At 73.2% G+C, this 57,671-nt stretch carries 49 protein-coding genes (1 of these 49 running past the window's edge); 37 read left to right on the forward strand and 12 right to left on the reverse strand.

Translation table 11 applies throughout. The features are described 5' to 3' along the window. Positions 1-116 precede the first annotated feature (116 nt). Positions 117-239 carry a 50S ribosomal protein L36 gene (locus AB0C04_RS26405; RefSeq protein WP_091591861.1) on the reverse strand — a complete coding sequence of 41 codons (123 nt, stop codon included), beginning with the start codon at positions 237-239 and terminating at the stop codon, positions 117-119. A gap of 187 nt (positions 240-426) precedes the next feature. On the opposite strand from AB0C04_RS26405, the gene AB0C04_RS26410 reads away from it, so the two are divergent. Next, the gene (locus AB0C04_RS26410) at positions 427-1,347 is read left to right on the forward strand and encodes a lytic polysaccharide monooxygenase (protein WP_357059363.1); all 921 of its coding nucleotides are present in this window, start codon (positions 427-429) and stop codon (positions 1,345-1,347) included. A 24-nt stretch (positions 1,348-1,371) separates the two neighbouring features. On the opposite strand, the gene mgrA is transcribed toward AB0C04_RS26410, so the two are convergent. Continuing rightward, on the reverse strand, positions 1,372-2,367 hold the full coding sequence (mgrA, locus tag AB0C04_RS26415) for an L-glyceraldehyde 3-phosphate reductase (RefSeq protein WP_357059366.1): 996 nt from the start codon (positions 2,365-2,367) through the stop codon (positions 1,372-1,374). 107 nt (positions 2,368-2,474) lie between these two features. Here mgrA and AB0C04_RS26420 point away from each other — a divergent pair, with 107 nt between their 5' ends. The 7 genes from AB0C04_RS26420 (at position 2,475) to AB0C04_RS26450 (ending at position 10,164) form a co-directional block, all read left to right on the forward strand. Then, positions 2,475-2,972, forward strand: a complete 498-nt coding sequence (locus AB0C04_RS26420) for a hemerythrin domain-containing protein (protein ID WP_357059369.1) — start codon at positions 2,475-2,477, stop codon at positions 2,970-2,972. Positions 2,973-3,027: 55 nt separating this feature from the next. Then, entirely contained in the window at positions 3,028-4,275 is a 1,248-nt protein-coding gene (locus AB0C04_RS26425; RefSeq protein WP_357059371.1) for a histidine kinase, read from the forward strand. Further along, the gene (locus tag AB0C04_RS26430; protein WP_357059373.1) at positions 4,272-4,922 is read left to right on the forward strand and encodes a response regulator transcription factor; all 651 of its coding nucleotides are present in this window, start codon (positions 4,272-4,274) and stop codon (positions 4,920-4,922) included. Before AB0C04_RS26425 ends, AB0C04_RS26430 begins: the two co-directional genes overlap by 4 nt. A gap of 110 nt (positions 4,923-5,032) precedes the next feature. Beyond that, complete coding sequence (locus AB0C04_RS26435) at positions 5,033-6,106, forward strand: hypothetical protein (RefSeq protein WP_357059375.1); 1,074 nt, start codon at positions 5,033-5,035, stop codon at positions 6,104-6,106. A 65-nt stretch (positions 6,107-6,171) separates the two neighbouring features. Next, positions 6,172-7,638 (forward strand): sigma 54-interacting transcriptional regulator, encoded by a 1,467-nt coding sequence (locus AB0C04_RS26440; RefSeq protein WP_357059378.1) that lies wholly within the window; start codon positions 6,172-6,174, stop codon positions 7,636-7,638. 2 nt (positions 7,639-7,640) lie between these two features. Then, positions 7,641-9,593, forward strand: coding sequence for a VWA domain-containing protein (locus tag AB0C04_RS26445; protein ID WP_357059381.1), 1,953 nt, complete (start codon positions 7,641-7,643; stop codon positions 9,591-9,593). A 106-nt stretch (positions 9,594-9,699) separates the two neighbouring features. Then, the gene (locus AB0C04_RS26450) at positions 9,700-10,164 is read left to right on the forward strand and encodes a hypothetical protein (RefSeq protein ID WP_357059383.1); all 465 of its coding nucleotides are present in this window, start codon (positions 9,700-9,702) and stop codon (positions 10,162-10,164) included. 15 nt (positions 10,165-10,179) lie between these two features. Here the strand turns inward: AB0C04_RS26450 and AB0C04_RS26455 are convergent, their stop codons facing one another. Then, positions 10,180-11,199, reverse strand: a complete 1,020-nt coding sequence (locus AB0C04_RS26455) for a DJ-1/PfpI family protein (RefSeq protein WP_357059386.1) — start codon at positions 11,197-11,199, stop codon at positions 10,180-10,182. A 52-nt stretch (positions 11,200-11,251) separates the two neighbouring features. On the opposite strand from AB0C04_RS26455, the gene AB0C04_RS26460 reads away from it, so the two are divergent. Next, positions 11,252-12,565 carry an MFS transporter gene (locus AB0C04_RS26460; RefSeq protein WP_357059388.1) on the forward strand — a complete coding sequence of 438 codons (1,314 nt, stop codon included), beginning with the start codon at positions 11,252-11,254 and terminating at the stop codon, positions 12,563-12,565. Here AB0C04_RS26460 and AB0C04_RS26465 read toward each other — a convergent pair. The 3 genes from AB0C04_RS26465 to AB0C04_RS26475 form a co-directional block, all read right to left on the reverse strand. Continuing rightward, the gene (locus tag AB0C04_RS26465; protein WP_357059391.1) at positions 12,519-13,931 is read right to left on the reverse strand and encodes a transposase; all 1,413 of its coding nucleotides are present in this window, start codon (positions 13,929-13,931) and stop codon (positions 12,519-12,521) included. The two genes, AB0C04_RS26460 and AB0C04_RS26465, sit on opposite strands and share 47 nt — an antisense overlap. Before the next feature lie 147 nt (positions 13,932-14,078). Further along, positions 14,079-14,795, reverse strand: a complete 717-nt coding sequence (locus tag AB0C04_RS26470; protein ID WP_357059395.1) for an RICIN domain-containing protein — start codon at positions 14,793-14,795, stop codon at positions 14,079-14,081. A gap of 117 nt (positions 14,796-14,912) precedes the next feature. Next, complete coding sequence (locus AB0C04_RS26475) at positions 14,913-15,383, reverse strand: YbaK/EbsC family protein (protein ID WP_357059397.1); 471 nt, start codon at positions 15,381-15,383, stop codon at positions 14,913-14,915. Positions 15,384-15,479: 96 nt separating this feature from the next. Here AB0C04_RS26475 and AB0C04_RS26480 point away from each other — a divergent pair, with 96 nt between their 5' ends. The 11 genes from AB0C04_RS26480 (at position 15,480) to AB0C04_RS26530 (ending at position 29,807) form a co-directional block, all read left to right on the forward strand. Further along, complete coding sequence (locus AB0C04_RS26480) at positions 15,480-16,883, forward strand: FAD-binding oxidoreductase (protein ID WP_357059400.1); 1,404 nt, start codon at positions 15,480-15,482, stop codon at positions 16,881-16,883. Further along, positions 16,880-18,223, forward strand: coding sequence for a class I SAM-dependent methyltransferase (locus tag AB0C04_RS26485; protein ID WP_357059403.1), 1,344 nt, complete (start codon positions 16,880-16,882; stop codon positions 18,221-18,223). The genes AB0C04_RS26480 and AB0C04_RS26485 overlap by 4 nt, the downstream gene beginning before the upstream one ends. A 94-nt stretch (positions 18,224-18,317) precedes the next feature. Beyond that, the gene (locus AB0C04_RS26490) at positions 18,318-18,875 is read left to right on the forward strand and encodes a helix-turn-helix domain-containing protein (RefSeq protein WP_350868998.1); all 558 of its coding nucleotides are present in this window, start codon (positions 18,318-18,320) and stop codon (positions 18,873-18,875) included. Beyond that, positions 18,868-19,743, forward strand: a complete 876-nt coding sequence (locus AB0C04_RS26495; protein ID WP_357059406.1) for an SRPBCC domain-containing protein — start codon at positions 18,868-18,870, stop codon at positions 19,741-19,743. The genes AB0C04_RS26490 and AB0C04_RS26495 overlap by 8 nt, the downstream gene beginning before the upstream one ends. A gap of 384 nt (positions 19,744-20,127) precedes the next feature. Next, positions 20,128-21,162: a CHRD domain-containing protein gene (locus AB0C04_RS26500; RefSeq protein WP_357059409.1), complete on the forward strand. Its 1,035-nt coding sequence runs from the start codon at positions 20,128-20,130 to the stop codon at positions 21,160-21,162. Positions 21,163-21,294: 132 nt separating this feature from the next. Then, positions 21,295-21,528: a zinc-ribbon domain-containing protein gene (locus AB0C04_RS26505; protein ID WP_357059412.1), complete on the forward strand. Its 234-nt coding sequence runs from the start codon at positions 21,295-21,297 to the stop codon at positions 21,526-21,528. Positions 21,529-21,805: 277 nt separating this feature from the next. Continuing rightward, a complete protein-coding gene (locus AB0C04_RS26510; RefSeq protein ID WP_357059415.1) occupies positions 21,806-23,200 on the forward strand; it encodes an MFS transporter in 1,395 nt (464 codons plus the stop codon). Positions 23,201-23,283: 83 nt separating this feature from the next. Further along, positions 23,284-24,417: a hypothetical protein gene (locus AB0C04_RS26515; RefSeq protein WP_357059418.1), complete on the forward strand. Its 1,134-nt coding sequence runs from the start codon at positions 23,284-23,286 to the stop codon at positions 24,415-24,417. Continuing rightward, positions 24,414-25,937 (forward strand): hypothetical protein, encoded by a 1,524-nt coding sequence (locus AB0C04_RS26520; RefSeq protein ID WP_357059420.1) that lies wholly within the window; start codon positions 24,414-24,416, stop codon positions 25,935-25,937. Before AB0C04_RS26515 ends, AB0C04_RS26520 begins: the two co-directional genes overlap by 4 nt. Positions 25,938-26,596: 659 nt before the next feature. Beyond that, positions 26,597-28,846 carry an EAL domain-containing protein gene (locus AB0C04_RS26525; protein ID WP_357059423.1) on the forward strand — a complete coding sequence of 750 codons (2,250 nt, stop codon included), beginning with the start codon at positions 26,597-26,599 and terminating at the stop codon, positions 28,844-28,846. Positions 28,847-29,048: 202 nt separating this feature from the next. Next, positions 29,049-29,807 (forward strand): MerR family transcriptional regulator, encoded by a 759-nt coding sequence (locus AB0C04_RS26530; RefSeq protein WP_357059426.1) that lies wholly within the window; start codon positions 29,049-29,051, stop codon positions 29,805-29,807. Positions 29,808-29,866: 59 nt separating this feature from the next. Here AB0C04_RS26530 and AB0C04_RS26535 read toward each other — a convergent pair whose 3' ends face one another. After that, positions 29,867-31,135: a serine hydrolase gene (locus AB0C04_RS26535; RefSeq protein WP_357059429.1), complete on the reverse strand. Its 1,269-nt coding sequence runs from the start codon at positions 31,133-31,135 to the stop codon at positions 29,867-29,869. A gap of 133 nt (positions 31,136-31,268) precedes the next feature. On the opposite strand from AB0C04_RS26535, the gene AB0C04_RS26540 reads away from it, so the two are divergent. Continuing rightward, entirely contained in the window at positions 31,269-31,553 is a 285-nt protein-coding gene (locus AB0C04_RS26540) for an antibiotic biosynthesis monooxygenase family protein (protein WP_357059432.1), read from the forward strand. An 11-nt stretch (positions 31,554-31,564) separates the two neighbouring features. Here AB0C04_RS26540 and AB0C04_RS26545 read toward each other — a convergent pair whose 3' ends face one another. Further along, positions 31,565-33,118, reverse strand: a complete 1,554-nt coding sequence (locus AB0C04_RS26545; RefSeq protein ID WP_357059435.1) for a gluconokinase — start codon at positions 33,116-33,118, stop codon at positions 31,565-31,567. Positions 33,119-33,548: 430 nt separating this feature from the next. Here AB0C04_RS26545 and AB0C04_RS26550 point away from each other — a divergent pair, with 430 nt between their 5' ends. The 3 genes from AB0C04_RS26550 (at position 33,549) to AB0C04_RS26560 (ending at position 38,563) form a co-directional block, all read left to right on the forward strand. Continuing rightward, the gene (locus AB0C04_RS26550; protein WP_357059437.1) at positions 33,549-34,715 is read left to right on the forward strand and encodes a hypothetical protein; all 1,167 of its coding nucleotides are present in this window, start codon (positions 33,549-33,551) and stop codon (positions 34,713-34,715) included. 126 nt (positions 34,716-34,841) lie between these two features. After that, a complete protein-coding gene (locus tag AB0C04_RS26555; protein ID WP_357059439.1) occupies positions 34,842-37,217 on the forward strand; it encodes an acylase in 2,376 nt (791 codons plus the stop codon). A gap of 200 nt (positions 37,218-37,417) precedes the next feature. Continuing rightward, on the forward strand, positions 37,418-38,563 hold the full coding sequence (locus tag AB0C04_RS26560; RefSeq protein WP_357059442.1) for a hypothetical protein: 1,146 nt from the start codon (positions 37,418-37,420) through the stop codon (positions 38,561-38,563). Positions 38,564-38,598: 35 nt separating this feature from the next. Here AB0C04_RS26560 and AB0C04_RS26565 read toward each other — a convergent pair whose 3' ends face one another. Then, positions 38,599-39,171 (reverse strand): hypothetical protein, encoded by a 573-nt coding sequence (locus tag AB0C04_RS26565; RefSeq protein WP_357059444.1) that lies wholly within the window; start codon positions 39,169-39,171, stop codon positions 38,599-38,601. A gap of 200 nt (positions 39,172-39,371) precedes the next feature. On the opposite strand from AB0C04_RS26565, the gene AB0C04_RS26570 reads away from it, so the two are divergent. Both AB0C04_RS26570 and AB0C04_RS26575 read left to right on the forward strand, forming a co-directional pair. Next, the gene (locus tag AB0C04_RS26570; protein ID WP_357059448.1) at positions 39,372-39,857 is read left to right on the forward strand and encodes a hypothetical protein; all 486 of its coding nucleotides are present in this window, start codon (positions 39,372-39,374) and stop codon (positions 39,855-39,857) included. Between the two features lie 118 nt (positions 39,858-39,975). After that, a complete protein-coding gene (locus AB0C04_RS26575) occupies positions 39,976-41,262 on the forward strand; it encodes a hypothetical protein (protein ID WP_357059450.1) in 1,287 nt (428 codons plus the stop codon). Between the two features lie 45 nt (positions 41,263-41,307). Here the strand turns inward: AB0C04_RS26575 and AB0C04_RS26580 are convergent, their stop codons facing one another. Next, positions 41,308-41,745, reverse strand: a complete 438-nt coding sequence (locus tag AB0C04_RS26580; protein ID WP_357059453.1) for a VOC family protein — start codon at positions 41,743-41,745, stop codon at positions 41,308-41,310. 138 nt (positions 41,746-41,883) lie between these two features. On the opposite strand from AB0C04_RS26580, the gene AB0C04_RS26585 reads away from it, so the two are divergent. Both AB0C04_RS26585 and AB0C04_RS26590 read left to right on the forward strand, forming a co-directional pair. Continuing rightward, the gene (locus tag AB0C04_RS26585) at positions 41,884-42,657 is read left to right on the forward strand and encodes a PPOX class F420-dependent oxidoreductase (RefSeq protein ID WP_357059456.1); all 774 of its coding nucleotides are present in this window, start codon (positions 41,884-41,886) and stop codon (positions 42,655-42,657) included. 228 nt (positions 42,658-42,885) lie between these two features. Further along, on the forward strand, positions 42,886-44,232 hold the full coding sequence (locus AB0C04_RS26590; RefSeq protein ID WP_357059459.1) for a phosphatidylserine/phosphatidylglycerophosphate/cardiolipin synthase family protein: 1,347 nt from the start codon (positions 42,886-42,888) through the stop codon (positions 44,230-44,232). Between the two features lie 43 nt (positions 44,233-44,275). On the opposite strand, the gene AB0C04_RS26595 is transcribed toward AB0C04_RS26590, so the two are convergent. Further along, complete coding sequence (locus AB0C04_RS26595) at positions 44,276-47,074, reverse strand: BTAD domain-containing putative transcriptional regulator (RefSeq protein WP_357059461.1); 2,799 nt, start codon at positions 47,072-47,074, stop codon at positions 44,276-44,278. Between the two features lie 221 nt (positions 47,075-47,295). Here AB0C04_RS26595 and AB0C04_RS26600 point away from each other — a divergent pair, with 221 nt between their 5' ends. The 5 genes from AB0C04_RS26600 (at position 47,296) to AB0C04_RS26620 (ending at position 51,339) form a co-directional block, all read left to right on the forward strand. After that, entirely contained in the window at positions 47,296-48,102 is an 807-nt protein-coding gene (locus tag AB0C04_RS26600; RefSeq protein WP_357059464.1) for an SAM-dependent methyltransferase, read from the forward strand. Positions 48,103-48,201: 99 nt separating this feature from the next. Continuing rightward, on the forward strand, positions 48,202-49,458 hold the full coding sequence (locus AB0C04_RS26605; protein WP_357059466.1) for an RNA polymerase sigma factor: 1,257 nt from the start codon (positions 48,202-48,204) through the stop codon (positions 49,456-49,458). Positions 49,459-49,534: 76 nt separating this feature from the next. Next, positions 49,535-49,900: a YciI family protein gene (locus AB0C04_RS26610; protein ID WP_357059469.1), complete on the forward strand. Its 366-nt coding sequence runs from the start codon at positions 49,535-49,537 to the stop codon at positions 49,898-49,900. Between the two features lie 106 nt (positions 49,901-50,006). Continuing rightward, positions 50,007-50,543 (forward strand): hypothetical protein, encoded by a 537-nt coding sequence (locus AB0C04_RS26615; protein WP_357059472.1) that lies wholly within the window; start codon positions 50,007-50,009, stop codon positions 50,541-50,543. Continuing rightward, on the forward strand, positions 50,527-51,339 hold the full coding sequence (locus AB0C04_RS26620) for a MerR family transcriptional regulator (protein WP_357059475.1): 813 nt from the start codon (positions 50,527-50,529) through the stop codon (positions 51,337-51,339). Before AB0C04_RS26615 ends, AB0C04_RS26620 begins: the two co-directional genes overlap by 17 nt. A gap of 63 nt (positions 51,340-51,402) precedes the next feature. Here AB0C04_RS26620 and AB0C04_RS26625 read toward each other — a convergent pair whose 3' ends face one another. After that, positions 51,403-52,182 (reverse strand): DivIVA domain-containing protein, encoded by a 780-nt coding sequence (locus tag AB0C04_RS26625; protein ID WP_357059478.1) that lies wholly within the window; start codon positions 52,180-52,182, stop codon positions 51,403-51,405. A 210-nt stretch (positions 52,183-52,392) separates the two neighbouring features. On the opposite strand from AB0C04_RS26625, the gene AB0C04_RS26630 reads away from it, so the two are divergent. The 4 genes from AB0C04_RS26630 to AB0C04_RS26645 form a co-directional block, all read left to right on the forward strand. Then, complete coding sequence (locus AB0C04_RS26630; protein ID WP_357059481.1) at positions 52,393-52,773, forward strand: hypothetical protein; 381 nt, start codon at positions 52,393-52,395, stop codon at positions 52,771-52,773. Positions 52,774-52,974: 201 nt separating this feature from the next. Next, positions 52,975-53,694 (forward strand): hypothetical protein, encoded by a 720-nt coding sequence (locus AB0C04_RS26635; RefSeq protein ID WP_357059483.1) that lies wholly within the window; start codon positions 52,975-52,977, stop codon positions 53,692-53,694. 3 nt (positions 53,695-53,697) lie between these two features. Beyond that, positions 53,698-54,531, forward strand: coding sequence for a sulfite exporter TauE/SafE family protein (locus AB0C04_RS26640; protein ID WP_357059485.1), 834 nt, complete (start codon positions 53,698-53,700; stop codon positions 54,529-54,531). A gap of 70 nt (positions 54,532-54,601) precedes the next feature. Beyond that, positions 54,602-57,671 carry the 5' portion of a LamG-like jellyroll fold domain-containing protein gene (locus tag AB0C04_RS26645; protein ID WP_357059488.1) on the forward strand. The gene runs 1,133 nt beyond the window's last position, so 3,070 of the gene's 4,203 nt are visible here — the first part of the coding sequence; its start codon is at positions 54,602-54,604; the stop codon falls past the right edge of the window.

Raw genomic sequence — 57,671 nt, forward strand, 5'->3', positions numbered from 1 at the left:
GGGCTGGTGACGGGTGTACAGTGGTGTGCTCTTCCGATCGGCGGGTGGCACCGGCCCTGGAACAGAGTTCGGCGCCGTCGCAACGCGACGGCGCCGAATGTATGTGACGTCAGATTTCAGCCCTGGCGGCTCTTCCACTGCGGGTTGGCGCGGTTCACCACGACGACCCGGCCGCGGCGGCGGACCACCACCGAACCCGGCTTCTGCTTCAGCGACCGCAGGGAGCTGCGTACCTTCATCTCTGACCCTCCTCGGGTCTGGGGGCCTTGTTCGGTTCCATGGATTCAAACGCCAGGGCCGCGATGCCGATTCCCCTGGTCGCCGAGGGTGCCGCGTCCCGGGGCCACCCGGGTGACGGGCGGCCGGCCCGGAGGCGGATCGAACGATTCGGCGCGCCCGCACGTACCACTGCGGGAGGTCGACGCCATGCCCGTGTCCCGAATGCTCGCCGCCGTGCTGGTCGCCGCGGCGACCGTACCGTTGAGCGCCGCGCCCGCCGCCGCACACGGTGCGCCGACCAGCCCGATCAGCCGGGCCGCGGCCTGCGGTCCGGAGGGCCGGCACGCGGCGGAGGCGGCCTGCCGGGCGGCGGTCGCGGCCGGCGCGGCCGTACGGGAGTGGGACAACGTCCGGGTGGCCGCGGTCGACGGCCGGGATCGGGAGCGGATCCCGGACGGGGAGCTGTGCAGCGGCGGCCTGTCGGCGTACCGGGGGCTGGACCTGGCCCGCACCGACTGGCCGGCGACCGAGCTGACCCCGGGTGCCCGCTTCGGCTTCCGCTACCGGACCACCATCCCGCACCGGGGCACGTTCCGGCTCTACGTCACCCGGCCCGGCTACGACCCGCGAGCTCGGCTGACCTGGGACGACCTGGATGCGCGCCCGTTTCTGACGGTGACCGATCCGCCGGTACGGGCGGGCGCCTACCAGTTGGCGGGGCGGCTCCCGACCGGCCGCAGCGGCCGGCACCTGATCTACACCATCTGGCAGAACTCGAACACCCCGGACACCTACTACTCGTGCTCCGACGTGGTCTTCCGCCCGACCGCGACCGGCACCGGGGCGAAACCCACCCGAGCTGCCCGGCCGGCCGGCTCGCCGGCCGCCGCGGCTACCGCCCCGGCGGCCACCGCCGACCCGGTGGCGGCGATCGCCGCCGAGCCGGGCGTCCCGGTCGCGTCGGTGACCGACCTCCGCGGGCGCTGGCCGGTGCTGGCCGGCGCGGCAGCCGTGATCATCCTCGTCCTGCTGGTGACCGGCCGGCGGCTGCGCCGGGCCGGTGGGCCGCCGCCCGGCCGGCGGTCCGAGGTACGCAACCACCGGGCCGGGCGGCGCCGGATCTGGTGAGGCTCAGCCGAGCAGCCGTCGATCTCAGCCGAGCAGTCGGTCGATCTCGGCCAGTTCCTCGGCGGTGAAGTCGAGGTTGTCCAGCGCCGCGATGTTCGTCTCCAACTGCGGAACGCTGCTCGCCCCGATGATCAGGCTGGTCATCCGCGGGTCGCGCAGCGCCCAGGCGAGCGCGAGTTGGGCCAGCGACTGGCCGCGCCGCTCGGCGATCGCGGCGAGCCCGCGGATGGTCGCCATCCGCTCCTCGCTGAGGTCGCTCTCGTTGAGGAAGACGCTGGTCCGCACCCGGGAGTCGGCCGGGATGCCACCCAGGTAACGGTCGGTCAGCAGCCCCTGCGCCAGCGGGCTGTACGCGATGCAGCCGGTACCGACCTGCTCCAGGGTGTCCAGCAGGCCGTCGGTCTCCGTCCACCGGTTGAACATCGAGTAGGCCGGCTGGTTGATCAGCAGCGGGGTGCCCAGCTCACGCAGGATCGCGGCGGCTCGCGCGGTCTGCTCGGAGTTGTAGTTGGAGACGCCGACGTAGAGCGCCTTGCCGGAGCGGACGATGGCGTCCAGCGCGCCCATCGTCTCCTCCAGCGGGGTGTCCGGGTCGAACCGGTGGGAGTAGAAGATGTCGACGTACTCCAGCCCCATCCGGCGCAGCGACTGGTCCAGCGAGGAGATCAGGTTCTTGCGCGAGCCCCACTCGCCGTACGGGCCGGGCCACATCAGGTAACCGGCCTTGCTGGAGATGACCAGCTCGTCCCGGTAGGGCTTCAGGTCGGTGGCGAGCAGCCGGCCGAAGTTCTCCTCGGCGGCACCGGGCGGCGGGCCGTAGTTGTTGGCCAGGTCGAAGTGGGTGACGCCCAGGTCGAACGCGCGGCGGACGATGTCCCGCTGCCGCTCGAAGGGGCGGTCCGGGCCGAAGTTGTGCCACAGGCCGAGGGAGATGGCGGGCAGCCGCAGGCCACTGCGCCCGCTGCGCCGGTAGGTCATGGTGTCGTAGCGGTCGTCCGCGGCGAGGTAGGTCACGATCATGAGCCTAGTCGCCCCGATCGGGTGGCCCGAGGTGCCGGCCGGCGTGACCAAGTCCGGCGGTGGGCAGTTGACCCTGACGCCGAACACCGAGCGGGGGACTGACCACGATGGACGACATCACCGCGATGATCATGGACGACCACGCCGCGTTCCGGCGTGGCTTCGCCCGACTGGACGACGCGCGGGACGAGCACGAGCTGCTGGCGATCTGGGAGGCGCTCGCCCTGCACCTGGACATCCACGCCGAGGCCGAGGAGAGCATCCTCTACCCGCACCTGGTCCGTCACGGCGACGACGGCGAGGCCGAGACCGCCGACGCGGTCGGGGACCACAACAAGATCCGCGACGCGATCGCCGAGGCCAAGCTGCACCCGGTCGGCTCCGATGAGTGGTGGGCGGCGGTCTGGCGGGCCCGCCGGGAGAACAGCGAGCACCTCGCCGAGGAGGAGGACGAGGCGCTGCCGGACTTTCGCCGGCACGCCGGGGCCGAGCTGCGAGCCGAGCTGGGCCACCGCTGGCTGACCTTCTACGGCGAACACAAGAACGGTCGTGACCTGGCCTTCCAGGACAAGGATCCGCAGCGGTACGTGCGCGAGCACCGCTGAGATATCCCCGGCACGGGGGAGTCGGTCACGGGCGTGCCGGCGGCAGAATGAGCCGGTGAACCCCCGAGCGGCCGTGGCTCCGCTGGTCGCCGCCAGCACCTGGCGGCGCGGCGTCTTCCTGCTGCTGGGCGGGGTGCTCGTGCTGCCGTACGTGCTGCTGGCGGTGGCCTTCGGGCAGCTCTTCACCGGCCCGGCGGTGCCCCGGCTGCTGTCGATCGGCCTGCTCGTGGTGGCCGTGCTGATCGCGGTCGTACCGCTGCTGCTCGACGGCAGCCGGGCGTTGGAGATCGCCGCCGCCCGGGCGCTGCTCGGCGTCGACCTGCCCGATCCGGCACCCGGGCACCGCGGCGACCGGGAGACCCGGCTGCGCGCCGCGCTCTGGATCGCCGTCCACCTGACCGTCGGTGGGCTGCTGATGCTCGCGCTGCTCAGCGCGGTGCCGATGGCGTTGGCCTTCATCGCCCAGCAGTTCGGCGTCGGCACCGAGGTGATCACCGACGTGCGGTTCGGGCCGCTGGACGGACAGGACACCGGCTGGTTGACGCTGACCGGGGTGCTGCTGCTGGCCGGCCTCGGGTACGCCGTCGCGGGGCTCGGCGCGCTGGCCGCATCGATGGCGCCGGTGCTGCTCGGGCCGGCGCCGGCCGAACGGATCGCCGCGCTGGAGGCCCGGGCGACCCGGCTGGCCGAGCGCAACCGGCTGGCCCGGGAGCTGCACGACTCCGTCGGTCACGCGCTCACGGTGGCCACCCTGCAGGCCGGGGCGGCCCGGGCGGTGCTCGACAGCGACCCGGAGTTCGTCCGCCGGGCACTGGCCGCGATCGAGGAGACCGGCCGGACCGCCATGGACGAGCTCGACGAGGTCCTCGGGCTGCTCCGCGAATCCGACGGCGCGCCGAGTGCCGCGACACCGCAGCGCAGCCTCGCCGACCTGGACCGGCTGGTCGCCGACACCCGCGCCGCCGGCCTGCCCGTGCGGGCGCGTCGGGTCGGTGACCCGGCCGCCCTGCCCGCGGTGGTTTCCCGGGAGGGCTACCGGATCGTCCAGGAGGCGCTGACCAACGCCGCCCGGCACGGCCGCGGGCCCGTCACGCTCCGGCTCGACGTCGGGCCGGACGAGCTGGAGCTGGAGCTGGTCAACGAACTCCTGCCCGGCCAGCGCCGGCCCGATCCGGGGCGGGGCGGCCGGGGCCTGGACGGAGTGCGGGAGCGGGTGCTGCTGCTCGGTGGCCGACTGAGCGCGGGGGCGGAGGGCGACCGGTGGCGGATCCAGGTGCGGCTGCCCTACCGGGGGCCGCGGTGACGATCGGCGTACTGGTCGTCGACGACGACGAGCTGGTCCGGGTCGGGCTGCGGGCGATCATCGACGCCCAGCCCGACCTGCGGGTGCTCGCCGAGGCCGCGGACGGCGCCGAGGTGCCGCCGCTGGTCGCCCGGCACCGCCCGGCGGTGGTGCTGATGGACGTGCGGATGCCCGGGATCGACGGGATCCAGGCCACCCGGCGGCTGCTGGCCGCGTCCGCCGACCCGCCCCGGGTGCTGGTGGTCACCACCTTCGCCAACGACGAGTACGTCTACGACGCGCTGCGCGCCGGGGCGAGCGGCTTCCTGCTGAAGCGGGCCCGGCCGGCCGAGGTGGTCGAGGCGGTACGGGTGGTCGCCGCAGGCGAGTCGCTGCTCTTCCCGGCGGCGATCCGTCGGCTGGTCGGGGCGTACGGGGGGCGGGGCGGCGATCGGCTGCGGACGGCCCGGCTGACCGAGCGGGAGGCCGAGGTGCTCCGGCTGATGACGGCCGGGCTCTCCAACCCGGAGATCGCCGCGCGGCTGGTGGTCGGGGTGGAGACGGTGAAGACGCACGTCGGCAACGTGCTGGCCAAGCTGGGGGTGCGCGACCGCACGCAGGCGGTGATCGCCGCGTACGAGTCGGGCTTCGTCACCCCGGCCGGCTGAGCCCGGCGCCCGCCCGACGCGATGCCGCTGCCGACGGCTCCCCCCGGCGGGGGAGCGGGTTCACCGGCTCACGGGAGGGTTTCCGGGCCGCGCCGGCCGAGGCTGAGAGCATGACGATCACCGATGCGCCACCTCGCCCGGCCATCCGCTGGCCCGACCGACTCGCCCCGCTGGCCGCCGGCTGGCTCGGCCTCTGGGGCGTCCTCGCCCTCGTCGCCGCGCTCACCCGCGCCGGCTATCCGTTCGGCGCGAACGACCCGGACAGCGACCTCAACCTGCTGCGGCTGATCCCGGTCGGGCTGGGCGCGCCGCTCTTCGCCGGACTGCTGCTCACCGCGGCGGTCGCCGCGCTGGCGATGAGCCGCCCGGCGGTCCGCCCGTCCCGCCCGCTGCGGACGCTGCTCGCCGGCTATACCGGGGCGGTCGCGCTCGTCCTCGCCGTGGTCGTGCCGGACGCCCAGGTGCTCACCATGCTCGGCTACGCGCCGATGCTGATCCTCGGTGCACCGTTCGGCTGGCCGCCGGTCGACTACGCCGAGGTCTTCACCTGGGCGCTCTTCGCCCGGTTCGCCGCCGTGCTCGGCGGGCTGCTGCTGGCCGGCGCGGTCCTGGTCTGGCTGCGCCGCACCGCCGACGCCTGCCTGGCCTGCGGACGAGGTGACGCCGAGCGGGCCTGGGCCACCCCGGCCGCCGCCGCCCGCTGGGGTCGGTGGGCCGCCGGCATCGCCGCTGCCATCCCCTTCGCGTACGCGCTGACCCGGTTCGCCTGGGCGGCCGGCATCCCGCTCGGCATCTCCCGGGACTTCCTCTCCGAGATGCAGGAGACCGGCCTGGTCTGGGCCGGTCTCGGGCTGGGCGCCTTCGCCACCGTCGGCGCGCTGCTCACCCTCGGCCTGGTCCAGCGCTGGGGCGAGCGGTTCCCGCGCTGGATGGTGGGGCTGGCCGGGCGTCCGGTGCCGGTGCGCCTGGCGGTCATCCCGGCCAGCGTGGTCGCGGTGGCGGTCGCCGCGGCCACCGTGGGGCTGGTCGGCACCCCGGACTTCTGGTCCATGGCCGGCGAGGGGTTCACCGCGGCCAGCGCCCCGATGCTGCTCTGGCCGGTCTGGCCGGTGGCCCTCGGCGCGGCGACCTACGCGTACCACCTGCGTCGGCGCGGTGGCTGCACGCGTTGTGGCCGGGGCTGAGGGTGGGAGCGGGGGTGCCCCTCAACGCAGGGGCACCCCCGCCCGGACCGCGCTAGCGTGGTCGGGTGACTGCGCCCAACCCGGTAATCCCGGTTCCACCGGCCGACCTGCCCGGCACGCTCGGCGAGCTGCGGGCGGCCGGCCACCGCTACCGCACCGTCAAGCAGGAACTCCGCGACAACCTGTTGGCCCGGATGCGGGCCGGCACCGACCGCTTCCCCGGCATCGTCGGCTACGACGACACCGTCCTGCCCGAGGTCGAGCGGGCGCTGCTCGCCGGGCACGACGTGGTGCTGCTCGGCGAACGCGGCCAGGGCAAGACCCGGTTGATCCGCTCGCTGGCCGCGCTGCTGGACGAGTGGACCCCGGTCATCGCGGGCTCGGTGCTCAACGAGCACCCGTTGCACCCGCTCACCCCGGCCTCCCGTGCCCAGGTCGCCGAGGCTGGCGACGACCTGCCGGTCGGCTGGCTGCACCGGTCGATGCGGTACGGCGAGAAGCTGGCCACCCCGGACACCAGCGTCGGTGACCTGATCGGCGACGTCGACCCGATCCGGATCGCCCAGGGGCGGACCCTCGGCGACCCGGAGACGATCCACTTCGGGTTGGTGCCGCGCACCAACCGGGGCATCTTCGCCGTCAACGAGCTGCCCGACCTGGCCGAACGGATCCAGGTCGCGCTGCTCAACGTGCTGGAGGAGCGGGACATCCAGGTCCGCGGCTACCAGCTGCGGCTGCCGCTGGACCTGCTCCTGGTGGCCAGCGCCAACCCCGACGACTACACCAACCGGGGCCGGATCATCACCCCGCTCAAGGACCGGTTCGGCGCGGAGATCCGCACCCACTACCCGGTCGACCTGGACCTGGAGCTGGCCCTGATCCGGCAGGAGGCCGACCTGGTCGCCGAGGTGCCGGAGCACGTGCTGGAGGTGCTCGCCCGGTTCGCCCGGGCGGTGCGCGAGTCACCGTCGGTGGACCCGCGCTCCGGCGTCTCCGCCCGGTTCGCGATCGCCGCGGCCGAGACGGTGGCCGGGGCCGCGCTGCGCCGCGCCGGCCTGCTCGCCGCCGGCTCCGCCTCCGGTGCCGACGACCCGACGGTACGGCCCGAGGCGCCGGTGGCCCGGGTGGGCGACGCGGTGTCGGTGACCTCCACCCTTCGTGGCAAGGTCGAGTTCGAGAGCGGCGAGGAGGGCCGGGAGGTCGAGATCCTGGCGCACCTGCTGCGGACCGCCACCGCCGAGACGTTCCGGGCCCGGCTGGCCGGGCTGGACCTCTCCGGCTTCACCGAGCTGGTCGCCGAGGGCACCGTGGTCGAGACCGGTGAGCTGGTCAGCTCGGCGGAGCTGCTGCGCCAGGTGGGCACCGTGCCCGGGCTGGCGAAGGTGCTGGACCGGCTCGGGATGGGCGACGCGCCGATTCCCGAGGAGGCCGCGGCCGGGGTGGAGTTCGTGCTGGAGGGGTTGCACCTGACCCGCCGGCTCGGCAAGGACGTCACCGACTCCGGTCGCACCGTCTACGGCGGCCGGGGCTGAGCATGGCCGGCAACCGGTTCCGGTACGGGCAGTGGCGCGGCGGGCCGGACCCGCTGGCGCCCCCGTACGACGTACGCGCGGCGGTGGATTCGGTCGGCGCCGAGGTGCTGGCCGGCGGCAGCCTGCGCGAGGCGCTGCGTGACCTGCTGCGCCGGGGCCCGCAGGGGCGCGCCGGGCTGGACGAGCTGGCCGCCCGGGCCCGGCGGCTGCGTCGGGAGGCGCTGCGCCGGGGCGACCTGGACGGGGCGGTGACCCGGTCGCGGGCCCTGCTCGACCAGGCGCTGGCGGCCGAGCGCGACGAGCTGCGCGGTCGCGACGACGACGGCGCGCGGTTCGCCGAGTCGGTGCTGAACAACCTGCCCGGCTCCACCGCGCGGGCGGTGCAGGAGCTGTCCGGCTACGAGTGGGCCAGCGAGGACGCCCGCCGGTCGTACCAGCAAATCCTCGACGGGCTCCGCGACGACGTGCTGGGCCAGCGTTTCGCCGGGCTGCGCGACGCGGTGCGGGCCTCCGCCGACCCGGCGGCGCAGCAGCGGCTGGGCGAGATGATGGGCGACCTGAACGACCTGCTGGCCCGGCACGCCCGCGCGGAGGACACCACCGACGCGTTCGCCGAGTTCATGCGCCGGCACGGGGAGTTCTTCCCGGAGCAGCCGAAGGACGTCGACGAGCTGGTCGACGTGCTGGCCCGCCGGGCGGCGGCCGGGGAGCGGCTGATGCGCTCGCTGTCGGACCGGCAGCGCGAGGAGCTGGCCGGGCTGATGCAGCAGTCGCTCGGTGACCGGCTGGCCGGCGAGTTGTCCGCGCTCGACGGGCATCTGCGGGCGCTCCGGCCCGACCTGCGCTGGGGGCGTGGCGAGCGGGTGCGAGGCGAGCAGCCGCTCGGCTACGGCGAGGCGGCCGGCGCGCTCGACGAGATCGCCGAGCTGGACGACCTGCTCGACCAGCTGGACCAGGAGCATCCGGGCGCGACCCTGGACGACGTCGACGTGGACGCGGTGGCCCGCACCCTGGGCCGCGACGCCGCGGACGACGTACGCCGGCTGCGGGAGCTGGAGCGGGAGCTGCGCCGGCAGGGCTGGGTGAGCCGGGACGCCGAGGGCCTGACGTTGAGCCCGAAGGCGCTGCGCCGGCTCGGCGGGACCGCGCTGCGACGGGTCTTCGCCGATCTGACCGCCGGCCCGCGCGGCCAGCACGACCTGCGCTCGGCGGGCGCCGCCGGCGAGGTGAGCGGCGGCTCCCGGCCCTGGGAGTACGGCGACGAGCAGCCGCTGGACGTGGTCCGGACGCTGACCCGGGCGGTGCGCCGGGCCGGGCCGCAGGTGCCGGTGCAGCTCGCGGTCGACGACTTCGAGGTGGTGGAGACTGAGCGGCGGGCCTCGGCGGCGGTGGTGCTCTGCGTCGACCTGTCGTACTCGATGATCTCGCAGGGGCGGTGGGGGCCGATGAAGCAGACCGCGCTGGCCCTGTCGCACCTGATGGCGACCCGGTTCCCGCAGGACGCGTTGCAGATCGTCGGGTTCGGCCGGCAGGCGATGCCGTTGACCCAGCAGGAGTTGGCCGCCATCGACCCGGATTTCGAGCAGGGCACCAACCTGCAGCACGCGCTGCGGCTGGCCGGTCGGCACCTGCGCCGGCACCCGGACGCCGAGCCGGTGGTGCTGGTGGTCACCGACGGGGAGCCGACCGCCCACCTGGACCCGGACGACGGTGAACCGCTGTTCCACTGGCCGCCGCTGCCGGAGACGATCGAGGCGACCATCCGCGAGGTTGACCGGCTGGCCCGCTACGGGGCGACGCTGAACCTCTTCATGCTCGGCGACGACGCCGGCCTGCGCCGCTTCGTGGACGCCGTGGCCCGCCGCTCGAAGGGCCGGATGTTCACCCCCGACCCCGACGACCTCGGCGAGTACGTCGTCTCCGACTACCTCCGCGCGAGGCAGTCCCGCCGCTGACCGCCGTCGATCATGCAGTTGTGGTGGGGGACGAAAGCCGCTCGTCCGGGTGAACCGGGCACCACACCTGCATGATCGACGGGGCGGGGCGGGGTTGACTGGGGTGATGGAGAGCGGTGGGCTGCGGCGGGCGTACGACGCGCTGCTCGGCGAGATCGACGCGGGGGGCTTCGGGCCACCGCCGGAGGGGCAGTTGAGCGCCGAGCAGATCGTGGCGCACCTGGCCGCGAACGACGAGCTGATGACCGAGGCGACCGAGGCGGTGCTGGCCGGGTCGCCGTTCGCGTACTACGACCTGGAGACCATCCACCGCCCGCAGGTGGACGCGCTGGTCGTCGAGTGCGGCGGGCTGGACGGCCTGGCCACGCTCTTCCGGGCGACCAGCCAGAAGCTCTGCACGCTCACCGATCGGCTCGGCCTTGCCGCGGAGACGCCGGTGGAGACCCATCTGCGCGAGGGCTTCGACCTGAACGTCGACCAGCCGCTGCCCTGGGGCCGCACCCTGGACCTGCACGCCCACGTACACCTGCCCAAGCACCTGGCCCAGCTCCGGATGCTGCGCACCGGCTGACCGCCGGGACCGGCCTCAGACGGACGCCGGTTCGGCCGGTGCCGGTTGCCGGCGGAAGGCCCGGCGGTAGGCCGAGGGGGCCACCCCGATCCGCAGGTGCAGTTGCTGGCGCAGCGCCGCCGCGGTGCCGAAGCCGCAGCGGCGGGCCACCTGGTCGATGCTCAGGTCGGTGGTCTCCAGCAGGAGCCGGGCGTGGTCGGTGCGCTGCTGGAGCAGCCACTGCGCCGGGCTGAGGCCGGTCTCCGAGCGGAACCGTCGGGTGAAGGTGCGCACGCTCATCCGGGACTGCTCGGCCAGGTCGCGCAGACTGACCGGCTCGTGCAGCCGCTGGCGGGCCCACTCCCGGGCGGTGGCGGTGCTGCTGTCGGCGACCTTCGGCACCGGGTGCTCGATGTACTGGGCCTGGCCGCCCTCCCGCCACGGGGGCACCACGCAGCGCCGCGCCGCCCGGTTGGCCACCTCGGTGCCGTGGTCGGTGCGGATCACGTGCAGGCAGAGGTCGATCCCGGCGGCCACCCCGGCCGAGGTGAGCACCCGGTCGTCGTCGATGAAGAGCACGTCCGGGTCGAGGTCGACGTCAGGGTGCAGCCGGCGGAACCGGTCGGCGTACGCCCAGTGGGTGGTGGCCCGCCGCCCGTCGAGCAGGCCGGCGGCGGCGAGCACGAAGGCGCTGGTGCAGATCGACATGATCCGGGCGCCCCGCTCGTACGCGGCACGCAGGGCGGCGGTCACCTCGTCGTCCAGCGTCCCGTCGGTGAGCGGCGCCCCGGAGTGGATGCCGGGGACGATCACGGTGTCCGCCGTCTCGATCAACTCCAGCCCGTGCTCGGGGGTCACCTGGTAGCCGGCGGTGCTGCGGACCGGCCGACCGCCCGGGGTGCAGACCTCGACCTGGTACATCGACACGCCGTCGGCGGAGCGGGCGGTGCTGAAGACCTGCGAGGGAGTGCCGAGGTCGAGGCCGACGACGTCGTCGAGGGCGAGCACGGCGATCCGGTGCGGCGGCGAAGTGGTCATGGCCCAATTATTGCGCATCATGGCTCCCCGGCCACTCGTCGCGGTGCCCGGCGGTGCCGAGACTCGTACCGTGACCCGAGAGCGCCGTCTGCACCCCGCCTGGCTCGTCGCCGCCGTCGCCTTCGTCGCGCTGGTCGGCGCGGCGGGGTTCCGCGCCACCCCGTCCGTGCTGCTGCACCCGCTGCACGCCGAGTTCCGCTGGCCGCTGGCCACCATCTCCGCCGCCGTCTCGGTCAACCTGCTGCTCTACGGGCTGACCGCGCCGTTCGCCGCGGCGCTGATGGACCGGTTCGGCATCCGGCGGGTGGTCGCCGTCGCGCTGCTGCTGGTCGCGGCGGGCAGCGGGCTGACGGTGTTCATGACCGCGAGTTGGCAGCTCATCCTCTGCTGGGGTGTGCTCGTCGGGCTGGGCACCGGCTCGATGGCGCTGGCCTTCGTGGCGACCATCACCGGGCGCTGGTTCGTCCGGCGGCGGGGCCTGGTCACCGGCGTGCTCACCGCCGGCGGGGCGGCCGGGCAGCTGGTGTTCCTGCCGCTGCTCGCCGTGCTGGTCCGCGACCACGGCTGGCGGGCGGCGGCGCTCGTCGTCGCGGTGGCCGCGCTGGCGGTCGTACCGCTGGTGGTCTGGCTGCTGCGCGAGCACCCGGCGGATCTCGGCCTGCCCGCCTACGGCGCGGCCGAGGTCACCCCGGCCCCGGCCCCGGCCGGCGGGGCGGCCGCCCGCGCGGTCGGCGCGCTGGCCCAGGCGGCGCGGACCCGGCCGTTCTGGCTGCTCGCCGGCGGCTTCGCGATCTGCGGCGCGACCACAAACGGGCTGGTCGGCACGCACTTCGTGCCCGCCGCCCACGACCACGGGATGGCGGAGACCACCGCGGCCGGTCTGCTGGCCCTGGTCGGGCTCTTCGACATCGTCGGCACCATCGCCTCCGGCTGGCTGACCGACCGGGTGGACAGCCGGCTGCTGCTCGGGGCCTACTACGGGCTGCGCGGCGCGTCGCTGCTGGTGCTGCCGAGCCTCTTCGCCAACAGCGCCGAGCCGAGCATGCTCGTCTTCATCATCTTCTACGGGCTGGACTGGGTGGCCACCGTGCCGCCGACCGTGGCGCTCTGCCGGGAGTACTTCGGCAGCTCCGGGGCCGTGGTGTTCGGCTGGGTGTTCGCCTCCCACCAGCTCGGTGCGGCGATCGCCGCCACCGGCGCCGGACTGGTCCGGGACCGGCTCGGCGACTACGCGTTGGCCTGGTATGTCGCCGGCGCGCTGTCGATCGGCGCGGCCGGGCTGTCACTCCTGCTGCTGCGCCGCCGCCGCGCCGGCGCCGAACCCGCGCCGGTGCTGGTCACCGCCGCGCCGGTGGGCCGGCGGGTGTGGAGCTACCGGGGCTAGTGCGGTGTCCACTAACGTTCACCGGGTTTCCGGTGGTGTTGTGGATCCTCGCCGTTCGGGCGAGCGACTCCCCACCAGGTGGGGCGGGCCTCCGCGGGCCAACTGATCCTCTCGCCGCCCCGGGTGGGCGGCGGGGATCACGCCGGGACCGGCCGGCACCGGGCAGGTGCCGGCCGGCTCGACGGTGCGTGAGCACCCCTGGCAGCACAGCCACGGCTGTGGTGGGGGTGGTGGGTCCGCCGCCCGGGGTGCGGGTGGCGATCATGGCCGCCGCGACGAGGTCACGGTGGCCGGAGAAGGTGCAGTGTGGGCAGGTCAGGGTGCGCCCACGGGGTTTCGGTATCCGCCGCTGGCAGGCGGGGCAGGTCGAGGAGGTGCCGCGTTCGTCGACCAGGTGGACGGTGATGCCGGCGAGGGTGGCCTTGTCGGTGAGGACCTGAATCAGTCGGCCGATCTGCCACTGCCGCAGCCGCAGGTTGTGTCGCCGCCCCGCCGCAATGTCGAGCACACCGCGGGGGTCGCCGACATGCAGCACCCCCACCCGCTGATCCACCGCCCAGGACACGACGGTGCGAGCCGCCTCGTGCTGGGCCTGCCGGATGCGCCGTCGATGCCGTCCTTCGACCGCGCGTTCCCGGCGGCGGTATCGGCGCCACCGCCGTGACCCCCGCTGGCCGGGTTTCGGTGCCCGCCGCGCCACGGCCCGGCGGCGGGCTTTGGTGTCGGCCAGGTGCATCCGGTGCTCGGCGCGGACCGCCCGCCCGGACACCAACAACCCCTTCCCGTCGGGCCCGGCCACGGCGTAGGGGTGGATGATGCCCAGGTCCACCCCGGCGACCCGGCCGGGGTCCGGCTCCTCGCCGGGCGGATAGGCGGTCACCGGCACTTCGGCGCTCACGTCGAGGAACAGCCGACCACCCTCACACAGCAGCGTGATCGAGCGGACCTGCTCCACCGGGTACGGCAGATCACGGACCAGCCGCACCCACACCGGCTGCCCGCCTCGCGCGGTCGGGATGCGCACCCTGTGCCCGTCGATGGTGAAGGTGCCGTGATACCAGCGAACCGGCACCAACCTGCGACGGCGACGCGGGAACCGCGCCGAGTCGTCACCGGCCTTACGCCGGTTCGCCGCCGCGAACCACGCGTCGGAGAACCGGCGCAACACCGACCGGGCACCCGTGCTGTCCAGCCCGCCGAACGTGCCCGGCCCCGAAGCGGCCAACTCGCGGCACAACTGCTGATAGCCGGCCAGCGGCGCATCGTGGCGGCGACGCCGCCACGCGTTGACCTCCAACACGCACGCCCAGACGTCACCAGCCGAACGCAGCAGGCCGAAACACCGGCGCCGCTGCCCCGCCGTCACCCGCAAACCGACCCGAGCCGTGCGATAGGCGACCCGCGGCGCAGCGGGATCCCGACGGCGAGGCACGAACCACACCCAACACCACCGGTACGACAATTCGCCGACCCACACCAACCCGGCGAACGTTAGTGGCCACGGCACTAGCCGTCAGCTGAGCGTCCACTGCTGCCGGGCGGCGCCGTCGCAGGGCTCCTGCCTGACGGCGTCGCCGGCCTCGTCGCCGTCGTCCTCCACCTGGCCGCACTTGCCGCTGTGCACCGCGACCAGCAGCACCGGCCCGGCCCCGGTCGGGGTCAGCCGCCATTGCTGGTTGGCCTCACCGTGGCAGGGGAACTGCAGCAACTTCGACCCGTCGTCCGCGCTGCCGGCCTCGACGTCCAGGCACTGGCCGTACGCCGCGTTGGTCAGCGTCACCGCGTCCGCCGTGATCGGGTTGACGACCCACTGCTGCTCCGGCCCGCCCGAGCAGGCGGCGAGTTCCGCCTCGGCCTTCTCGCCGTCGCCGTCGAGGCCGAGGCAGAGCCCGGAGACGACCGTCCGGAGCACCCTCGGCCCGGTGGGCGGCCCGGCCGGGGTGGTGGCCGCCGGGGTCGGGGAGGGCGCGGTCGGGGTGCTCGGCGCGGGCTCGCTCACCACGGGCGAGGGGACCGGGTCGGTGCCGGGCGAACTGACCGCCGCGGGTGTGGCCGGCCCGTCGCCGCCACCGAGCACGCCGGTGGCGAAGACCACCCCGAGGAGTACGCCGACCAGCCCGACGGCGAGGGCCACCCGCAGCAGCGGATCCCGGGGCAGGAAGGAACGCGCCGGCTGGCGACCGCCGTAGACGGTGCCGGACGCCTCGGAGCGGTCACCCGGGAGGGACATGGGGTCATCCTGGTCCACGCCGGTGCCGCCGGGCCAGTCGCCCTGCTCCGGCGGCCTCCCGAGGCCCTCGCTGTGTCGCCGTGCGGACCACGACCCCCGCTGCCGTGTCGACCACCCTCAGCGGGTCGGCTCCGGATCGGTGACGTCGGCGACGGTGGCGTGCAGGCTCGCCAACGCGGCGTCCGCGTCCACCGCCACGGAGAGGCCGTGCTCGCCCGCGCCGAGCGTGATGGTCCGTCCGCGCAGCCGCTCGTCGGCGACCACGGGCCAGGCGGTGGTGGCGCCGAACGGAGTGATGGTGCCCCGTTCGTAGCCCGTGACCTCCTTGGCGGTGGCCGCGTCGGGCATCGAGAGGCGGCTCACGCCGAGCAGCGCGCGCAGCTTCGGCCAGGAGATGACCCGGCCGCCGGGGGTGAGCACGAAGAGGTGGTCGTCCGGGCCGCGTCGCACGACGATGCTCTTCACCACGTCGGGCACCGCCACGCCACGCACCGCCGCGGCCTCGCTGAGGCTGGTCACCGGCCCGTGTCGGATCACCCGGTAGGGCAGGCCGGTGGCGTCGAGCGCGGCGAGCGCGGGGGTCGGCATGAGGTGCACGGTAACCCGACGGGAGGTGGCCGTAAGTGTGAAAAGGTCAACGTGGACAACCGATGCCGCAGGCAACAAGGCGCGTACAGTGATCACATGTGCGCCGTCCGTGTGGATCATCAACCGGCCGATCACGACAGTGCGGTGGACCTGCTGCGACGGTCGTATGCGGCGGTGCCACCCGGGGAGACCGTCCGGCTCGCCAAACGCACCTCCAACCTGTTCCGCCCCCGCGCCGCGGTGCACACTCCCGGCCTCGACGTCAGCGGCCTGACCGGCGTCCTCGGCGTCGACCGGAAGGCCCGGACCGCCGACGTGCAGGGCATGTGCACCTACGAGGACCTGGTCGACGCGACCCTGCCCCACGGGCTGATGCCGCTGGTGGTGCCGCAGCTGCGCACCATCACGCTGGGCGGCGCGGTCACCGGGCTGGGCATCGAGTCCACCTCGTTCCGCAACGGCCTGCCACACGAGTCGGTCATCGAGCTGGACGTGCTCACCGGGTCGGGCGAGATCGTCACCGCCCGTCCCGACGGCGAGCACGCCGACCTCTACGCGGCCTTCCCCAACTCGCTGGGCAGCCTCGGCTACGCCACCCGGCTGCGCATCGAACTCCAGCCGATCCGCCGCTACGTGGCGCTGCGCAACATCCGGTTCAGCCGGCTGGAGGAGCTGACCGACGCGATCTCCGAGGTGACCGCCACCCGGGCCTGGGCCGGAGTGCCGGTGGACGTGCTGGACGGTGTGATGTTCAGCCCCGGTGAGGCGTACCTGGTGCTGGGCACCTTCACCGATCAGGCGGAGGGGGCGCCCAGCGACTACACCGGCCAGGACATCTACTACCGGTCGCTGCGCCGGCGCACCCGCGACGCGCTGACCACGTACGACTATCTCTGGCGCTGGGACACCGACTGGTTCTGGTGCTCCTCGGCGTTCGGGGTGCAGCACCCGGTGGTGCGCCGGCTCTGGCCGGCGCGGCTGCGACGCAGCGACGTCTACCACCGGCTGGTCCGGATGGAACACCAGTACGGTGTCGCGGCCCGGATCGACCGACTGCGCGGCCAGCCCACCCGCGAGCGGGTGGTGCAGGACGTGGAGATCCCACTGGAGCGGACGGCCGACTTCCTGCGTTGGTTCGCAGGCAACGTCGGGATGACCCCGGTCTGGCTCTGTCCACTGCGACTGCGCGAGCCGGCGGGTCCCGGCTCTGCCCGGCCCTGGCCGCTATATCCGCTGCGGCCCGGGCAGGACTACGTCAACATCGGTTTCTGGGGGAGTGTGCCGATGGCCGAGGGCGCCGCCGACGGCGACGTCAACCGGTCCATCGAGCGCGCGGTGTCGGAGCTGGGCGGGCACAAGTCGCTCTACTCCGACGCGTACTACGACCGGGAATCCTTCGACCGGCTCTACGGCGGGCCGACGTGGCGCGCCGTCCGGGACCGCTACGACCCGGAGCACCGGTTCACCGGACTGTACGAAAAGGCGGTAGCACGAGCATGAGCCTGACCGACCGAGACCAGGGGGCGGCGAGCGCCCCCGGAACACCGCCGCCGGGGGGCCGGCGGCCCGGTCCGACCGTGGCGGACGTGGTCCGCACGGTGACCATCGGTGACCTGCCGATGCGGGTCACCGGCTACGACGGCAGCGCCGTCGGCCCGGCCGACGCCGGGCTGACCCTGTCCATCCGTACCGAGCGGGGGCTGTCCTACCTGCTCACCGCCCCGGGTGACCTGGGCATGGCCCGCGCCTACGTCAGCGGGGACCTGGCCCTGGAGGGGGTGCATCCGGGCGACCCGTACGAGGCGCTGCGGGTGCTCAAGGACGACATGAAGTTGCGCCTGCCGCCGCTGCCCGACGCGCTGAACCTGGTACGCGGGCTGGGCTGGGAGCGGCTGCGACCACCGCCGGCCCCGCCCCAGGAGGCGCTGCCGCGCTGGAAGCGGGTGATGAACGGGCTGCGGCACTCCCGGACCAGGGACAGCTCCGCCATCTCGCACCACTACGACGTCTCGAACGCCTTCTACGAGAAGGTGCTCGGCCCGTCCATGACGTACACCTGTGCGGTCTTCCGTTCTCCGGACGACACGCTGGAGCAGGCCCAGGCGTCGAAGTACGACCTGGTCGCCGGCAAGCTGGCGCTCAAGCCCGGGATGCGGCTGCTCGACGTGGGCTGCGGCTGGGGCGGCATGGTCCGGCACGCGGCCCGGGAGTACGGCGTGAAGGCGCTCGGGGTGACGCTGTCGAAGGCGCAGGCCGAGTGGGCGCAGGCGGCGATCGAGCGGGAGGGGCTGACCGAGCTGGCCGAGGTGCGCCACCTGGACTACCGGGACGCCCCGCGGGAGCAGTTCGACGTGATCTCCTCGATCGGCTTGACCGAGCACATCGGGGTGCGCAACTACCCGGCCTACTTCGGTGCGTTGCGTGACCGGCTGCGCCCGGGCGGTCGGCTGCTCAACCACTGCATCACCCGCGCGGACAACCGGGCGCCGCACCGCTCCGGCGCGTTCATCGACCGGTACGTCTTCCCGGACGGCGAGCTGGCCGGCCCGGGCCGGTTGATCAGCGAGCTGCACGACGTCGGGCTGGAGGTGCACCACGAGGAGAACCTGCGCCAGCACTACGCGCTGACGCTGGCCGGATGGGGCCGCAACCTGGTGGAGAACTGGGACTTCTGCGTCAACGAGGTGGGCGCGGGCACCGCCAAGGTGTGGGGTCTCTACATGGCCGGGTCGCGGCTGGCGTTCGAGCGCAACGGCATCCAGCTGCACCAGGTGCTGGCCACCCGCAACGGCCCGGACGGCCAGAACGACTATCCGCTGCGCCCGGACTGGCTGCCCTGATCCCGAGCTGAGCCGACGAAAGCCGCGCCGACTCGGCGCGGCTTTCGTCGAACCCATTGACAAAGAAGTTTTGTACGTACAAACTGATTTTGCCATGAGAGACGTCCTGTACCTGGAGCAGATCGAGCAGGCCGAAGCCCTGCTCAAGCCGCAGCGCGTGGAGGTGCTGCGGCAGCTGGCCGAGCCGCGCACCTGCACCGAGGTGGCGGCCCGGCTGGAGCAGACGCCGCAACGCGTCTACTACCACGTCAAGCAACTGGTCGCGGCCGGTCTCGTCGACCTCGTCGCCGAGCGCAAGGTCCGCGGCATCACTGAGGGCATCTACCAGGCCGCGGCCCGCTCCTACTGGCTCTCGCCCCGACTGGTCGGGCGGATCGGGCTGCGCCGGGCCCGCGACGAGCTGAGCCTGGGCTACCTGCTCGACCTGATGGAGGAGGTCCAGGCCGACATCGCCACGCTCGACCGGGCCGCGCCCGAGCTGCCCTCGGTCGGGGTGTCCGGTGAGATCCGGGTGCCGGCGGAGCAACGCCAGCAGTTCCTGCACGACCTGCAGACCGCTCTGCAGGACCTGTTCACCCGCTACGGCGGCGCTGAGGGAGACGCCTTCAAGCTCGCCGTGGCCTGCTACCCGAAGGGGAAAGACCGTGAGTGAATCGTTGAAGATGCACGCCCGCCTCGCCGCTCCGATCGAGGCCGTCCGCCGGGCCATCACCGACGCCGCCGAGCTGCGCGTCTGGCTGGCCGAGCACGCCGAGGTCGAGCTGCCGAAGCGGTACGAGTTCTGGGGGCGCTACACGCCGGAGGGGGAGGCGCCCCACCAGCGGCTGCTGCACGTCGACAACGACACGCTGCGCTTCGCCTGGCTGCTGGACGGAGTGGAGACCACCACCGAGTTCAGCCTGCGGGCCGACGGTGACTCGACCGTGGTCACGCTGGACCAGAGCCACTTCAACTTCGAAGAGGCGATCAGCGGCACCAGCATCCGAGGCATGCTGCAGACCTTCTGGAGCCTGGCGATCGCCAACCTCGCCGCGCACGTCGAGGGGCAGCCGCTGATGCCGAAGACCGACTTCACCTCGGCCGAGCTGCGCGGCGAGATGGTCATCAACGCGCCGATGGCCAAGGTCTACCAGTCGCTGACCGACTCCGAGCAGGCCAGCGCCTGGTTCGGCTACCCGATCGGGATCGAGCCCTGGGTCGGCGGCCGCTACGCCATGGGCGGCTTCGAAGCCGGCTACGCCGCCAAGGTCATCGACCTCGACCCGGGCCGGAAGATGTCCGTCGACTGGGGGCCGACCGGCGTGACCACCTGGGAGCTCGCCGAGTCGGACGGGAAGACCAAGCTCACCTTCGTGCAGAGCGGCTTCGACGAGTCGAACCCGCCGTACGGGGCCTGGACCGGGTCGGTGTCCGGCCTCGCGGAGCTGCGCCGCTACCACGAGATGCAGGACTGGCAGTCGATCTGGCTCTCCGTCGAGATGCCGGGCGCGCAGCCCGAGACGGCCGCCGCTGCCGGCTGACCGGGACCGAACCGACCGCGGGTCTCGAGATCTCGCGGCACACCACCGGACATGAAGCGCCTGACCGCTCACGAGCGGTCAGGCGCTTCGTCGTGGCCCTGAGCCGAACCACCCGGTGGGTACAGAGTCGATCATTCCGAACAAGGGATTCCGAACTTGCCTGACGGTCGGATCAGGGAAGACAGCCCAGGTACCGGGTGAACATGGGACAATTTCACCATAGGGTGCCAATCGATACGAGTGCCGGACGACCAGGTTCGCCGGCGCGCGGCGCCCTTGCGTGCCTGCGCCCCGACGGGTGGTCAAGTGCCTCCGCCGAAACCCGGGCTCAGGCCCTTCTAGGAGGGAGCAACGGTGATGATCCGACGTACTCGACTTTGGGCTGTGGCTGTGGCGGCCGGCGCGGCGGTAGCGGCCACCGCCGTGGGTAGCGCGGCCATGGGCGACGGGCGGGACGATTCGGGCGACAAGCGCGAATCGCACGGCTCCTGGGACTCGAGCGACTCGCGGGACTCCGGTGATTCGCGGGACTGGCGCGACTCGCGGGATGGCAAGGAGCGGGAGCGGCAGCTGGCCGTCCGGGCGAGGCTCAGCGGCTACCAGGAGGACCCGCTCACGATCTCCACGCCCGGGAACGGGCGGTTCGAGGCGAAGATCGACGAGCGGAACAAGGAGATCACGTACCGGCTGAGCTACGACGACCTGAAGGACGTCCAGCAGGCGCACATCCACTTCGGTGGGCGGCACCAGAGCGGCGGGATCGCGGTCTTCCTGTGCTCGAACATCAAGGACGGGAAGGGCGGCCCGTCGAAGGACGTCCAGTCCTGCCCCGAGGCTCCGGCCACGATCAAGGGGACCATCAAGCCCGATGACGTCGTCGGCCCCGCCGACCAGGGCATCGAGCCCGGCGAGTTCGACGAGCTCGTCGACGCGATCGAGGCCGGTGTCACGTACGTCAACGTGCACACCAAGAAGTACCCGAACGGCGAGATCCGGGGCCAGATCAAGAAGGACGACGACCGGAAGAAGGACGACGACCGGAAGGACGACGGGAAGAAGGACGACGACCGGAAGGACGACGGGAAGAAGGACGACGACCGGAACTGGGACGCCAGCGACCGCCGGGCCTGGGAAGAGAGCGACGAAGGCCGGGGCTCCGACAAGGGCGACGAGTGGGGCTCCGACAAGGGCGACGAGTGGAGCTCGGACAAGGGCGACGAGTGGAGCTCCGACAAGGGCGACGACTCGGGCTCGGACAAGGGCGACGAGTGGGGCTCCGACAAGGGCGACGACTCGGGCTCGGACAAGGGCGACGAGTGGGGCTCCGACAAGGGTGAGGACCGGGAGTCGGACAAGGGCCACGACAAGGGCGAGGACAAGGCCGACGACAAGAGCGACGAGCACCGCGACGAGAAGTGATCAGCGGCAGTCGACGGACTGAACGCCCGACCCGCATGACGGGTCGGGCGTTCTGCCGTGCCGGGCCCGCGCCGCCGCACAGCGCGGAGGATCTGTGGTGATGAACGGTGTCCCGCTGGGTACTGCCCGGCAATGTTCTTCATCTTCGGGCTCCGCACCAAGGTCGACCGGTCCGGCGTGGTCAGCGAGGTCTGCCGCAACTGTGGCAACCAGGCCGCGCAGGTGATCACCCGGCGGTCCACCAAGTTCACCCTCTTCTTCGTCCCGCTGATCCCGGTCCGCACCCGCTACGCGCAGCAGTGCACGTACTGCGGCGCCCAGTACGAGATCAGCAAGGCCGAGGCGCAGCGCCTCCCGGTCGGCTGAACCGGCGATGACCCGCTTCCTGTGCTGGCTGATCGGTCGGGAACCGGCCGATCCCATCCCGGTGCACACCGTCGTCCGTCCGCCGTGCACCCCGGGGCGCCGCCCCCGACGTCGGCGGCATCGCCGACCCTTCGCCGGCACCGGGTTGCCCCGCTCGCCCTGGAACCGCTCCGCCGGCCGGTGACGCCCCCGCCGGTCATGTGATCTTCGACCCGGGCCGGACCCTGCCTCGATCTGCGGCACCTACGCTGGGATGGCCGTCCGAACGGGGAGAATCGTGCGCAACCACCCGGCCGTCGTGCTGGTCGCCGTCCTGCTGTCCACGTTGTTGCTGCCGCTGTCGCTGACCGGCGCCTCGGTCGCGCTGCCGGACATCGGCCGGGACCTCGACGCCGGTCTGGCCGGGGTCCAGTGGGTGGTCAACGGCTACAACGCCACCTTCGCCAGCTTCATGCTCGCCGCCGGTGCCCTCGCCGACCTGCTCGGCCGGCGCAGGGTCTTCGCCACCGGCGTGGCGATCTTCGCCGGCTCCGGGCTGCTCGGCGCGGTGGCCGGCGACATCCTGCTGCTCGACGCCCTCCGCGCCCTGGCCGGTGTCGGCGCGGCCGCCGCCGCGACCAGCGCCTCGGCGCTGCTCGCCGGCGCGTTCCACGGCCCGGCCCGGGCCCGCGCGTTCAGTCTCTTCGGTACGACGATCGGGGTCGGCCTGGCCTTCGGACCGTCCATCGCCGGACTGCTCATCGACACCCTCGGCTGGCGGGCGGTCTTCGCCGCACCGGCCCTCGCCGCGCTGGTGGTGCTGGCCCTGGTGCCGCTGCTGCCCGAATCCCGGGCCCCGCACAGCGGCCGGATCGACTGGCCGGGCACGGTCTCGTTCACCGCCGCGCTGCTTTTGCTGATCTTCGGCTTCGTGCAGGGCCCCGAATTCGGCTGGTACGACCCGCGGATCATCGTCGCGTTTGCCGCCGCGCTGGCGCTGCTCGTGATCTTCGCCCGGGTGGAGCGCCGCCGCGCCGACCCGATGTTCGACCTCGCCCTGCTGGCCAGCCCCCGCTTCCTCGGCATCTGCCTGGCGGCGGCCACCATCGTGGCGGTGCTGGTGCCGTTGCTGGTCTACCTGCCGTCGTACCTGACCACGGTGGTCGGGCTGACGCCCGGCGCGGCCGGCGCGACGCTGATCCTGCTGACCGCGCCCACCCTGGCGCTGCCGATGCTGACCGGGGTGCTGACCCGGCTGGTGCCGGCCGCGCTGGTGATCGTGGTGTCGGTGGCCGTGGTGGCGGTCGGCGCGGCCTGGGCCACCGTGCTCGGCCCGCACCTGCACGTCGCCGCGCTGGCCGGTCCGCTGCTCACCATCGGCGTGGGGGTCGGGCTCTCCATCGGGCTGCTGGACCAGTTGGCCATCTCCAGCGTGGCGGCGAGCCGGGCGGCGACCGGCGCCGGCATGATCAACACCGCCCGGTTGGCCAGCGAGACGGTCGCCATCGCGGTGGTCGGGGCGGTCCTGGCCAGCACCACGGCCGGCCGGCTCGCCGATCCCGGTTTCACCAGCGGCCTGCGGACCGTGCTCTGGAGCATGGCGGGCGTGGCCCTGGCTGCCGCCGTGCTCGTCGCCGTCCTGGTCCGCCGCGCCGCGCCCCTCCCGGTGCCGGCCACCGTCGGGCGCCGCTGACCGGGCCTCGGCTCGACGTCGACGACCGCCACCCCGCGTGGGCCGCGCCGGACGGGTGCGGGGCCGGCATATCCTGGCGGATCATGACGAGCAGCGAGCAGCGGCTGACCGCGATCCGGGGCGGCGCGCCACCCCGGCGGCACAACGCCCGGACGATCGCCGCGTTGACCGGCAACCCGGGCTGCACCCGCCGGGCCGTGCTCGACGGCGCGGGAGTGGACAAGCCGAAGCTGGCCGAGCGGATCGGCTTCCCCGCGCGGTTCGGGCAGTCCCGGTTCGCCATCACCCGGGGCAACGCCTTCGAGGCGCAGGTCAAGGCCGACGGCGGCGTCGAGCTGCTGCGGCTGGTCGCCGAGCGGCTGGCGGTGGCGATGCCGGCGACGTCGAGCTGGACGGACCTCGGCGTCGACACCGACGACGGCACCGCTGCCCGTCAACAGCGCTCCGCCGCGCTGCTGGCCGCTGCCGCGTCGACCGCGAGCGGCGACGACTCGGCCGCGCCGGACGGCGAGGACGTCGCCGCGCTCTTCGACCATCCGCTGCTCGGCCTGGACGTCGCCGGTCGACGGGTGAACCTCGAACCGGATCTGGTCGCCGCCCGACTCGCCGGCCGGTTCCACATCGTGGAGATCAAGTCGTTCCCGGTGGTCGACGGGCAGGCCGATCCGGCGAAGGTCGCCGCCGCCGCGATCCAGTCCGCCGTCTACGTGCTGGCGCTGCGCGAGCTGCTCGCCGCCGCCGGGCACGACCCGGAGCTGGTGTCGCACGACGTGGTGCTCATCTGCCCGCAGGACTTCACCTTCCGGCCGGTGGCCAGCCTGCTCGACGTGCGCAAGCAGCTGCTGGTGCTGCGCCGCCAGCTGGACCGGATGGCCCGGATCGACGACCTGCTGGACGCGGTGCCCGAGGGTTTCAGCGCCGACCCGACCGCCGACCCGGCGACCCTGGCTGCCGCGCTGTCGACGGTGCAGGCCCGCTACGCGCCGGAGTGCCTGGCCACCTGCGAGCTCGCGTACTTCTGCCGGCACGAGGCGCGCGGCCACACCGGGGCGCTGGGCCGGCCGGTCCGCGAGTCGCTCGGCGGGCTCGCGACCGTGGCGGAGGTGCTGGCGCTGGCTGCCGGCGAGCGCGCCCCCGAGCCGGAGCAGGCCGAGGCCGCCGCGCTGCTGCGGGCCGCCGCCCGGTTGCGCGCCGACGCCCTCGGCGTTCCGTCATGAGTACGCTGCGCGCGCTGGCGAAGGCGCAGGCACTCGCCGCCGGGGTGGCCCAGCCGGTGGCCACCGTGCGGCATCTGCACCTGCACGAGCGGCCGCTGGTGCTGGTGCCGCTGGCCATGGCCGGCGAGGCGAACGCCCCGCTCGCCGCGCTGGTCGGAGCGGCGCCCGACGAGGCCCGACTGCTGATCGTGCCGCAGCCCCGTAACCGGGACCAGCGCTACCGGTTCGCCGCCGAGTTGGCCGCGACCGTGCTGCCGTACCTGGACGGGCATCGCGCGGTCAGCGAAGCCGTGCCGGTCGACCGGGGACGGGACGTCCGGTACCGCTACGTCGATGCGCCGCAGCTGCTGGTGCCGAACCCGGCCGGGATCAACTTCCTGCGGCTGTTCGGCCGCTCCACCCGGTTCCGTCGGGCGGACGGGGAGTACCCGGTGCACCCGTCGGTGCCGCTGCTCGGACGCTGGCTGACCTTCTTCGCCGAGCGGGCCGAGCATCCCGGATCGTCGGCGCTGCTGGCGATGACCGACGCGCTGACCCTGCACTGGGCGACCGGGCAGAGCGCGGTGGAGGACCTGCACCTGCCGGCGCTGCTCGGCTGGGTCGACCCGCCGCCCGGGCTCACCGGCGCCGAGGCGGCGGCCCGCGCCGAGGACCCGTCGCTCTGCCCACCGGCTGGGCCGGTCACCGACCCCGACTTCGACAACCAGCGGCTCGCCCCAGCCATCGCCGGGTACGCCGACGCCGACGCCGACCCGGCTGCCCGCGTCGAGGCGTACGCGACGCTGGAAGGGCTGCTGCGCGAGCAGCTCGCTCCCACCTGGGAGCTGATGTGGCGCGGCATCGGACTGCTGCGCGGCCTGCCACCCGGCGCCCGGGTGCCGGGCCGGTGGGCCGGCGACCGGGACGCCTTCACCGCGCACGCGGAGCACGTCGATGCCGGTGGTGCCCCGCAACCTCGCCGGGACGGGGCGGTGGCCGCGGCGTTGCGGCTGCACCGGCTGGAGCGGGCACTGACCGCTTACACCGTGCAGCGCGCCTACGACGACCCGCTGGTGATGGCCGAGCACCGGCTGACCGGTGAGGCGTTCGTCGGCGAGGTGACGCTGACCGACCCGAAGCGGGTCGACGACAGCGGCAAACGGCCGGTGCTGCGTCCCCGGATCCAGCTGGTCACCACCGAACCGGTGCTGGTGCCGGTCGGCGCGACGCTGTACTCGCCGGCCCGGTCCGGTCAGAAGGCCCGGGTGGTCTTCGTGACCCCGGCCGCGGACGGCAAGACCGAGGTGGTGCTGGAGCTTTCCGGCGGGATGGGGCGTGGGCTGACCGCGCCACCGGGCAGCGTGCCCGAGGTGGGCGAGCGGCTCTGCTACACCACCCTCTCCGACGCCTTCATGCCGGCCGGCGCCTTCCCGGCCCCGGAGGAGACCCCCTGGACCCACCGCGATCCGCCGGCCCCCGCTCCCGGCTCGTCCTCCGCTCCCGCCGCGGCTGAGGGTGACCCCAGCGAGGAGTGGGCCTGACCGCAGGGCCGGCTGGCCCGCCGGCCAGGTGAGCTACAGCCAGGCCGGGATGAGCCCGTGGTGGGCAGCGATCGCTCTTCGCGCTCGCTGTCGAGCTGCCCCACAGATGGGCCACCCGGGTGCCGGAACCGAGGTGCCAGGGCGGCGGGTCGGAACGGCGGGCGAGGACGCCAGGCTGCGAGACCGAGGCGCCAGGAGCCGGGCGCCGGACGGGCGGGTCGATGTGCCGGAGCACGGGCGGGGATCATGCTGCCCCATATCTGGGGCAGTTCGACAGGAGCGTGGTTGACCCATCGAGGCCAGCCGGGTTGTCCAGGCCCGCGCGACAGCCGGGACCGTCCGCAGGGGAGTGCCGCGCCCGGGCCGGTAGGGCCGAGCGCGCGGGCCGCAGTGTCGGTGACGCGACCGCCCGGAGCGCCCGGAACGCGCCGGTCGGCCCTGGCGAGGGCACCGGGCGCTGACTAGGCTTTCCAGGTTTGCCGGGGACCGGTCCGTCCGTCGAGGTGCCCGCACGAGAGGGAGCCGGAGCGACCGTGCCGCCGCAGGACGTGAAGCAGGTCGCCGCGACGAGCGCCGCCCCGCCCCCCACCGGCCAGTCACCGGCCGGAGCGTCACCGCCGCGTTCGGCGTCGGCTGCATCCGGGGCGACGCCCGTCGTAGTGACCCGCACCGGTCGCCTCGGCCCGGTCGCCGCCGCCGGTGTCGTGCTGCTCGAGGCGATCTGGCTGGTGGCGGCGCTGCCCGGCGCCGCCCTGGTCAGCGACCTCGGCGCATTGCTGGTGGCCGGCTGGGCGGCGGTCGTCTGCCTGGGTGTCGCGCACCGGCACCCGGCCGCGCTGCGCCGGTTCTGGGTCCTGCTGGCCGCCACCATGGCGCTGGCCGCGCTCGGCCGGGCACTCTGGACGGTGCAGCGGCTCGTCGGCGGCGAGCTGCCGCACACCCCGCTGATCGGGGCGGTCTTCACCGCCGGCATCCTCACCGGCACCGCCGCGCTGCTCTGCTCGCTCTCCGCCCCGCGTACCGCGGTGGGTCGGGCCCGCACCCTGCTGGACGGGGTGATCGTCGGGTTGGCGCTGGTCCCGATCGGCTGGGTGGTGGTGTTCCGCAACGTCGCCGCGGCCGACCTGGCCGATCCGGTCCGCACCCTCGGGCTGCTCTACCCGATGCTCGACCTGATGCAGCTGACCATCCTGGTGGCGGTGGCCGGCCCGGCCCGGCCGCTATGGCGGCCGATGACCATCATCGCGGCCAGCCTCGCCACCCGGGCGCTCGCCGATGCCGCGTACGTGTCGCTCGCCGCGCGCGGCGACTACTTCTCCGGCCATCCGATCGACGTCTGCTGGCCGATCAGCTACCTGCTGATCGCCGCCGCCACCCGGTACCCGCCGCCCCAGGAGTGCCCGGACGCCGAGGAGACGGCCGAGCCGCCGTTGCAGCCGTGGTGGCGGGTGGCGCTGCCGTACCTGCCGGTCGGCGGGGCGATCGTGGCCGTGATGCTGGCCCGCCAGCCGTCCGGGCAGACCCCGAAGCTGATCTTCGTGGTCATGATGACGCTGCTCGCCGCGCTCGCTCTACGGCAGGGGCTGGCCGCCAACGAGAACCTGTGGCTGGCGGCCCGGCTGCGCCGGCTCGCGTACACCGACCAGCTCACCGGGCTGCCGAACCGGCTGATGTTCAACCGGCGGCTGCGCCGGGCGTTGCGCGACGACGGGCCGGTGGCCGTGCTGCTGCTCGACCTGGACGGGTTCAAGCAGGTCAACGACCGGTTCGGGCACGCCACCGGTGACACCCTGCTGACCGGGCTGGCGGCCCGGATGCGGGCCGCGGTCGACGGCGACGGCACCATCGCCCGGCTCGGCGGGGACGAGTTCGCGGTGCTGGTGGACCGCGGGCGGCCGGTGCCGCCGGAGCGGTTGGCCGAGCGGCTGCTGGACGCGCTGCAACCTTCCGACGGGGAGGAGGACGTCGGGGTGCACCCGTCGGCGAGCATCGGCATCGCCGAGTACGGGCCACAGCACGCGTCGCACACCGACCTGCTGCGCGACGCCGACATCGCCATGTACGCGGCGAAGGCGGCCGGTAAGTCCGCGTACCGGACCTGCACGCCGGCGCTGCGGGAGTCGGCGGTGTCCCGGGCGGAGCTGATCGCCGACCTGCGCCGAGCGGTGGACGAGGAGCAGCTGCACCTGGAGTACCAGCCGATCGTCGACCTGGCCAGTGGTGCGGTGCGCAGCGCGGAGGCGCTGGTGCGCTGGCGGCACCCCCGGCTCGGGGTGCTGCCCCCGGCCCGGTTCCTGCCGCTGGCCGAGGAGACCGGGCTGATCCTGCCGATCGACCGCTGGGTGATCCACGAGGCGTGCCGGGCCGCGGCGATCTGGCGGGACCGGGCGCCGCGCGCCACCGTGGCGGTGAACATCGCGGCCGCGCACCTGCGCCGGCCGGACCTGATCGCCACGGTCACCGCGGCCACCGCCGCAGCCGGGCTGGCCCCGCGGGCGCTCACCCTTGAGCTGACCGAGTCGGCGTTGATCGAGGGGAGCGAGGCGGTGCTGGACCGGCTGCGCCAGCTGCGTGAGCTGGGCATCCGGATCGCCATCGACGACTTCGGCACCGGCTACTCGTCGCTGAGCTACCTGCACCGCATCCCGGCCACCGAGCTGAAAGTCGACCGTTCCTTCGTGGCCCGGCTCGACTCGGACGACGACCGGGCGTACGCCACGGTCGAGATGGTGACCCGGCTCGCCGGCGCGTTCGACCTGTCGGTGGTGGCCGAGGGGGTGGAGACCGCCGCGCAGCACGAGGCGGTGTCCGCGATCGGCTGCGCGCATGGGCAGGGCTGGCGGTACGGCCGTCCGGTGGGTCTGGCCGAGCTGTCGACGCGGGTGACTCCTCTGGACGCCCGGGACTGATCGTCACCGCTTCGTGACCGGGTGGGGTCCGGCGGGCGACCCGGCACGTGGTGCGACTCTTCACCCGGCCCGACGAGCGCGGCGACGAGGCGCAGCCGAACCCGCGCGGATTTTCGGCCCCAGGACGGAAGAGGGCCGCAGAATCGGGCTTGACCCTCACGTAACGGCAGGCGGGAACCTGGTTTCCGGAAGGAGGGAAGCCATGGCGTACACGGTGGGCCAGGTGGCGAAGGTCGCCGGCGTGACGGTACGGGCGCTGCACCACTACGACGAGATCGGGTTGCTCTCGCCGAGCGGGCGCACGGCGGCCGGCTACCGCCGCTACGACGACGCGGACCTGGAGCGGTTGCAGCTCATCCGCTACTACCGGGAGCTGGGGTTCCCGTTGGAAGAGATCGCCGCGATCCTCGACGAGCCGGCGGCTGACCCGGCGGCGCACCTGCGCCGCCAGCACGAGCTGCTGACGGTCCGGATCAAGCGAATGCAGGAGATGGTCACGGCGATCGAGTTCGCGATGGAGGCGAGCAAGATGAACATCCGGCTTACCCCGGAGGAGCGGTTCGAGGTCTTCGGGGACTTCGACCCGGACGCGCACGCCGAGGAGGCGGAGCAGCGGTGGGGCGGCAGCGACGCGTACCGGGAGTCGAACCGGCGGGCGTCCCGCTACGGCAAGGAGGACTGGCTGCGGATCAAGGAGGAGAACGAGGACTGGGGACGGCGGATCGTCGCGCTGATGTCGACCGGCGCGCCGGCGGACGGCCCGGCGGCGATGGAGTTGGCCGAGGAGCACCGGCAGATCATCGGCCGCTGGTTCTACGAGTGCTCGTACGAGATCCACACCGGTCTGGCCGACATGTACATGGCCGACGAGCGGTTCACCGCGCACTACGAGAACCTGGCGCCCGGGTTGGCGGCGTACCTGCACGAGGCGATCCACGCCAACGCGATCACCCGCGCCTGACGGGCCCCGGGCGGAACCGATACGGGCCGCGCCCCGATGTGGGGCGCGGCCCGTTCCCGTCACTCCCCGACCGGCTCGACCAGATAGTCGTAGACGGTGCGGGCCAGCCGCCGGACGGTCTCGTCGCCGCTGGCCATCGGGCCGGAGGTGAGGAAGGCGACCGCGACCTGCGAGCCGGGAATCAGGTAGTAGCCGACGTCGTGCGAGGCGTCCGGCAGGTCGCCGGTCTTGTGCGCCACCGGCACGCCGGGCGGCAGCGCCGCCGGGATCTTGGTGTTCAGGGTCTGCTCGGCCATGAAACCGATCATCAGGTCGCGGGTGTCCGGGCTGAGGATCTGCGCGTCCCAGACCGCGCCGAGCAGCGCCACCACGTCGTCCGGGCTGGTGTAGTTCTCCTCGCCGCGCATGGCGGCCTCGGTGTCGAGCATCTTGCGGGCCAGCACCGTCTCCCGCTGGTTCATCGAGTCGATCAGCGCGTTGACCGGGGCGAAGCCGCCCAGGTAGTCGATCAGCACGTTCGCCGCCGTGTTGTCGCTAAATTTGATCATGTATTGGGCGAGCCGGTACAGGGTGACCACCTGCGGGAAGTCCTCGTACTGCAGCTCGCCGGTGCCGTCCACCACCTGAGCCGGGGTGACCAGCACCCCGTCGTCCAGCGACACCTGGCCGCAGTCCACCCGGCGCAGCAGCTCGACCAGGATCCACAGCTTGATCACGCTGGCCGCCTTCGGGCGGAGCGTGCCGTTCACCGCGATCTGCTGGTCGCCGTAGCGGCCGGAGAGGTCGCGCACGGTCGCCCCGGCCGGGTTGGCGGTGGAAGCGTCCACGACCTGCTGGAGCTGCCCGGCGAGGGGAAGCAGTTGGCGGCCGGCGATCGGGTCGGTGGGCGGCTGCGGCTCGGTGACCACGTCGCCGACCAGCCCCTGCGGCTCGGCGTCGGGCCGGGTCACCTCGACGATGCCCCGGGTGCGGCCGACCAGCGGGACGTCGTAGGCGTAGGTCGTACCGTCGACGGTGACCTCGCCGCTGGCCACCCGGCCGTCGACGCGCATCTCCGGGTCGGCGACCCGGCCGGTGTCGCCGTCGCAGGCCCGGTAGCGCACGGTGCGCGTCTCGCTGTCGACGGAGAAGACCGCGCCGGGGAAGGCCAGCCAGGCGAGGGTGCTGGCCGGCGGTCGCGGGGCGGCGGGCTGGGGTCCGCCGCCGTCGGCCGCCGCCGGCCCGGCGGCCAGCAGCGCGAGCGCGACGCCCGCGGCGGCCAGCTTGACCGGGGGTACGCGACGCGCCGACCGCCGGGAAGATGAGCGCTTCTTGTCGGTTTTCTTCACGTTTGTACGATAAGAAGCGGGCGGGGCGGGTGGTGCATCCGGCGACGGCGTCACCCGTCCGGGTGCGGCGACGGCGCGCAACCGCCGGCACGCGGGATCATCACTCGGTCATCCACACCACCGGAGGTCCACAGTGCTCATCGTCGCCGGCAGTCTCTACGTCGACCCCGCCGGGCGCGACGCCTACCTGGCCAGCTGCCTGGACACCGTCCGCCAGGCCCGCTCCGCGCCCGGCTGCGTCGACTTCGCGGTCAGCCCCGACCCGGTCGAGCCTGGGCGGATCAACGTCTACGAGCGTTGGGAATCCGAGGAGCAGCTACTGGCCTTCCGTGGCGCCGGCCCGGCCGAGGAGCAGACCGTGGCGATCCTCGGCGCCGAGGTCCACCGTTACCTCATCTCCGCCGTAGAGGCCCCATAGACCCCGACCGGTCACATGGGGGGTGGGGCCGGCGTCGGTTCTGGGGGGAGGTTCGGGGCCAGGCGGCGCAGTGAGGTGAAGGTGGGCACCAGCGCGTCGTACAGCTCGGCGAAGAGCGGCAGGAGCGTGGCGTAGGTCGCGGCGGCCGCCGGGTCGGGTCGGATGGTCTCCTCGATGTGGACCAGGTCGTAGGCCACGTCGATGGAGGTGATCAGGCCGAGGGCCTGCATGCCGAGCACCGCGGCGCCGAAGCTGGAGCCCTCGTGGCCGCCCGGGAAGCTCAGCGGGACGCCGAGCACGTCGGCGAGCATCTGCCGCCACAGGCCGCTGCGGGCGAACCCGCCGCTGGCCCGGATCTCCCGGACCTCGTTGCCGGCGGAGCGGACCGAGGCGAGCACCACCGCCAGCTGCTGGCAGACCCCCTCCAGCGCGGCCCGGATCAGGTGCTCGCGGCGGTGCCCGTGGGTCAACCCCACGTACGCGCCGCGGGGCAGCGCGCTCCAGTGCGGCGCGCGCTCGCTCAGCAGGTACGGCAGCATGATCAGCCCGCCCGAGCCGACCGGAGCGCGGGCGGCCAGCGCCAGCAGCTCCGGCTCGGCGTGCGCGCCGAGCTCCGGGGCGAGCGCGTTGCCGGCCCAGTGCAGCACGATGCCGCCGTTGTTGATCGCGCCACCGACCACCCAACGGTCCTCGGTCAGCGCGTAGCAGAACACCCCGCCGAGCGGGTCCACGTTGGGGCGCTCGACCATCACCCGCATCGCGCCGCTGGTGCCGATCGAGCAGGCCACCATGCCGGGATGCACCGCGCCGAGCCCGAGGTTGGCCAGCGGGCCGTCGCCGGCGCCGACCACCACCGGGGTGCGCTCGGGCAGGCCGGTGGCCGCGGCGGCCTCGGTGGTGAGGCCGGACAGCACGGTGGTGGTGGCCACGAGCTGCGGCAACTGCTCCTCGGTGATGCCGGCGACGGCCAGCGCCTCGGTGTCCCACTCCAACTGCTGGATGTCCATCAGGCCGGTGGCCGAGGCGAGCGAGTGGTCGGTGACCAGCACCTCGCAGAGACGCAGGAGCACCCAGTCCTTGATGCCCACCCAGTGCGAGACCCGTTCGAAGAGCTTCGGTTCCTGCTCGGCGAACCAGAGCAGCTTCGGCAGCGGGGCCATCGGATGCACCGGCGTGCCCGTACGGCGGTGCAGGGCCAGACCGGACGGTACGGCGCGCAGCCGCTCGGCCTGCCGGCTGGAACGGGAGTCGGCCCAGGTGATCGACGGGGTGATCGGGTTGCCGTCGGCGTCGAGGCCGATCAGGCTGTGCATCGCGCTGCCGAACGAGAGCCCGGCGACCGAGCGGTCCAGCTCGGCGACGGTCACCCGGATCGACTCCAGCACCGCGTCGAGGATCCGCTGCGGGTCCTGCTCGGCGTACCCGGGCTGCGGCTCGTCGAGGGGATAGCCGACGGAGTGGGTGGCGAGCTGGCGGCCCCGCGTGTCGTAGGCGACCGCCTTGGTGCTGGTGGTGCCGATGTCGACGCCGACCACCACGCCCCGGGATCCGCCCGAGCCGGCCACGACGCTCACCCCCCTCGCGCCGGACCGGCGGGCCGCCACCCGGCTGCGGGTGACGTTACCGAGACAGCCGGCACCCCGTACGGCGATCACGGGCCTCGGCGGTCGCCGAAGGATTGAGAGAATTGCGGTGACGGTCGTTGGGATTCGCAAATAGCGCCGATCTCCCCGTGTTTGTTACATCGCGGAATGTGGACCGCGCTATTTCATGCTACGCGTATTCGCGCTAATGAGACAGATGGGCCAGTTTGGACGCAGCGCGCCTGGCAGGGGCCCCGGGGAAACTGCTACGACAATATGCTCCCCGACGGATCCCTTCCGATGTCAATAGACGTAGATAAATAAACCATTCCCCATTCCCGGTCGACGTGCGAAGCGGAGTTCAGGAATGGGGCTGCCGCAGAGTTGCGGCTGCGCCACTATTGGGGGACACATGGCGGTCGTCGTAGTGCTGGATATCGACGAAACTCTGCGCGAGCAGCACAGCCTGACGATCGAAGTCCGTTCGGACGACGCCGGTGTCCCCGTCGCGATAGCCGCGCTCCGGCAGTCCCTGCTCCGGCTCGAAGCGACGGGAGCCGGCGGGGAGCCGGTCGGCCCGGCCTTCGTCTCGTCACCGATCGCCCTGCCCGGCGCGCAGCTTCTCGTGGTCGACCTCGGCCCACTCCCCGCTGAGCATGTCCTCGCCATACCGGAGCTGCTGGCGCGGCAACTGCGCGACGCCGGTGTGCGTGACGCGCTGATCTCGGTGGCCCGGCGCGGCCCGAACCACGACATCGAGGAGTTCGGCCTGTGCGCCCGGGCCTACCTGCGCGGGCCGCTCGGTGCGCCGTTCGGCGACGCCCCGTGCCAGCTGCCCCCGCCCCTGCTGGGCGTGGCGCTCGACTGGTTGCACGCCGAGCGCGAACCCGCGGACGAGCTGAGCGCCGTCGTGCTCGGCGTGCGGGTTCCGCTCACCGCCGAGGGGGCCGGCTCGGCCACCGCCGCCGTACTGGGCACCCTGCCCACGGCGATCACGATGACTCTGCTCGCCGGCGACCTCACCGACCGGCTGGTGGCCGCGACCGTCGGCGGCTACCACGACGTGCTACCGGCGGCGGCGTTCACCGTCGCGCCGGAACGCGCCGGCCCTGCCGACGCCGGCGAGCTGACCGGGCCGATGCACCGGCTGCGCGACAGGCTCCACGCGTGCAGCGGATTGCTGGTCTGGGCCGGAGTGGACGCCGAGCCGGACAGCCGCCGGGTGGCCACGCCACAGTGGTCGCAGCGGCTTCCGAGCGACGGAAAGCCGGTGACCCGGCTGCCGGGGGCGGAGATGCTCGCGGATGCGCTCGTCCCCGACGCCATGTGGTACCAGATCCTCTCCGCCGGGCACCTCGACCGGCTCGGCGGCCTGCCACCCGGGGCGACGCCGCTGCCCGGCCGGCGGGCCGAGTTGGCCATCGGGGACGCCGAGCAGTGGCTGCCGGGCCACCCCGACGCCCTCGAGGTCCGCGCCCGGGGCCGCGAGCTGCTCGCCGGCTGCCTGGTCGACGAGGCGCAGGCGTGGGCGATGGCGGCCGCCCGGATCCGCCGCGCCACGCCGCCCGCCGGCCGTTGACCGCACCGGGCAGGACGGTCGGCGCACCAGGGGTGTACGGGGCGCCGTGACGGCGACGAGAATGCCGATCAACGTGAATGTCCCTCGGTCGACGGCGTCCGGGGGACGCGACGGGGGGAGGACGCGGTGAAAGCATCAGCACGCATCGGCGCGGCGGTGACCGCCCTGGGGCTGGTCGTGGCCGGGCTCGGTGCGCCCCCGGCCGGCGCGCACCAGCGCGACCGCGGCTACTCGGCCGAGATCCGCCGAGCTTCCTACGGTGTTCCGCACATCACCGCCACGAACTTCGCCAGCCTCGGCTTCGGCGTCGGATACGTGCAGGCCGAGGACAACCTCTGCGTGATCGCCGAGAAGGTGGTGACGGTCAACGCCGAGCGGTCCCGCTACTTCGGGGCGACCGGCCCGACCGACGCGAACGTGCGCAGCGACCTGTTCTTCCGCAAGGCCATCGACGACCGGACGGTGCAACGGCTGCTCGACGGCCGCCGCGACGGCGTGCACTCCCCGTCCGACGACGTCCGCGACCAGATCCGCGGCTTCGTCGCCGGCTACAACTCCTACCTGCGCCGCACCGGCGCGGCGAAGCTCACCGACCCGGCGTGCCGGGCCAAGCCGTGGGTACGTCCGCTGACCGAACTGGACCTCTGGCGTACCACCTGGGCCAGCATGGTCCGGGCCGGCTCGCGGGCGGTGCTCGACGGGATCGTCGCCGCCGCCCCGCCCACCGCCACCGGCCCGGCCGCCGCGCAGGACGCCCCCGGCGCGGCCGCGGTGCTCGCCGCCTCCGACGGCGCCCCCGCCGGGGTGGGCAGCAACGCGTACGGGCTGGGCGAGGCGGCGACCGACAACCGGGGCGGAATGGTGCTGGCCAACCCGCACTTCCCCTGGGACGGCGCGGAGCGCTTCTACCGGATGCACCTCAAGGTGCCCGGCCGCTACGACGTGGAGGGCGCCGCGCTGATCGGCGACCCGATCGTCGAGATCGGGCACAACCGCACCCTCGCCTGGAGCCACACCGTCTCCACCGCCCGCCGGTTCGTCTGGCACCGCCTCGCGCTGGTGCCCGGTGATCCCACCTCGTACTACGTCGACGGCAAGGCACGAAAGATGACCACCCGCACGGTCACCGTCCAGGTGCCCGGCCCGAACGGCGGCACCGTGCCGGTCAGCCGGACCTTCCACGACACCCACTTCGGGCCGGTCGTGGTGGTGCCCGGCACCTTCGACTGGACCACCGGCAGCGCGTACGCCATCACCGACGTCAACGCCACCAACAACCGGGCCTTCGACGGCTGGCTCCAGATGGGCCGCGCCGGGACGGTGCGCGAGTTGAGGCGGGTGCTCGACCGCTACCAGTTCCTGCCCTGGGTCAACGTGATCGCCGCCGACGCCCGTGGCGAGGCGCTCTACGCCGACCACTCGGTGGTGCCCCGGGTGACCGACGCGCTCGCCGCCGCCTGCATCCCCGCCGCGTTCCAGCCGCTCTACGCCAGCAGCGGCCAGGCAGTCCTGGACGGCTCCCGGTCGGCCTGCGCGCTCGGTGCCGACCCGGACGCCGCGGTGCCGGGCATCCTCGGCCCGGCGAATCTGCCGGTGCGCATCCGCTCCGACTACGTCACCAACTCCAACGACAGCTACTGGCTGGCCAACCCGCAGGCTCCGCTGGAGGGCTACTCGCGGATCATCGGCGACGAACGGACCCCGCGCAGCCTGCGTACCCGGCTCGGCCTCGACCAGGTGCAGCAGCGCCTCGCCGGCACCGACGGGCTGCCCGGTCGCGGGTTCACCGCCGACCGGCTGTGGCGGACCGTGTTCGGCAACCGGGCGTACGGCGGCGAACTGGTCCGCGACGACCTGGTTGCGCTCTGCACCGCGCAGCCCACCGGCACCGCCACCAACGGCGTGACCGTCGACCTGCGCGCCGCCTGCGCCGCGTTGGCCCGCTGGGACCTGCACGTCGACCTGAACAGCCGCGGCGCGCACCTGTTCACCGAGTTCGTCCTGGCCGGCGGGCTGCGCTTCGCCGACACCTTCGCGGTGACCGACCCGGTGCGCACCCCGCGCCGGCTCGCCACCGCCGACCCGAGGGTCCGCACGGCGCTCGCCGACGCCGTGCAGCGCCTCGCCGGCATCCCGCTCGACGCCCGGCTCGGCGACGTACAGACCGAGCCGCGCGGCGACCGGCGCATCCCGATCCATGGCGGACGCGCCGAGGCCGGCGTCTTCAACATGATCATCAACAACCTGGTGCCCGGCGTCGGCTACCCGAAGGTGGTGCACGGCTCATCCTTCGTGATGGCCGTCGAGCTGGGCCCGCACGGGCCGTCCGGGCGACAGATCCTGACCTACTCCCAGTCCACCAACCCGAACTCCCCCTGGTACGCCGACCAGACCGCGCTCTACTCCGGCAAGGGCTGGGACACCATCAAGTACACCGAAGCGCAGATCAAGGCCGACCCGAACCTGCGCACCTACCGGGTGGGGGAGGGCCGCGGGCACTGAACAGCCGGCACGCGGGCGGCCGGGCCCCTGGTGGGCCCGGCCGCTGCCGGAAGATGAATCGTCGCACCAGTACCCCCCAATCGTCCAAATTACTCCGCTGTTCGGGTGGTTTGCCCCCGTGCAGCGTCTCCCCGCCGGTCCCCGCCGGAGTTAACCCGAGTGACACCCCGGTTGGTGGCCTGCGCGGCGAAGGAGTCGGCGTGGCAAGGACTGATTCGACGGGTTCCACATGGCGGTACCGGTGGGCGCACCGGCAGAACGAGCGCCGACACCGGACGTTCCGCAGCGCCGAGAGCGCCTGGCGGCGGCGCGACGACGACCTGCGTCGGCTACGCCTCCGCGCCGCCGACTTCCAGGGCTCCCCGGCAGCCGGCTCCGGCCTCCCGTTGGAGCTCGCCCCGGACGAGGCGGTGCTCTGGGTGCTGCCCGCCGCGCAACTGGTCGAGGTGCGGCACACCGCGGTCCTGCCCGCGCCGGACCTGACCGTCCATCCGGAGGCCGCGCCGCTGCGCCCGCGCCGCCCGGACGGGGTCCGGGTCACCGACGCCGGGATGGCCGTGATCACCAGCCGCCGCCTGGTCCTGCTCGGCGGGCGCGGCCGGCGCGACTGGGCGTACGGGAAGATGACCGGGTTGGCCCACGACCCGGCCGCGCCGGTCACCCTGATCCAGGTGCTGGACCGGCGTCGCACCTCCGGGCTGCTGCTGCCCGCCGCCGCGGCGGCCGATTTCCGGTTCATGCTGACCCTGGCGTTCGCCGACGCGATCGAACAGCGCGGCGCGGTGCTCGCCCAGCTCGACGACCTGATCGCCGAACACGCCCAGCTGAAGCCGTTCCGGCCGGCGGTCGCCACCCCGGGGCAGGCTCGGATCTACGCGCGGGTGCCCGGCGGCCGGCGTACCCTCGCGGTCGCCGCGGCCGTCGCGCTGCTCGTGCCCGCCGCGCTGATCGAATCCGGCCCGTCCGACCCGGCCGGCGAGCGGGCCGCCGCGGCCACCCCGGCGTCCAGCCCCAGCGGCGTCCCGGCTCTGATCCATCCGGTGGCCCCGACGCCCGCACCGGCCAAGCCGAAGCCGAAGCCGAAGCGCACCACCACGCCGTCGCCGACGCCGAGCGCCGAGCAGCGCTGCGGGGCCCCGGCCAACCCGATGGGGTACGACTTCTGCGGCGGCAACCGGATCCGTAAGCCGGCCGCCGAGATCTGCGACCACTTCGACTGCGCCCAGGAGTTCTGGGCCGGCCGGGGCTACCTGGTGCAGTGCCGCGACGGCGTGCTCAGCCTGACCGGTGGCCGCCGGGACGCCTGCACCTCGCACCGCGGCGTGCGTCGCACCGTCTGGACCTGACCGTCTCCACCCGCCGCCGGCTGTCGTTGCCGGCCTCACCGCGGGGTGTCGGGCCGTAGCGGGAGCAGGCCGGCGAGGATGAGCGCGCCGCCGACCGGCAGCAGGTCGAGGTTGACGGCGAGCGCGACGAAGCCGAGCAGGACCAGGGGCGGAGACCAGCGCGGCAGCCGGCGCGGCCGGACGGTGGCGGCCCGGACGAGCAGCGCCAGCAGGCCGAGTTGGAACAGCAGCGGCCCGATCAGGAAGAGCGGATCCGGCAGCGGCGCCGCGTCGGCGAACCCGGCGAAGAGGTCACCTAGGATCACCCAGAGGAAGGCCGCCGCGCCGATGAGCGTCGCCGCGGTTGCCGCGTCGGTGAGAGCTCGCCGGCGGGGCGTCGTGGCCAACAGCATCCGTCGCAGCTGCACCGCGAGGGCGGCGAAGAGGGCGATCGAGACGAAGAAGAGGCTGTGGCCGATGTTCCAGGCCCAGCCCGGCCCGTGGTCGCCGTCGAGGCCGTCGACGAGCCGGCAGATGCCGTAGAGCAGGAGCAGCGCCGGGGCGGCGACGGCGACCATCCGTACCGCGGGAAGACTCGGCCCGGCGGCCCGGGCATCGGTGGCGATCATTTCTCCAGCCTGGCAGTCGCCCGGCAGCCTGCCATCGGGGTCTCCCCGCAGCCCACCCGGATCCGCCACCCCCGAGCGTCTCGGGGCCGATCGGGAGTCGGGGTTACCAGGTGGCGTCGCCTCGGGCCGTGGGCCATGATCAGCTCACCGCGCGCCTGATTCCGGCCCGGTTAATCCTTTTTGTCCGAGATGATGGGGAGATGGAGATACGCTCCGACGACGGCGCGCGGCTGCGGATCCGGCCGGTCGGCTACCAGCCGGGCGTCGAGCCGCCGGTCGATCCCGACGAGGCGGCGGGCTGGGACGACTGGCTGCTGATCGAGGCGGATGCCCGTACCGCCGACGGGCAGGCCTGGTCCCGCTGCGATCCCTGCCTGACCACCGCCGAGGCGGGGATGCTGGCCGACTGGCTGCGGTTGCAGGCCGACCTGGCGGCAGACCCGTCGATGTTGCCGGCGGTGCTGCGCTTCACCGAGCCGAACCTGGCGTTCCGCACCCGGGTCATCCGGCGACGGCGGGTGGAGCTGACGGTCGAGTTCTCCTACGAGTCGCTGCCGCCGTGGATGCGCCGGCCGCTCACCGCGGTGTACCGACTGCCGCTGACCCTGTCGACCGATGCCCTGGCCGTGGCCGCGGAGCAGTGGTCCCGGGAGGTCGAGGCGTACCCCCAGCGGGTGATCTCCTAGTCGCGGTCCGGGCGGATCGGGACAGATCGGCGGAGGCCAATTCTCTCTTATCGGGAACAAAGGGAAGCATCGATCCATCGCGCGTGTCCTGTCACGAACGCGAGCTGTTGTACCGCGTGTGACCACCACATCACCCGGCACAGTTGCCCTGGCCACAGCCGGCCCCGCCTGGCGGACCGCGTGGGCGGACCGCGAGAACGAACGACGCCGGCGCGCCCACCTCGCCGACGTCGAACAGTGGCGCCGCCGCGCCGACGAGCTGACCCGGCAGCGGATCGAGGCCGGAAGTTTCCTCGGCTGCACCCAGCCCCGCACCGGGCTGCCGGTGACGCTCGACGACGACGAACTCATCTATCGGGTCCTGCCCACCGCCGAGCTGGTCGAGGCCGTCGCCCGGCACGTGCCCGGACTGCCCGCGCCGTCGCTGACCGTCGGACCCCCCGGCACGACCGGCCGGGCACTGCCCCGGGGCCTGCGGGTCGTCGACGCCGGCATCGCCGTGGTCACCAACCACCGCGTCGCCTTCGCCGGCCGCGAGCGCCGGCGCGAATGGCGGTACGCGGACCTGACCGGCCCCGCCCACCACCCCGACGTGCCACTGACCCTGCTGCACACCGCCGACCCGGGCCGGCTCGCCGGGCTGCTGGTGCCGGCGAACACCGCGGCGAACACCCGCTTCTACCTCACCCTCGCGGTCGCCGCCGCCGACGGCAGACGCGCCGACGTCACCGCGGAACTCGACACGCTCACCGCGGCCCACCAGCGCAGCCAGCCCGCGCCGCCACCGCCGGCTCATCCGCACCAGGCGCCGCTGAGCGCGCTGCGACCCGAGCGGCGGGCGACCGCCGCCGCCGTCGCCGCGCTGGCCTTCGCCACGCTGAGCGCCGGCGCGTACGGCTCGGAGCAGGACGGCCCGAGGTACCGGACCGGGGCCGGCGACGTCGCGGTGAACACCGACGCGCCGGGCGGGATCGGCGCCCTCATCCCGGACCTGGTGCCGCAGCCGGTCTGGCCCGTCCCGGCCACGCCCCCGCCGGGAACCGGTCCGGTCGGGCCGCCGATCGCCGTTGACGCACCGGCCGGGCCGGCACGGTCGGGGTCGACCGCTTCGCCGGTGGCCCCGGCGCCCGGCGCCGCGTCCCGCCCCGGCGCGGTCGCCAATGCCGGGCCGAGCACCGCACCGGCGCCGCCCACCGCACCGGCACCGCCCACCGTGGTGGCTCCGCCGGCCCCCACCGGGGCACCGACGACCACAGCCCCCGCCCCGGACAGCCCGCCACCGACCACGGCGCCCGCGCCGACAACACCGCCGCCGTCGCCGGACGCCCAACTGCTCACCCTCTGCCTGGACCCGCTCAAGCTCCCGCTGCTGGACCGGCTCCTCTGCCCACCCACGGACGGCTGAGAGCCCCGGCCGCGCTGGTGCCGCGCCGGCCCGTTGCCGCGCCGGTCAGTCGGCGGTGCCGAAGTCGGGGAGGGTGAGGCTGCCGTCCGCGCCGAGCGGGATGCTGGGGTTCCAGGCGATCTCCCAGACGTGGCCGTCCGGGTCGGCGAAGCAGCCCGCGTAGCCGCCGTAGAACGTCTCGGTGGCCGGCCGGGTCACCTCGGCCCCCGCCGCGCCCGCCGCCGTCAACAGCTCGTCGACCTCGCTGCGGGACCGGACGTTCTGCGCCAACGTCATCCCGCCGAAGCCGCTGCCCCCCGGGTCGTCGACACCGGCGTCGGCGGCCAGCTTGTCCCGCCCCCACAGCACCAGCGCCAGGCCGCCGGCCTGGAAGAAGACGGTCTCCTCGACCTCCTGGCCGCGCCAGCCCAACCGTTCGTAGAAGGCCCGGGCGCGCGGCAGGTCGGCGACGCCGAGGGTGACCAGACTGATCCGCTGCTCCATGCACGTAACGTAGCCGCCGGCCAGGCCGCGGTGTGGCAGCCGGCCTCGACGTTGTCGCCGGCCGGGTCGCGGACGAAGGCCGGGTGTGACGTGGAACGACACGCGTCACACCGCCGGAGGCTGCGGCGTCCCGCTGGCATGAGACATACGATCCGGGCCGTCACCGGCCTGCTGGGCCTGCTCGCCGTCGCGGCCGGAATGCTCGCGCTGCTCGCACCGACCGCGTTCGCCACGGCCGTCAACTTCCCACCGCACCGGCACTTCGTGCACGACATCGGCGCGTTCCAACTCGGCATCGGGGTGACCCTGCTGCTGGCCATCATCTGGGCCGACGGGTTCACCGTGGCGCTGGCCGGATATCTGGTCGGCAGCGTCGCGCACACGGTGGTGCACGTCGCCGACCGGAATCTCGGCGGCGCCACCGGACAGACAGTGATCATCGGAGTGTCGTCGGTGCTCGCCGCCGTGGCCCTGGTCGAGCGGTGGCGCGAGCTGGGCTGGATCCTCGGCCCGGTCGAGCCGGACAGCTCGCCGCGGTGGGCGCCGTTCAGCCGGCAGAAGACCATCGCGCTCACCACGTTCCGCCGCGACGGCACCCCGGTCGCCACCCCGGTCAGCATCGCCGTCCGCGGCGAACGCGCCTACGTGCGCAGCTACGAGCGGGCCTGGAAGACCCGGCGGATCCAGCGGAACCCCGCCGTCACCGTCGCCGCCGCCACCGGCCGTGGCACGCCCACCGGCCCGGCCGTGCGGGCCACCGCCCGCCAGCTGACCGGCGACGAGTACGCCACCGCGCGGCGGGCGCTGCGCCGCAAGTACCCGCTGCTGCACGGGGTGCTGGTGCCGCTGACGCACCGGCTCGCCCGGCGCAGGACCGGCCGGACCGTGCACTTCGAGCTGCGCATCGAGTGACCGCCGGCCGACCAACCCCTGCACGCTCCTTCCACAGCGCTTCCACCGCCACCTGCGAGCCTCGACGTCAGCCCGGGAAGGTGCACCGCAACGCACCTCACCCGATCACCCACCGACCGACGGCTGGCTTGTGTGGCCCGCGCCGGTGCCCAACCTGGAGCACCGGTGGCGGCGCCACACGCTGACGGGGGCCAGCCGCCGGCCAGGAGCACGGGGAAGGACTGTCCGATGCAGTACGAGTCACTGGGGAGAACGGCAGGAAACAGCACCGCCCGAAGGAGAAGGACACCGCTGCTGCGCGGGCTCGCCGTGGCGGCCGTCGCGGTGACGTCGCTGTCGATGGCGGTGACCCCGGCCAGCGCGGCCAGCACCGAGGCCGGCGCGCCGGCCGCCGCCGCGGCGGTGGTGCCCATCGCCGCCTCAGAGGTCCGCAACTACGCCTGGTTCAACAACAAGACCGACGCCGACATGCACGGCGGAGTCGTGGCACACGTGGCCCGGCTGATCAACGCCGCGCCGACCGGGGCGACGCTCTCACTCACCCTCTACTTCTTCAACCGCCCGGAGATCGTCACTGCCCTGCGCGGTGCCGCCGAACGGGGCGTGCGGGTGCGGATCGTCATCAACGGCAGCCAGGTCGGCACCGCCCACTACAACGCGCTGAAGGCGATCCCGGCCATCACGCTGGTGGAGTGCGGCGAGCGGCGACCCGACAAGCAGTCGACCCGCGGTTGCGCGACCAGCCGCACCGGTGCGACGCCGCTGACCAACCCGCCGCTGATGCACAACAAGTTCATGACCATCTCCAGCGTGCAACTGGTCGGCGGCGGCACGGCCCGCAACGTTCTCTACGTCGCCTCGGCGAATCTGGATTACTACCGCGCGTACGAGAACGCCATCACCATCAGCAACGCCGGCCTCTACGCGGCCTACCTGAGCTACTTCAACGACCTGATGCGCTATGGCACCTCGGGGCGGAACAACCCCAACCTGGGCAGCACGACGGCCGTCGGCGACCACCGCGTCTACACCTTCCCCCGCCGGGAGGCGGCCGGGCGTAAACCGGGCGGCGCCAGCAACGACCCGGTCGTCAGCCTGCTGAAGGCGACGAACTGCTCCGGCGGTACCCGCATCGACCTGGCCAACTTCCGGATCCAGCGTGCCGCGGTGGTGACGGAACTGAAGGCCGCCCGGAGTCGGGGCTGCCAGGTCAGGATCGTCACCGGCGCCACCTCGGGCCGGCCGCACGACGCGGGCGCGCCGATGCGGGCACTGGTGGACCTCGCCCGGGCGATGCCGGTGCACCTGTGCGGCTACACCGCAGCCGGCGGCGTACCTATGCACGAGAAGTTCATGATCGTGCGGCGTGGTGCCCAGTCCACGCTCTACGTGGGCAGCCACAACCTGACCTACCGCGCGCTGCGGCAGAACGACGAGAACATCCTGGCGCTGCGCAGCCACCCGCTGAACGTGCCGTTCCAGCAGCGCTTCGACTCGCACTACAGCACGTGCCTGCCGTGGACGCCGCCCGCGAACGCCGCGGCCGCCGCCGCGGACACCGACGAGCTCGACTAGTGACCGAGCCGGCCACACCCCGCCACCCGGGGTGTTGCCGGCATCAGCCGGGCTTCGACGGTTCGGACGCCTGGCGTAGCTGCTCCCGAACCTGTTCGGCGTCCGGGTGGTCGAGGTCGACGAAGATGTCCAGCGCCTGCTGCCAGCATTCGCGGGCGGCGGCGAGGTCACCGGCGGCGTGCCGGGTCTCGCCGAGGTGGCGCAGGGTGACCGCCTCGTTCATCCGGTCGCCGAGTTTCCGATAGAGGCCGAGCGCCTCCTGATAGCACGAGAGGGCCTGGTGAAGGTCGACGTGCCGGTACGCGTAGCCGAGGCTGTCCCAGGTGCCGGCCAGGCCGACCGGGTCGCCGATCTGCTCGAGCAGGGCCAGCGCCCGACGGCAGTGTTCGATGGCCTGCTCGTGCTCGCCGAGCAGCGCGTGACACCAGCCCACCGAGTTGTGGGTGTTGGCGACCCCGCGCTCGTGACCGGCGCGCCGGAACAGCTCCAGCGCCCGCAGGTCGTGCCGCAGCGCCGCGCGGACGTCGCCCTGCTGCTCGGACAACCAGCCGAGGCTGCGGTAGGTGAAGCCCTGCCCGACCAGGTCACCGAGGTCGTCGAAGAGGCCCAACGCCTGCCGGTAGTCGTCCTGCGCGGCGTCGAACTGCCGCAGGCGCACCCGGGCACCGCCCAGGATCCGGTGCGCCTCCGCCTCCGCCGCGCGGTCACCCTGCCGCCGCGCCGCGGCCACCGCCATTTCCCCGACGTACGCCCAGTCGAGCCAGTGCCCTCGGCGGGCGAAGAAGTTCGCGGTGGCCCAGGCGAGCTGCCAGACCCGCTCGTCGAAGCCGGCCTGCGCGGCCCGATCCAACGCGGCGAGCAGCACCCGGTGCTCGGCGGTGAACCAGGCCAGCGCCGCCGGCCGGTCCCCGAACGCCTCCGGTTGCGCCCCTGCCGCGGCCACCGGCGGGTCCGGCGGATCCCGATGCGGCCAGAGCAGGCCGTCGGCGGCGAGCGCGGTGTGCAGATAGTGGTCGAGCGCTCGTGGCAACGCGGAGCGCACCTCGTCGGCGCCGGCCAGCTCGTTGCCGTAGGCGCGGAGCAGATCGTGCAGCGCGAACCGGCCGGGAACGTGCTCGACGACCAGGTGCGCCGCGGCCAACTCGCGCACCCCCGGCCGTACCTCGTCGACCGGCAGGGCGGCCAGACTGGCCGCGGCGGCGACGGTGACATCCGGGCCGGGATGCGCCGCCAGCAACCGGAACAGCCGGGCCGCCGCCGGGGAGAGCCCGCGGTACGACCACGAGAAGACCGCCCGTACGTCGGTGTCGCCCACCGCGAAGGCGTCGAGCCGGCCGGCGCCGGCCCGCAACTCCCCGGCGAGCGCGTCGAGGCTGAACTCAGGGTGGGTGGCCGCGCGGGCGGCCACGATGGCCAACGCCAGCGGCAGCCGGCCGCACGACTCGATGATCTGCCCGACCGCCGCCGGCTCGCCCGCCAACCGGGCCGCCCCGACCCGGCGTGCGATCAACTCACTGGACTCACCGCCGCTGAGCAGGCCCAACCGCAGTGGCCGGGCACCTTCGGCGACCACCAGATCGGGCAACTGGTTGCGGCTCACCACGACGGCGGCGCAGCCCGGCGCGCCCGGCAGCAGCGGGCGGACCTGCGCCACGTCACGGATGTTGTCCACCAGCACGAGGATTCGCCGGCCGGCCAGCAGAGCGCGGTAGAGGCCGGTCTGCGCCGCCAGGGTCGCCGGCATCTTCTCGGGCGTGACCGCGAGCGCGTCCAGGAAACCGCGCAACGCCTGGCTGGCGGTGAGCGGCGCCGCGACCGGGTCGTAGCCCCGCATGTCGACGTAGAGGTGCCCGTCCGGGAACTCCTCGCGTACCTCATGGGCCAGGCGCACCGCGAAGAGCGTCTTGCCGACCCCGGCCAGCCCGCTGACCAGTACGGTGGGGCAGCTCTGCTCCCGGGCGAGCAGGAGCTGCCGGGCCGCGCCGAGTTCGTCTACCCGGCCGACGAACTGCGGCGGATCCGGCGGCAGCAACGAGGGCCGTGGCGGCTTGGCGTGCTCCGCCGGCAGCCGCGGCAGCGGCACCTGACGGCGGAGGATGTCACGCTGCAGGGCCTGCAACTCCGGTGCGTCCAACCCGCGCTCCCGGAGCAGGTTCAGGCCCTCCCGGCACACCTCGGCCGCCTCGTCCACCCGCTGCTCGGCGTAGAGCGCCACCGCGAGCAGCCGGCGGACCCCCTCGTCGTACGGGTCGTCGACCAGCACGCCCGACAGCAGCGCGATCGCCTCGGTGTGCCGCCCGAGCGCGGAGAGTCCCTCGGCGTGGCAGCGGCGCGCGGCCCGGCGCTCCGCCTCGAGTTGGGCGACCGCCGGCAGCACGAACGGTCGGTCGGCCACGTCGGCGAAGGCCGGGCCACGCCACAGGCTCAACGCCTCCGCGAGCCGGGCGACCCCTCGCTCGACCAGGTCAGGCTCGCCGGCCGAGACGAGTTGCCGGCCCTCCGCACACCAGCGGACGAAGCGGTATGCGTCGACCGCGTCCGGTGGCAGCGCGAGCCGGTACGCCGACGCCACCCCGGCGCCGACCGTCGCCACCACCGGCTCGTCCGCCTCCGTTCCGATCCGGAGCGCGCGGCGCAGGTGCGACACGTGACTGCGCAACGTCGTACGGGCGCCCGGGGGAGGCGAGTCGGCCCACATCAGCTCGACCACCCGGGCGGCCGGCACCGCCGTACCCGGTTCGACGAGCAGGACCGCCAGCAGCTCCACCAGTTTCGGGCCGAGCCGCACCGGCCGGTCGTCGACCTGCACCCGGACGGGGCCGAGCACGCTGATGCGCAACAACCCGTACTCACGCTCCCATCCGCCGCGTCCCCACTACGGTAGCGGTCGATCTCATGACCCTACGTGTAGTTGATCGAGATTCCCGGATATCGGGTGAGCGCCACCGGCGGCGCGCGGTGGATGCCGCCCGAGCCCGTGACGCGGCACCCGTGATCGCCCGGGGCGTGCGAGCATGATCTGTCCCCTGTGCACAGTGCAGATCCCCGTCGGAAGGCAGCATCGTGGCAGACAACGCCCCGTTCTCCGTGACCGAGCAGGTGCCGAAGATCGACGCGAGCGTGCCGCACTCGGCCCGCATCTGGAACTACTGGTTGGGCGGGAAGGACAACTTCGAGGCCGACCGCGCGGCCGGCGAGCAGGTACGCGCGATCTTCCCCGCGATGATCGAGACCGCCCGTGAGTCGCGGGCGTTCCTCTCCCGCGCCGTAGGCTTCCTCGCCGGCGAGGCCGGCATCCGGCAGTTCCTCGACATCGGCACGGGCCTGCCCACCGCCGACAACACCCACGAGGTGGCCCAGCGGGTCCGGCCCGACAGCCGCGTCGTCTACGTCGACAACGACCCGATGGTGCTCGCCCACGCCCGCGCGCTGCTGGCCGGCACGCCCGAGGGCCTGACCCGATACCTGCACTCCGACCTGCGCGACCCCGACGCGGTGCTCCGCCAGGCCGCCGAGCACCTCGACTTCACGCAGCCCGTCGCGATCCTGCTCTTCGGCGTGATGGGGCACGTCGCCGACGACGACGAGGTTGCCGACGTCATCCGGGAACTGCTCGCAGCGGTCCCCTCGGGCAGCTACCTGGCGCTCTCCGACGGCACCGACACCAGCGAGGCCGTCGTCGAGTCCCACCGGCAGTACAACGAGAGCGGCGCGGTGCCCTACCACCTGCGCAGCCCCGAGCGGATCACCCGCTTCTTCGACGGCCTGGAGCTGGTCGAGCCCGGCCTGGTGCCGTTCACGCACTGGCGACCCGAGCAGGGCACTCCCGCCGACGTCGACGGCTACGGCGCCGTCGGCCGCAAACCCTGATCGGCCGGGAACCGGTCCCTGGCGGGCTGTGCCACCTCTGAACTGCGAATTCACCGGGGGCGGTGGCGAACGCCGGACCGGGGATGCTGTCATGTGCCGGTGGGGGAGTCAGAGGTACGGCGCACCGTCGAGACGGTGTGGCGGATGGAGGCCGGGCGCGTCGTCGCCGGCATTGCCGGGATCGTGCGCGACGTCGGCCAGGCCGAGGAGTTGGCCCAGGACGCGCTGGTCGCCGCTCTTGAACAGTGGCCGCGCGACGGCGTACCGGCCAACCCCGGCGCCTGGCTGACGACCGTGGGCAAGCGGCGGGCCATCGACGTGCTGCGCCGCCGGCAGACCCGCGAGCGTACGCTCGCCGAGCTCGGCCGCGACCTCGACGAGCAGGTGACCCCCGACTTCGACGCCGCACTCGAGGACCGCATCGAGGACGACCTGCTTCGGCTGATCTTCGTCGCCTGCCACCCGGTGCTCTCCCCGATCGCGCGGGCCGCGCTCACCCTGCGGCTGGTCGGCGGCCTCAGCACCGGCGAGATCGCCCGCGCCTTCCTCACCACCGAACCCACCGTCGGCCAGCGGATCACCCGCGCCAAACAGACCCTCGCCGCCGCCCGGGTGCCCTTCGAGGTCCCCGGGCCCGCCGACCGCGCCGACCGCCTCGACTCGGTGCTGGAGGTCGTCTACCTGATCTTCAACGAGGGGTACGCGGCCACCGCCGGCGACGACCTGATGCGCCCCGCTCTGTGCCAGGAGGCGCTGCGCCTGGCCCGGCAGTTGCAGGCGCTGATGCCCGGCGAGCCCGAGGTGCACGGCCTGGCCGCGCTGCTGGAGATCCAGGCCTCCCGCACCCACGCCCGCACCGCCCCCGACGGCGAGCCCATCCTGCTCAATGACCAGGACCGCCGCCGCTGGGACCAGTTGCTCATCCGCCGCGGGCTCGCCGCGCTCGACCGGGCCCGCACCGACCATCCCGGCCCGTACGCCGTCCAGGCCGAGATCGCCGCGTGCCACGCGCGGGCGCGTACCCCCGAGGAGACCGACTGGGCGCGGATCGCCGCGCTCTACGCGGAGCTGGCCCGGCTCGTACCCTCGCCCGTCGTGGAACTGAACCGGGCCGTCGCGATCGCCCAGGCCGAAGGCCCCGCCGCCGGTCTGGCGGCGGCCCGGGCGCTGGCCGACGAGCCGGCGCTCGCGCAGTATCACCTGCTGCCCAGCGTGCTCGGCGACCTGCTCGCCAAGCTCGGCCGGCACGACGAGGCCCGGCAGGAGTTCGAGCGCGCGGCGTCGCTCGTCGACAACGCGCGGGTGCGGGCGCTGCTGCTCGACCGGGCCGCCGACTGCGGCCAGAAAAAATCTTGAGAGCGGATGTCGGATCCCGGCCGACCCGCCCGACGCGTCAGTGAGAGACAGCAAACTTCCTGGAAGGAACCCTGAGATGCGCTACATGCTCATGCACAAGCTCGACGAGAACCAGCCCGGCGCCTTCGACCCCAGCCCGCAGTTCCTGGAGCGGCTGGGCGCCTTCATGGGGGAGGCGATCCAGGCCGGTGTGCTGCTCTCGGGTGAGGGGCTGGAGAAGAGCAGCAAGGAGTCGGCCCGGATCACCGCCGAGAAGGGCAAGACCACCATCATCGACGGCCCGTTCACCGAGACCAAGGAGCTCATCGCCGGGTTCGCGCTGATGGAGGTGCGGTCGAAGGACGAGGCGGTGGAGTGGGGCAAGCGGTTCGCCGACCTCTTCATCGCCGACGGCATCGACGTCGAGATCGACGTCCGCCGGGTCAACGAGGGCCCGGCCTGAGCTGACCTACGACGGGGAGCCGGCCGCGCCGGCCGGCCCCGCGTGCGGCCCCGGCCGGCTGTACCGACTTGACCCTCACGCGGCGTCAGGCCGGAGGGTGGGGTTCATGAGCGACTACTACGACGCTTTCGAGATGAGTCCCGTGCCCGCTCCCGGCCCGGATGCGGTCGCGCCGGAGCCGTTCCGCGGCATCTATGGAATGCCCGCGTTCCCGACGATTCCCACGAGCGACCTGGCGGCCTCGGCGGACTTCTGGATTCGTGGGCTCGGGTTCTTCGAGCTGTTCAGCATCCCCGGCACGCTTGTGCACCTGCGCCGGTGGGCGTTCCAGGACGTGCTCCTCGTCTCGGCGGCGAGCGTGCCGGCGCAGGCACCGGCGATGAGCGTCAGTTTCTCGTGCGTGCTCGGCCAGATCGACTCCCTGGTCGAGGCCTGCCGGGCGTTGAACCCGAACTCGGTCGACGGCCCACGGGACACTCCGTGGAACACCCGCGATGTGGAGGTGATCACCCCTGAGAACGCGCGGATCATTTTCACCGCGGCGAAGCCCTTTGATCCGGCCAGTCAGGAGGCGCGGAACCTTGCAGCCGTCGGGATCACCCCACCGGGCGTCGGTCGCGGCGACAATGAGGCGCATGCCTGATGCCACTGACGCCGACGGTCTGACCGTCGGTCAGGTCTCGACGCGTCTGGGCGTGACCGTCCGCGCGCTGCACCACTGGGACGACATCGGTCTGGCGCGACCGTCACTGCGCACGACCGGCGGATACAGGCTCTACACCGCCGGCGATCTGGAACGGCTGCACCGCATCGTCATCTACCGGGAGATCGGCCTCGGCCTGGACAGGATCCGGGCAATCTTGGACGGCTCGACGGCAGACGTGCCCGGCGCATTGCGCGCCCAGCGCACCCAGGTTGCCCAGCGGATCGAGCGCCTCCAGCAGCTCAGCGTCGGCCTGGATCGGATGATCGCCGCCCACGAGCGCGGCCTGCTGCTCACCGTCGAACAGCAGGCCGCGATCTTCGGCCCCCAGTGGAACCCGGACTGGCCCGCCCAAGCCCGTCGGCGCTACGGAGACACGACGCAGTGGCAGCAGTACGCCGAACGCTCAGCCTCGCGCAGCCCGGAGGAATGGCAGGCCGTCGCCGACACCGTCGCTGACCTCGACCGTGCCCTCGGCGACGCGATGGACGCCGGTGTCACCCCGGGCAGCCCAGAGGCGAATCAACTCGTCGAGCGGCACCGTGAGGTGTTCACCTCCTACTTTCCCCTCACCAGGCAGATGCAGGTCTGTCTCGGCCGCAGGTTCGAGGCCGATCCGGCATTCGCCGCCCACTACGACGGCATCCGCGCCGGCCTTGCCACCTGGTTCCGGCAAAGCATCGACGCCAGCGCGCGCGCCCACCACATCGACCCCGACACCGCCACCTGGCAGTAGCGCGGGACGGCTGAGGCCGGCGGCCCGTCAGCCGACTGCGAGCAACCTCATGACCGGATACAGCTAGGACCGTGCCTGCTCAGGCTCCGCGCCCTCGTCACCCCAACGGGCCAGCGCGGCCGACAGTTCGTCCAGGAACGCGTCGACCTGCCGGACGTCATATCCGCGCATCGCGATGACCAGCCCGGAGCGCGCCCGCTCGAACTCCGACGTGACCTGATAGCGCTGAATCACGCTCTCCGACATCAGCGCGTCCTGGCCGCGCCGGATCAGGGCATCCACCGGGCCCGGGTCATATCCCCGTAGCCCCACGGCGAAGTCCGGCGCGTCGAACCGCTGCCGGCGCAGCTGCCGGGCATCGGTGAAGCGATCTCCGGCGAAGCGGGCAAGGGCCGCGGCCACCTCGTCCGTCTTGTGCCGTACGTCGTCGAGGTCGAGCAGGACCAGGCCGGCCCGGCCGTCGACCGCGCTCTGACCGTCGAGGGGACGACCGATCGCCGACCCGTCGCCCGGCACCAGCAGCAGGGTTGGGGACTTCGACCTGCTGCCGCCCACCGTCGGCACCGGCTGATCGAGGATGATCCCGTCGATCTCGGCCCAGGGCACCAACCGGTTGAGCCCGGCCGTCCGCAGCGTCAGCCCCTCGGCTCCGATGTGGAAGCGGAACGGCTTGAGCTCGCTGACGACGAACGCGCCACCCATCACCAGCGTGAGACCGCCGAGGATCCACGCCCCGACGGAGGGGGACGAATCGCCGGTCGCGCCGCAGAGCAGCACGGACGCACCGAACGCCAGGAACACGAGGCCGAGCACCAGCAGGCGCCGACTCTTTCGAAGCTCCACGCCCACACCTCAATCTGCTGGGGACCGCCGCGCAGAGCATGGCACGGCAACGCAAAGATCCGCTGACTCCGACGACGTCAGTCGATTACCTGACGTAGTCGGCTTGGAGATAATGCCTGATCGCCTGACTACCTAGCGTGAGCGCGCCAACGACGAAGCGCTGCGCCGGTCACCCGACCAGGCCTCGGCGTGGCAGACAGGAGAGTCCACATGTCCGCTCGAAACGCCTCCCGCCGGTTCGGTCCCCGCACGCTCAGCCTGATGGTCGGCCTCGCCGTCACCGGCGCGGTGGTGGTCGCCCCCGCCGCCCCGGCGTCGGCCGCGGTCCCTGGCCTGGTCCGGGTCGCCGCGACCAGCGTCAGCAGCTCCACCGACTTCCGCAGCGTCACCGCGACCTGCCCCGTCGGGAAGGTGCTCACCGGTGCCGGGTACGAGCTGAACGGCGTCACCGGTGAGGCGGTCGTGGACGACTTCCGCCCCAACGGCGGCCCGGCCATCGCGCCCAGCTCCGCCACCGCCGGCGCGTACGAGGAGGACGCGTTCGCCGGCAACTGGTCGAACACCGCGTACGCCATCTGCGCGACGGCATAGCGGCTCCTCAACGGACACGGGTGATGAGGGTGCGGACGCGACGGTCCGCACCCTCGTTTCCGGACTCACCGCGCACCCCAGTCTTCGAGGTCCGGCAATCTCTGCGTCAACGTTCGCTCAGTTTCCGTGACCTCGCTGGTCACCTGGGGCCGAAACGATCACAGGGATCCGCCTGGTCCCCGAGCGAAATGCGAGTCCACCGTGTCCTCCCCACGCCGTGCCCTGCGCCGTGCCCGGCGTTGCTCCTGGGGCGTGCTCGCGCTGGCGCTGATCGGGGTGCTGGTGCCGGATCCGGCCTCGGCACATCCCTTCGGCGCTCCACAGCAGATCGAGGTCGCGGGCCAGGGCGATCACGGTGTACGGGTCCGCTGGCTGGTCGGCGGAACCGATGACCTCACCCTGCTCGGCATCGACCTCGGCGTGCTCCCGAAGGACCGGGTGATGCTGGACGGCGCGGTCGCCTACGAGGACTCCGACGCCGAGGCGATGGCCAAGGCCCCCGAGTTCGCCCGGTACCTGACCGAGCGGATCACCGCCACCCAGGACGGGCGGTCCTGCGCGGGCGCGGTCAGCGTCGCCGACGATCTGGCGGCCGATGGCGCCGAGGTGCTGTTCACCTGCCCCGGGCCGGTGAGCACAGTGACCGTGACGTCCCGGATGCTCACCGACCTGCACGAGGCCTACCGGACGCTCGCCAGAGGCCCCGACGGGCAGAAGGCGGTGTACGACGCCAAACACGAGTCGGCCGACTGGAGCATCACCGCCGGCCCGGACCCCGGTTCCCGTGCCGCGTCGACCCGGACCGTCGCCGCAGCGTCGTCGGACCGCAGCGCCCGGCAACTCCTGGTCATCGGGGGCGTCATGCTGGCCGCCGCCGCGGCCGGGATCTTCTTCTACCGCCGACGCCGACGAGCGGCCTGAACCGTGGACGCCACCGTCAGCCTCGGCACCGCGCTCGTCGGCGACCCCGTCGCCCGCCTGCTCAACGGCGATCTCTTCGGAGCCGCCAGGATCGGGGATCAGCTGATCGAGATCGTGCAGTCGCCGGGCTTCGTACCGGTGGCGCTGTTGATCGCCTTCCTGGCCGGGGCCGCGCACGGGCTCGCGCCCGGGCACGGCAAGAGCCTCGCGGCGGCGTACCTGATCGGCTCCCGCGGCCGGGTCCGCGACGCCGCCTGGCTGGGATTCTCGGTGGCCGCGATGCACACCGTCTCGGTGCTGGTCATCGCGGTGGCCTGGACCTTCTTCTCCCTCTCCGACCTGGTCAGCCTCGAACGACTGACCACCGGACTGCAACTGGTGGCCGGCCTGACCGTCGTCGCCGTCGGGCTCTGGCTGCTGCGACGCCACCTACGTCGGCACGGCCATGACCACCCGCACGACCATGGCCACAGCCACGACCACGGTCACACCCACGACCACAGCCACACCTCCCGGCCGGGTCTGCTCCTGCTGGGGGTGTCCGGCGGTCTGACGCCGTCCCCGGCGGCGTTCCTCGTGCTGGTGACCGGCATCTTCGCCGGCCGGGCCGGGTTCGCCCTGCTTCTCGTGGTCTGTTTCGGCCTCGGGCTCGCCGCCGTGCTCTTCACCGTCGGACTGCTGGCTCTCACCGGCCGCTCCCTCGTGGCCCGCGCCGCCTCGTCCCGCGCCCTCGTACGGCTGGCCGCGCGGGTGGCCCCCGTGCTCGCCGCCTGCGGAATCACCCTCATCGGCGTCGGCATCTCCGCCGCCGCCGTCGCCGGCCTGCCCGGGACCTGACCGGCTGTCGCGGATTCCCGACCACCGACCACCCCCACACCAGAAGAACCCCCAACCAGAAGGAGATGTCGTGAGGACACGACTCCATCCGATCGCCCGAGGGTGGCGCCGCCTCGGCGCGACCACCCTCGGGCTCGTGGTGGCCGGCGGCGCGCTGCTGTTGCCCGCCCAGGACGCGCCGACCCTGGGCAGCGTCAACCCGGTGGCCGTGGCTGTTCCGGCCGCGGACGTGCTCGACGTCGCCTTCACCGGCGGCACCGCCACCGACCGGGCCCAGGGCCTCGCCGCCACCACCTGGGGCACCCCCGGCTACGCCACCGAGCAGGCGATCGGTCACGACATCCTCAAGGTGGACGGCGTCGACGACGCGGTCTCCTTCGACTTCGCCGACCAGTGGAGCCGCTTCTCCGCCGGCTTCGCCATCGAGTGCGTCTTCCGCGTCGACACCACCATGCCGGTGAGCGGCGAGAAGGACCTCTGCTCCGACAAGGAGGGCGGCGGCTTCTCGGTCTACGTCAACGCCGGCAACCTCGGCACGATGGCGCACATCGGCGGCGGCTACAAGTCCGTGCTGACCCCGATCACCGGCAACCGCTGGTACCACGCCGTCTCCGTCTGGGACGGCCAGGCGCTGCGCCTCTACCTCAACGGGCAGCTGGCCGGCTCCTCCGCGGCCACCGGCGCCCTCACGCTGCCGGCCGCGACCGCCCGCCGGTTCGTGATCGGCGCCGACGCGGCTCCCACCGGCATCGGGCAGGTCGCCCCGCCGGCCTCCTTCGCCGGCAGCAAGGTCTGGAGCCGGCCGCTGGACGCGGCCCAGGCGGCCGAGCTGGCGTCGGCGTACGGTCTCAAGCCGCCGGTGCCGGTCGCCGACGTCCTCGACGTGGACTTCGACGACAGCACCCCGAAGGACGACGCGCAGAACCTCGCCGTCACCACCGTCGGCGAGCCGGTGATCGGCCAGGACGCCGCAGTGAAGGTGCCGGTCGCGTCCTTCGACGGCGCCAACGACGCGTACGCCTACGCGATGGGCGACACGCAGTGGGCGAAGATCCGCAACCAGGTCTCGATCGAGTGCACCTTCAAGGACAACGGCACCCTGCCCAACTCCGGCGAGCACTCGGTCTGCTCGGAGAAGGAGACCGGCGGCTACTCGATCGTCGTCTACGGCGACAAGCTGACCTTCGCCGTGTACGCCAACGGCGCCTACCGCAACGCCCAGGTCCCGATCTCCTCCGGCCGCTGGTACCACGCCGTCGGCACGTGGGACGGCGCCACCGCCCGCCTGTACGTCGACGGCATCCTGGCCGCCTCGGTCGCCGCGCCCGCCCCGCTGGGCTTGCCGGGTGGCGCCGCCCGCAACTCCTTCTACGTGGGCGCCGACGCGGTCAACCAGTTCTGGGCACCGGCCACGGTGCGCAACGCCCGCATCTTCTCCCGGGTGCTCACCCTGGACGAGGTGCAGGCCCTCAACGTCTCCGCGCTCGGCGACGTCCGGGACGCGGGCGTCGCGGTCACCGCGACCGTACCGGCCGAGGGCGCCCACCTCAGCCGCCCGACCGAGCTTCAGGTGAGCGTCGCCAACCAGGGCAACGCCACCGGCTGGCGCTACCTGCTCGACGGGCAGCCCGTGCAGGTCGGCCAGGAGATCGGCGCCGGCCTGAAGTCCGGCACCCACACCCTGGCGATCTCCGCGACCGACGTGTTCGGCAAGGCCGTCGGCAAGACGGTCACCTTCACCTCCGACGCCATCCCGACCGGCGGCGGCACCGACGTCGGCCAGGGCAAGGGCCGGGTCACCCTCTCGGCGATCGCCCACAACCCCGACGGCGGCGAGGTGACCACCACGTTCAAGCAGGCCACCCCGAGCGTGCCGACGGGCGGCTTCCAGGGCGTCGTACCGGTGATGCCGTCCACGCTGGACTTCTCGTACACCGAGGGCGGCCAGATCGGCGCGAGCCCGCGCCCCGACGGCAACCTGGTGAACAGCCCGTCCACGGGCAACATCCCGTTCCAGCGGTTCGACGTCCAGGTGCCGGCGTCGGCCGAGCGTCGCCAGATCCTGTGGAACGGCGTGGTCGACCCCGAGCGGGCGGTCTCCCTGCACGCCTGGAACACCACCACCGGGGCGTGGACCGAACTCGCCACCGCCCGCGGCCAGGCCGAAGGCGACACCACGCTGAAGGCCGCCGTCCGGCCCGAGCTGGTCGACAACGGCACCGTCCACGTCCTTGTGGTCGGCGAGGACCCGTTCGCCGACGACCTCGCGCCGCGCGACGGGTCCGCCAACGACCCGGCCAACCGGGACCACTTCGACGACCCGTCGAAGTACGACTTCTCGCTCGCCCACTTCACCGACACCCAGTACCTCGCCGAGGGCGCGGCCGGCGGCACGTACGACGACTTCGACGGCGTCGACGAGCCGACCGACAAGATGACGATGGAGGAGCGGGCGCTCTGGCAGAAGTCCTACCAGGACACCACGCAGTGGCTGGCCCAGAACGCCGGCGGCAAGAAGATCGCCTACACCGCGCACACCGGTGACGTCATCGAGAACGACCACTCCAACCCGCTCGCCAAGGACTCGAACGGCAACCTGCTCTACCCGGGCCTGGACGAGCAGGTAACCCGCGAGTTCCAGTTCACCTCGGAAGCGCAGCGGACGCTGGACGACGCCGGCCTGGTCAACCAGGTCGTCGCGGGCAACCACGACAACCAGGGCGGCAACGAGACCGGCCCGACGTCGCGCTTCAACCAGTACTACGGGCCGGACCGGTACTACGACGGCTCACAGAAGTGGCCGGCCGTGTCCAAGGCGTCCTACCACGCTTGGGACGAGACCACCGACGCGGCGGGCAACACGGTCACCCGGGGTAAGGACAACCAGAACAACTACGTCCTCTTCTCCGCTGGCGGGCTGGACTTCGTGGCGGTGGGCCTGTCCTACGGCGTCACGCAGGCCGAGGCCGACTGGGCCAGCTCGGTGTTCCAGCGCTACCACGACCGCAACGGCATCCTGCTGACCCACGCCTACCTCGCCCCGTCCACGACGCCGGACGGCCGCGGCGCCAACTTCTCCACCGACGGCTCCCGGGCCTTCTCGAGCATCGTCCAGTCCAACCCGAACGTGTTCCTGGTCC

The sequence above is a fragment of the Micromonospora sp. NPDC048909 genome, from assembly GCF_040649635.1.
Classification (GTDB): Bacteria; Actinomycetota; Actinomycetes; order Mycobacteriales; family Micromonosporaceae; genus Micromonospora.

Coding starts and splice junctions, on each gene's coding strand:
- AB0C04_RS26490 (WP_350868998.1), top strand. CDS start 18,318: ATGAGAGACGTCCTGTACCTGGAGCAGATCGAGCAGGCCGAAGCCCTG.
- AB0C04_RS26485 (WP_357059403.1), top strand. CDS start 16,880: ATGAGCCTGACCGACCGAGACCAGGGGGCGGCGAGCGCCCCCGGAACA.
- AB0C04_RS26565 (WP_357059444.1), bottom strand. CDS start 39,171: ATGATCGCCACCGATGCCCGGGCCGCCGGGCCGAGTCTTCCCGCGGTA.
- AB0C04_RS26520 (WP_357059420.1), top strand. CDS start 24,414: ATGAGTACGCTGCGCGCGCTGGCGAAGGCGCAGGCACTCGCCGCCGGG.
- AB0C04_RS26585 (WP_357059456.1), top strand. CDS start 41,884: ATGAGACATACGATCCGGGCCGTCACCGGCCTGCTGGGCCTGCTCGCC.
- AB0C04_RS26410 (WP_357059363.1), top strand. CDS start 427: ATGCCCGTGTCCCGAATGCTCGCCGCCGTGCTGGTCGCCGCGGCGACC.
- AB0C04_RS26515 (WP_357059418.1), top strand. CDS start 23,284: ATGACGAGCAGCGAGCAGCGGCTGACCGCGATCCGGGGCGGCGCGCCA.
- AB0C04_RS26620 (WP_357059475.1), top strand. CDS start 50,527: ATGAGGCGCATGCCTGATGCCACTGACGCCGACGGTCTGACCGTCGGT.
- AB0C04_RS26570 (WP_357059448.1), top strand. CDS start 39,372: ATGGAGATACGCTCCGACGACGGCGCGCGGCTGCGGATCCGGCCGGTC.
- AB0C04_RS26480 (WP_357059400.1), top strand. CDS start 15,480: ATGTGCGCCGTCCGTGTGGATCATCAACCGGCCGATCACGACAGTGCG.
- mgrA (WP_357059366.1), bottom strand. CDS start 2,367: ATGATCGTGACCTACCTCGCCGCGGACGACCGCTACGACACCATGACC.
- AB0C04_RS26445 (WP_357059381.1), top strand. CDS start 7,641: ATGGCCGGCAACCGGTTCCGGTACGGGCAGTGGCGCGGCGGGCCGGAC.
- AB0C04_RS26435 (WP_357059375.1), top strand. CDS start 5,033: ATGACGATCACCGATGCGCCACCTCGCCCGGCCATCCGCTGGCCCGAC.
- AB0C04_RS26420 (WP_357059369.1), top strand. CDS start 2,475: ATGGACGACATCACCGCGATGATCATGGACGACCACGCCGCGTTCCGG.
- AB0C04_RS26455 (WP_357059386.1), bottom strand. CDS start 11,199: ATGCGCAATAATTGGGCCATGACCACTTCGCCGCCGCACCGGATCGCC.
- AB0C04_RS26405 (WP_091591861.1), bottom strand. CDS start 239: ATGAAGGTACGCAGCTCCCTGCGGTCGCTGAAGCAGAAGCCGGGTTCG.
- AB0C04_RS26630 (WP_357059481.1), top strand. CDS start 52,393: ATGTCCGCTCGAAACGCCTCCCGCCGGTTCGGTCCCCGCACGCTCAGC.
- AB0C04_RS26610 (WP_357059469.1), top strand. CDS start 49,535: ATGCGCTACATGCTCATGCACAAGCTCGACGAGAACCAGCCCGGCGCC.
- AB0C04_RS26505 (WP_357059412.1), top strand. CDS start 21,295: ATGTTCTTCATCTTCGGGCTCCGCACCAAGGTCGACCGGTCCGGCGTG.
- AB0C04_RS26580 (WP_357059453.1), bottom strand. CDS start 41,745: ATGGAGCAGCGGATCAGTCTGGTCACCCTCGGCGTCGCCGACCTGCCG.
- AB0C04_RS26450 (WP_357059383.1), top strand. CDS start 9,700: ATGGAGAGCGGTGGGCTGCGGCGGGCGTACGACGCGCTGCTCGGCGAG.
- AB0C04_RS26475 (WP_357059397.1), bottom strand. CDS start 15,383: ATGCCGACCCCCGCGCTCGCCGCGCTCGACGCCACCGGCCTGCCCTAC.
- AB0C04_RS26615 (WP_357059472.1), top strand. CDS start 50,007: ATGAGCGACTACTACGACGCTTTCGAGATGAGTCCCGTGCCCGCTCCC.
- AB0C04_RS26470 (WP_357059395.1), bottom strand. CDS start 14,795: ATGTCCCTCCCGGGTGACCGCTCCGAGGCGTCCGGCACCGTCTACGGC.
- AB0C04_RS26590 (WP_357059459.1), top strand. CDS start 42,886: ATGCAGTACGAGTCACTGGGGAGAACGGCAGGAAACAGCACCGCCCGA.
- AB0C04_RS26550 (WP_357059437.1), top strand. CDS start 33,549: ATGGCGGTCGTCGTAGTGCTGGATATCGACGAAACTCTGCGCGAGCAG.
- AB0C04_RS26530 (WP_357059426.1), top strand. CDS start 29,049: ATGGCGTACACGGTGGGCCAGGTGGCGAAGGTCGCCGGCGTGACGGTA.